We start from the raw sequence: 57,671 nt of genomic DNA on the forward strand, positions 1-57,671 counted from the left end.
GATATCGGCAGTCTTTACACCCCAGTCAGTCTTGACAGCAAGCACAGCGACTCTTTTTGCATGAAACACTTGTTCAGCGATATTGAGGGTCTCATTACCCTCGATGTTGATCAAGGAGTTATTCCTGAAGATGTATTCACCCATTGAGGAATAGTCAGGATGGGAGGCACTTGGGGAAATCTCCGCGATACCGACTTCTTCATAGGTAGGGGCTGCTGCCATGGATACGCCGCTGGCAAAATGGCCTACGACACCGACGATGTCCTTGTTTCCGGCAATTCTTTCAGCTATGGAAGCTGCTTCCTCACCACTATTCTTGTCATCGTAGTCAACGATTTCAAGCTGACGGCCACCCAGGACTCCACCAGCTGCATTGATTTGCTTTGCATGCAATTCCACTGCGTTCCTGAATCCTGTGCCATATTCAGCGAAATCACCGGTAAGGGGTCCTACAACAGCAATCTTGATAGGTTTCAATTCTTCTTTACTTCCATTGGCAAATACGAAGCCAACCATGAACAGAGAAAGCAAGGCCACTAATACAATTCGTTTCTTCATTGAAAAAGTCCTCCATTGTTTTTCTTTGCAGCAGGTACAAAGTGTTTTATGCAATTTCCCTAACAGGATAGGGGTGATCCCTTATTTAGCATACTACTGGAATTCCAGTAACATTCTAGAAAAAATCATAGCATGTTTTTTCTATTGCGCAAGTAAAATCGAACAAAACTTTTTATTGAATACACAACCTATTTTGATAAAAGCATCCATATCGTTGTACTCAAATACAAAGATTGCACACCTGCAATCTATCAGGCAGGGCTACCGAAAAAATCCTTTTGCCTACCATATTCATTACCCATTCCTTGATCTTAAACAAGGAAATGCATATACAGGAAACTGTCTTCTGTGACATTGCCCAATGCATGATAAGAGAAACAGGGCTGGATTTCCAATTCTCCGACTGTGGTCTGGCTCTTCTGCAAGGGACGACAAGGGAACACGTTGATTCACTTAGGATCTTGCATTCAATTGAAAAAAGCCTGGCCTTTACATGATCCTTTTGTCAGGACTGCAGAAAAAGGAAATATTTTCCCACACGTTTGTATCAAACAAAAGAGAGGATTTTCCACCCTCGGAAAATCCTCTCAAAATTACACATACTAGTTTCAATAGCTAGATATAACCAAGCAATACCTTCCGTATTTCATTCAGCACTTCTTTTGCTTTCAGGCAAAACCCTATCCACTGTAAATCCCTATCAGGAAAGGCAAGCGACTATCCTTCACAAGCAAAAACAGTATCCCCGACAATTGTGTACAATGGTATAAACTGCACATGGGTATCTATGGGATTGTCATATACATCACGATATACAACTTGTTTGTCGATTATTTTGAAAAGCGTGAAGCTTGCCTTCTCCCCCACCTGAATTCCCAAGGGAATCCGAAGCATGTTCTTTGCCGTAATGGTTACTGCCCTGAGAATTTCTTCGACTGATAGTCCACTGCTACACATCTTGGACATGGTAACGGGAAGATTCCTGACGGGATTGGGGTAACTATGACCATGCAAATCAGAGCCAATCATATCAGGCTTGAATCCTTGCTTGATTGCTGCCTTTCCAATATTTGTATCATAGCTGGCACAACCATGTCCAACATCAAAAAGAACACCTCTGTCTCTTGCTTTCAAAGCTTGTATAATAATCTTTCCTGTATGTGGATCAAGAATATTGCCAGGCTTCCCATTGAAACAATGAGTAACCACATCCCCCGAGCCAAGCACATCAAGGATATCACCAAGATATGGCTCAGGTTCTCCTACATGTACCATCATGGGAACCTTGGCTTCACGTGCCAAGGCTTCTGCATCACGGACGAAAGGGATTCCTCTTCCTTTGAAAACTACCTTGCAAGCACGCAACTTTAGACCCCGGATAATATCTCTATTGTCTTCAATACATCGCAAGGTTTCATCGGGTTCAACAAAATCATCAGTCTCATAGTCACAAATAATATTGCACCGAGTAATGCCGATTACCCCATAATTCAAGAATTCATAAATGGGATAGTCCTTCTTCTTGATAATATAATCCCTTAGTCCAGTAAAAGTTACACATCCGGAAGAACCAGCATCTATCAAGGTCGACACGCCAGTTTTTGGCCCAATCAGGTCAGGGTCAATCCCAATATCACACACGCCCTTATATATATGGGTATGGACATCAACCCAACCGGGTGAGACATAACAAAATTCAGCATCGATACATTTATACGCATCATTTTCAGGAATGTCCCCAATCTTTTCAACATTGCCACAATCATCAATTAAAATCGAAAAACGACTGAGCTTTTCCCCTGAGAGAAAGAAATTATTGCAAATATTTTTAATCAGTATCATGATTAACCCTTCACCCCACCCGAGGTAAGTCCCGCAATGATATATTTCTGAAAAATAAACGTGAACAAGATGGGCGGCAACATTGACAATACTCCTGAAGTAATCAACAGGGAATAGTCAATGTCCACTTCCGTCGCAAACATACCGGTAATCACAGGAACCGTAAATGCCCTACTGGAATTTGTCAGGATCAATGCATAAAAGAATTCATTCCAGGTCTGCATGAAAGCAAATATTCCCGAGGCAACCATTCCAGGCAATATTACGGGAAAGATGATTTTCCAAATCGTCTGTAATCTGGTACACCCATCAATTCTTGCAGCATCTTCCAACTCCACTGGAATTGTTTCAAAGAAACCTTTTAATATCCAGAATATATATGGCAAGGAAAAGCTGCAATACACCAAGATCAGCCAAGACTTCTTGTCAATTCCTCCAATTTTATTGGCAATGATAAAAAAGGGAACAACCAATACCAAACCAGGAACCATACGGCTTCCCATGATTCCAAACATAAATATTTTCCGTCCTCTATACCGCAAACGAGTGACGGAATAGGCAGCCAAAGTTCCAAAAAACAAGCAAACCAAGGTTGTCGACACACTGACAATGAAACTATTACCCAAAGAACCTGCAAAGAGACGAGCTTCATGGGGAATGGAATACGTCCGTACTTTATTGACTCCTTCGGCAGAGGACGTTGCAAAGCTCTGGGGAAACAACAGTTTCTTGTAGTTCTCCACCGTCGGTTTCTTTGTCAGGAATACAGAAGGAACTGAAAGCAACTCTTTCTCTTGCTGAAAACTGGAAGAGACCAACCAACTGACAGGAGCAAGAAAAAAAAGCGCTACAAGGATTGCAAGGATGTATGTAGTTATCATGTTGTATTTTTTCATTTTTCATTATCTCCCGACTAGCTTTCGATATTATTTTTGAAAATTCGATAATAACACATGGCAATCACCAACGTAATCATAGTTATGATATATCCGATTGCCGAACCTTTTCCAAAATCAAGGAATTTGAAGGACTGCGTATACAGCAACCAACCGATAACTGAAGTTGCATCACCAGGTCCCCCGCTGGTCATTACATAAATCAAATCAAATTCCCTTAAGCTGGCCATTGTTTGAAAAATCAATAAAACCAACATAGTTGACGACACCAAAGGGATGGTAATCTTGAACAACATCGTCTTTGAGGATGCGCCATCCATGACAGCGGACTCATACATCTCAGTAGGAATAGTTTGCAGAGCAGCGAAAAGAAGCAAAATTGCAAAAGGCAGGTTCTTCCAGACATTTGCAAAGACAACCCAGGCAAAGGCCGTATTGGGATCTGAAAGAAAAGATTGATAACTTGAAATCAACCCAAGCTGATATAAGACGCTATTGATTGCACCATAACTGGAGTCAAGAAGAAACTTCCACATGACACCATTGACAACAGGAGGTATAGCCCAAGGAATCAACACGATGGTCCGGAGCAGTCCATTCCCCTTGAAATTCCTCTTGAGCAAATGAGCTATCGCAAGCCCAAAGACAAGGATAAAGGAGACCGTGAGCAATACAAACAATCCTGTGACTGCAAGAGAGTGCAAGAAAGTCTGGTTCTGAAACAGCTCAATATAGTTCTGCAACCATATGAACTTTGTTCTATTGGGTTGCTTGTAGTTCAAATGTTGGAAGCTGATATACAATGAATACAGTATTGGTACCAGAATTGTCACAAACAGTATAGCCAAAGTAGGAAAATTCAACATCCATCCAAAACGTGTCTGGTCTTTTTCAATGGATAGAGTCTTTCTTTTACTCATCATACTCAGCTTCCTCCTTTATCTAATTATTTGTATTGTTGCATGAGATCATTCGCGGACTTGGCCATCTTTTGCAGGGTTGCATCGATAGTCACGTCACCCATTATGGCTTTCTGCAAATCTTCCCAAGCTTGAGTCTGCCATTCCTCGAACCAAGGAGTAAACCTGTACGGTCTAGAAACAACATAGTCATCCTGTTGTTTCATAACCTCAGTGTCGCCCCAAGAATTGATGGAAGCCTGAATATCCTTGTCATCGAACAATTCCGTCTGGACAAAACCTAGGCCAAAGTCAAGAGCCCACTTTTTCGGTACAAAGTATTCGCCATTTTTATCCTTGTATCCCAAGAATTTCACCAATTCCCACGCGGCCTGGGGATTTTTGCATGAACTGCTGATACAATACAACCTGATGTTACCAATGGAACCACTCTTTACCTTGGCACTTCCAGGAATGAGTCCCATCTTCACCTGTCCAGCTACCTGAGAACTTGCTGGATCGTTTACAGTCTTTAGGTTATAGTCTGTGCAGGTACTAAACGTTCTGGTACCAGCGGAAAGTGCACGAACTACTTCATGATCTGTTGCGACCAATGAAGCGGGATCAATCAATACGCCCATATTGTCTTTGATATCCTGAAGTACTTTCTTCAAGGTACCATCAGAGGTTGCAAACACAGGCTTATTATTGGCGTCAAATAATCTACCACCATAGGAAAAGACCATCGTTTCAATCTGTTCAACAATATTGGCACACTTTGCAAGATCAAGAATGATAGGATATTCGGAAATTCCTTTTTCCTTGATGACTTTTGCTTGAGCAAACATCTCATCCCAAGTTTGGGGAGGGGTATTGAATCCAGCCTTTTTCAAATGATCTTCGTTATAGGCAAAGACACGACGGCCAGCATAATACGGAAGACCATATAGCTTGCCATCATAGGTCATTTGGTCAATGGCACCTTGAGACAGGTTAGCCTTGATCGATGCAGTATCGGCAAATCCATCGACAGGGATGATCCATCCTGCAGAAGCCCATTCAGCAAGGTAGGAATCACGAACATAGATTACATCATACCCTGCACCACCAATAAAACTGGTAACCATTTTATCGTGGAACTGATTGCTGGGAAAGCTGTAAAACGAATCAGCCGAAATACCAGTCTGTTCAGTAAATACTTTCAAGTTTGCATCAACAGTATCTACTTCATAGCTCCATCCGGCTAATTTTAAAGGAGCAATCGGTTTCTGAGTTGCCGAAGTTCCTTTTCCGGAAGCCTTTTCATCAGTGCCATTTGCAAAGCAGACAAATGTTGTGCTTAACAAAATTAGCAACAGAACAAACCCCTTTTTCACTTTTTTCATAAGTGACCCTCCAATTATTGAAATCCTTTTGTCTTACAACAAAAAACCATCACTCTATATTCTGCATGATCTCATCGATTCGTTTGATGATGATAGGAACCTGTTCTTCCATAAGACATTGGGGATTGATGGCAACATTGCCTTGTTCAATTCCGACTCGAATAGCAGGATTTCCTTCAAGTAACATGTCCCTTAATTGTTCAGCAGAAAATGTCAAAGATGAAAGATATGCCCGAGGAATAACCTTTGGTTCGACACCTGGTTCAGTAGGATTGCCTTTCCAAGCCTTCAGCTTGGATGAATCAAGAGCAACTACCATTTGATCAACCCAGGCATTCCAATCAGAAGAAATCTTTTTATAGTCCCGTTTGACAAATTGCTCGACAGCCACAACCAATCCAGCAATCGATTCCTTGTCGACCTTCATGGGACGTCCCACACTATGGTGGGGACAACAATTGGCTGAACAAGCCTTGATAAAATCAGGATCGGTGCCAAGAATCAATCCAGAGGACTGGGGCCCCCTGATTTCCTTTCCCCCACTGAACACAACACAATCGGCTCCCAGATTCAGATATTTTCGAATGTTTTCTGCTGGAGGAATATCTGCAGCACAATCAACAAGAATAGGTATGTTATGAGCCTTACACACTTTTACTATCTCCGAAAACGGAATGGATCCCCGCATATCACGGGATTCAGAAACAAAAAAGAACAATGCTGTCTTGGGATTGATGGCTTTTTCGATCATTTCCACACAAGCAGAAGCCGTAACTCCAACCTCAACAATCTTCATCCCTGATTCTAGCAAAGCTTGATCATAAGAATTGCGATGGCATTTCAACATGATAGCCTCGTTCTTCATGCCCTCCGTATCGGGTAATTGCAAGATATTGGCAGGATTCATGCCAGTCATGGAGGCAGCCGCACAGATAGCAATTCCGGCAGCCGCACCACTTGTAACACAGGCTGCAGGAACTTGAAGCAAGTCAGCTATTTTTCTTCCTGCCTTTTCATGAAAATCAGCTAGATCGATAAAATATCGTGAAGCCGCAACCATCGCTTCGACAGTTTTCTTTTCCATGACAGAACCACCAAGCATCGTCAAGGTTCCCCATCCGTTGATTACTTTTCTTACTTCGAGTGAGTCATACACGTCAGCCATAGATTTTTCTCCCTTTGACTTTTAAAGTTTACATCGTTTCAAGAAATATGCAAGAAATTTTAAATTTAAAATTTAAAAGTTTTTTGATTTACAAACACCTATTTTGTTGGTATTCTAGTTCATATGGATACAAACAAACCCAAAGAAGCTACTTTCAGGTTGCAAGATAATCCCAAGATTATTGAAGTACCAATAGACAACCAACAACGAAAGGCAGATTATCTTTATGCCTATCTTCGCAATCAAATAATTCAACAAACGTGGTCGCCCGGTGATAGAATCAACGATAAGGAAATATCAGAGACAACAAAGATATCCAGACTTTCGGTAAGGGAAGCTCTTGGTCGACTGATTACCGATGATATTGTCGAACAAAAACAATGGAAGGGGTATTTTCTCAGAAAATTCTCTCCAAAGGAAGTAAGGGATCTTACTTCGGTTCGCATTGCCTTGGAGCAACTTGCCCTCGATAACATCTGCAAGTTGACCGATATGCAACTTGCAGATTATTGCGCTCTCATGAACAGTACCATCAATTTTTCTGAAGCAGCATTAGACAATCAAGAAAATTCCAAATACATGGTTACAGATTTTCATTTTCATGAAATTCTTTATGAGGCTTCGGGAAATCCCATGATTGCACAATTTATCAACAATATTATGCTGAAAATCAATATCATGCGAAATATTTCCATGGGGAAAAAAGAATCTGATTTCATACAGGCGGGCAAAAAGTCAATCTATGATCATAGAAGAATTACCGAAGCCCTTGCCAATAGGAATAAGACAGAGGCATGTGATTTGTTATATGTTCATTTAGCCAACACCTTCGTTGACAATATTTTGAAAGACATTGAAAAAAAGGATTAGTATTATGAATATCATTGAAGAAAAACTTAAAGGCATGGGAATGAGCCTTCCCTCTATTCCACCTGCAGCAGGAAACTTCATACCATCGATACGCTCAAATAATTTAGTTTTTTGTTCAGGACAAGGTCCTTATATCAATGGAAAGAATCTCTATCTTGGCAAAGTAGGAGAAAACGTAACTGAAGAACAAGCTTATGAGGCTGCCAAGATTGCCTGTTTGAATTGTCTTGCCGAAGTAAAGCAAACAATTGGAGACCTAGACAAAATTACCCAGATCATTTCTGTCAGAGGTTTCGTAAATGGAGCAAGCACATTTACTGAGCACCCCAAAGTAATCAATGGTGTATCGGATTTACTCGTTGCACTTTTTGGAGAAAAAGGTAAACATGTCAGATGTGCCATAGGAACCAGTCTACCTGGCAATATCCCTGTTGAAGTTGAAATGATTGTTGAAGTCGAGGCATAGCAATGCATTATGGTCATGCTGAGATTTTATTGAGTATTTTTTCCCCTCTCCAGCCATAGGTACGTTGAAATGCCATGGAATCCAGGCCCTGGCAGGCACATGTTATGCATCACCAAGAAAAAGGGATAGGGAGAATCAAGGCAGTTGCATAGACACTCACGCAAGACCACCCAGTCAAAAACTTATACATTTTACATAGTTTATGACTTCAATGTTAATAACTTCTCTAACCATCAGGGTAGCAATTATACCTAGACCTTCTCAAGTCTGGAGCAAATCCGTGCCATTTACTACGCCAAAAAAGACTAGATCCTAGAAAAAAACCTGAAAAACCGGGTAAACCGGTGAAAAAACCCTTCCCTTCCTGCAATCTGAATTTTCTTCCCTTGCTAAGGCCCCATAATACCTTTATCATCAGAGAAACACACAATGAAATTCTCATGAGATGGAGTTTGGGTATAATGGCTGAAACAAAAAATAAATACGGCGCCGACCGGCTTAACAAGCAGTATCATAAAATTATCCTCGACCGTATCATCCACTGCACCTACAAGAGCAACGATATAATAACCATACATTCCCTCATCACTGAATTCAACGTCAGCAAGACACCTATCAGGGAAGCCCTGCTGGAACTCTGCGAGGAAGGACTGCTCAAAAGCATTCCGAAATTTGGCTATGAGGTTGTCCCCTTCCAGGAGAGCCAAGTCCTGCAGGTGTTCAACTTCCGTTACTTGATCGAAACCAGTGCCATGGATGTCAATTGGGATATGCTTACAAAAAAGAAGAACATAGATACGCTCAATGCACTCATAGATGCCAGTGAATCACTTCGAGAGGAAGCAAATCCCCTGGAAAGATGGGAACATACAGCAAAGTTTCATCTTACCTTGGCAACCTTCTACCAAAATGAATACCTATCAAACCAACTGCAAAAGGTAATCCGATTTCTCGGCATTGCCTATGCCCGTTCTTCCTGGTCCCCCCTCAATCCGATCAACCACCATCTAGGTGAGGAATGCCATAGGGATATTGTCCGGGGCATAGAAGAAAATAACAAGGGAAAGGCCCTGGAAGCGCTGAAGTCAGACATGAGAAACTATGGAAAGATCTCTTTTGGCAAGCCCTGAAAAATACATATGACCGATAGAGAAATACAAACATGAAACAGCCCAGAGTGTGAAACCTGGGCTGCATGCTATCCTTACAAGAACAAGGAGAATTTCCCTATCTACTTATTTTTCCAGCATGATGTTCAAGATTTCCTCATCAGTTCCCTTCATGCCAATCTTGCCCATCCTTGTAAAACTCTTGATCGTCTGATCACCATTTTTCTTGACCAGGCCATCCCCATCTTGGAAGCACTTATTTTCCTTCATTCCCATTTCAAAGGCAAAGATTCCCGATTTCACGGCAGTGGCAATCTTCGAGGCACAAGAAGGCTTTGCCCCATCGCATACCACGCCCCCGATATCGGCAAGACAGTTGGTAATGACATTTGAGATTTCTCTCTCCCGTCCCCCATGGAGAAAGGCAATGCCGCAACCAGCGGCTGCACCTGCGCACACGGCCCCGCAAAAGGCACTCAAGCTTCCCAACTGACTCTTCTCCTGCATTGAAATCAGATTGCTCAAGGCCAGGGATCGCAACAACAACTCATGGGATACTTGCAGGCTCTGGGCATATTCAATGACAGGCAACGAAACAGTCATCCCCTGGTTTCCGCTTCCGCTATTGATGACAACAGGAAGAGAACAACCTCCCATACGGGCATCAGAGCCAGCGGCTGCAGCAGCACAAGCTCGATTTCGGACATCATTCTTGTCATAGTACTTCAACAAGGAATGCCCCACCCCGATGCCCCAGGCTCCCGTCAGACCCTCTTTCGAAATTGCGGAGTTATAGGCAATCTCGCGTTCAAGGACCTCCTGGATTTCTAAAAGGTCCACAGTCTCGGCAAAGGTAACGATATCGGCAATATTCAAAAACCGGGAATAGGCATCGATGAGATTTCCTGCCTCTTCATATTCCTTGGAGAAAAGAATTTCATCATTCTTCTCTATCAAGGTGATATTCGTATGATGACCGGTAATCTCCACGGCAGCAGAATCTGTTGCAGTCCTGACAAATACCCGGATAAACAAGTTATCCTCATTTGCTGACAGCAAGCACGTGCAGTACCCTTGTAGAAGTAGCTTTCTGGTTGTCTCTACATCCTCCTCGGTGATTTTGGCAAGTACTTCCAAGCCCTTGGAACCATCGCCCCCGACGACTCCCAGGATCGCGGCTACATCAATGCCCCGCAATCCCCCGGAATTGGGAACAACCACCCCTTGCACATTCTTGACGATATTGCCACTGCAAGCGACACTCATTTTCTCGGGAAAGGAACCAAGAACTTCCCGGGCCTTCGCCGCCGCATAGGCAATGGCGATAGGTTCGGTGCAACCCAAGGCTGGTTGCAGTTCAGTATTCAATAACAGCACATACGCTTCATACGTCTCTTTATTCATGTTCATACTCTTTGCACGCAGTCAGCCAAGGATTTGAAAATCAAGCTTCCTACGACAGAACCTCCATCAATGATGCCAATACTCTTATCGCCATAATAGGCAGCCCTACCATGGACAGATCTCATGTTCCGGGTACTCTCGGAACCTTCCAAGGCCGCTTCGGCTGCCTTTGCAAAGGCAATGGAGGGTCCCTCTTGTACAGAAGCCTTCAAGGCGTCGATACCGGGAATCAAGGAATCCAATATCGTTTTTTCCCCAGCCTTGCTTCCTGCCTTCTTTTGGATGTTCTCTATACCCGCATAGAAGGCATCGACCAAATCGGCAAGACTTGCTTCACTCTTGCCCTTCAACTTCTTTGCCATACCCATCATCCCGAACGAGGTGATGGTTCCCAAGGAGGAAGGGGCCGCCTCATTGAAATTCATGGCCATATTCATGAAAACCAAGCCCAAGTCTGTTTCCGTGTTCAAAAGCAAAAGCTCAAGCACGCTTCTATAGCCTTCGCTCATCGAAATGCCAAGGTCTCCATCCCCATTTTGTTGATCGAGTTCGATCAAATGGTCTTTCTCCCTTGTCATTGTTTCACTGATATATTTCATTGCCTCGCAAACATCTGATACGGTCATTGAGCACTCCTATTTATTTTCGGATGTATAGAACGGAGAGGAAGCAGGCATGCGTAGCAAACCTTTCAATTGTGCATCCAATTTCAAAATGGTCACTGAAAGCCCTGCCATCTCCATGGACGTGGCAAACTCACCGATATGGGGCATATAGACAGCAATGCCCTGCTTTTTGAGCCTTGAAGCTACCCGACTGTACACCAGGATTTGTTCTTCCAGGGGCGTAGCGCCCAATCCATTGACCATTACCGATACCTCATCCCCCTTTTCGAGAATCAGGTCAGCTACTATCCGGTCAAAGAGATAATCGGCAATTTCATTGGCACTCATCATCTTGCAGACTTCAATGCCCCGTTCGCCATGAATTCCCATACCCAATTCCAATTCGTCATCCTCGATCGTGAACGTAGGCTTTCCGACTTCCGGCACGATGCAAGGAGAAAGGGCCACACCCATGGTTCGAATATTGGCAATGGCCTTGGTAGTCACCTCGGCAACCTGATTGAGTGTCATCATTTGCTCGGCGGCGGCCCCTGCTATCTTGAAGGCATAGACCATACCGGCAACTCCGCGACGTTTGCTTGCCGTCTCCTTGGGACTTGAGGCAACGTCATCGGTGACCAGAACGCTCATAGTCTCGATGTCATCCATCTCCACTACTTCGCAGGCCATCGCAAAGTTCATTTTATCCCCGCCATAATTGCCATACAGACACAACACTCCGTTTCCATCATCACAGGCCTTGATCATGGCAGCCATTTTTTTGGCAGAAGGAGAGGCAAAGACATTCCCTACCGCACAACCATCAAGCAACCCGGAACCGACATACCCGAGAAAGACGGGAAGATGCCCGCTTCCCCCGGCAGTCACAATACCGACTTTTCCTCTCTTTTTGGGATAGGAAGAGACCAAAATCCGGGTATCACCATCAAGAAGGTGAACCCTATCACCGTAAGCCGTTTCAATTCCAACCATGACTTCATCTACGAAGTCCTTGGGATCATTCATGATTTTTTTCATCGTTTTTCTCCCTCAACCGCCCAGATAGGCTTTGATTATCGCAGGATTGTCCAGTAATTCCTTTCCGCTTCCTTCCAAGGTGATATCACCGGTTTCGAGGACATAGCCCCGGTCGGCAATCGACAAAGCCATGGAGGCATTCTGCTCGATCAAAAGAATCGTCTTGCCATTTTTCCGGATTCGCACCAAGAGCTCAAAAATCTCCTCGACAATAATGGGAGCCAGACCCAAGGAAGGTTCATCCAACATGATAAGATCGGGATCCATCATCAAGCCTCTTGCGATTGCAAGCATCTGCTGCTCTCCCCCGGACAAAGAACCTCCACTCTGGGAGAGACGTTCCTTCAGCCTCGGAAACATCTGATAATTCATTTCGAGCAATTCCTGGAATTTTTCCTTGGTTTGCCCTGGTTGCCCCATGCTTCCCGATACGAGATTTTCATAGACGGACATGTCAGGGAATATCTTTCGTCCTTCGGGGACGTGGGCCAAACCCATCTTGACTATTTTCTCTGGCGAGAACCTGGAAACCTCCCGGTCCTTGAAAAACACCTTGCCCCCTGTCTTGGGAATGAGGTTCGAGATTCCCATCAAGGTACTGGTCTTCCCTGCCCCATTACCCCCGATGAGCGTTACCAGTTCTCCTTCGTTGACAACTAAATTTACATTTCTCAGGGCAGAAATATAGCCATAATTTATACTCAGGTTTTCAATCTTCAGCAGTGACATGGATTGCCTCCCCGGCTACAAGCCCTTTTCCAAAATATGCTTCGCACACTTTTTGGTTCCTCTTGACCTCATTGGGTGTACCCTCACAAATTTTCTGTCCAAAATTCAGTACCATGATTCTATTGCAGGTATTCATGACGAACTTCATGTCATGTTCAATGACCCCAACCGTATATCCCAACGAATTGATTTTCAGTATATAAGTTGAGAGTTCCTTGGTTTCATTTGGATTCATGCCCGCCGCCGGTTCATCCAGCAATAAAATCTTGGGATTGATGGCAAGAGCCCTGGCTATCTCAACTTTGCGCTGTACCCCATACGGAAGATTCCCTGCCTTGGTTTCGGTATATCTGCCAAGCCCAACCAGATCGAGTATCTCCTTGCCTTTCTGGATGGCATGCTCCTCATCATCCTTAAAACGTTTGGTATGCAATACGGTATCGATGAAATTGGATTTCAAGTTAAGGTGGAACCCGATCTTGATATTGTCCAGCACGCTCATATACTTGAAAAGCTTGATGTTCTGGAAAGTACGGGCCATACCTTTCTTCGCAATCTGCTCGGGTTTCAGATTCGTGATATCCTCACCACAGAGAAATACTTTTCCCTTGGTTGGATTGTTGAAACCCGTGCAGGCATTGAAAAGCGTCGTCTTGCCGGCCCCATTCGGACCAATGATCCCGAAAATATCCCCGGGAAGGATTTCCAAGCCCACATCCTCGACAGCATGGAGCCCACCGAAGTACATACAAATATGTTCTGTACTCAAGATCGGTTTAGTATTTGTTTCAACCATTCTGTTTCCCCTGATTCAGCTTTTTTTTCTTCATGACATTCCCGGCAAGTTTGCTGTCAGAAGCTCCGGCAAGTCCCTGGGGACGGTACCACATCATGATGATGATCAATAAGGCAAAGGCCACCAACCGCCATTGTCCGATCGGACGAAGGACTTCCGTGAGGAAGTTGACAATTATCGAGCCGATTATTGGACCGATGAAAGTCCCCTGGCCACCAAGGATCACCATGGACAGGATGTTCCACCCTTCATCCAAGGTAAAATACGTGGAATCGATAAACCGCACATACGGGGCGTAAACCGCTCCTATAGCACCAATCCAGAAAGCACCATAGATGAAGTTGGTGGCCTTATAGAACGAGGCATTGACCCCCAGGCTCTTTGCCGCCAATTCATCTTCCCTGATAGACATCCAGGCCCTGCCAATCTTACTTTTTATAACCCTGTTGGATATGAGGACAAAGATGATTGCCATACCCAAAAAAAGGTAATAGTAGGAGTGGGAATTCCTGAAGGTAATGCCAAAGAGCGTAGGAACCGGAATGTTCTTGATTCCCAAGGCCCCACCTGTCAGGGCAGTTGCATTCAAGGCAAACAACCTGGCGATTTCAGAAAAGCCCAAGGTAACGATGGCAAGATAGATTCCACTCATCTTCAAGGTAGGCCAGGCAACAAGCAATCCAATGGCAGCAGTCACCAGCCCGGCAAGAGGAACACAAAGCCAGAAACTCATCCCAACCCTGGTAGCCAGGATAGCTTCGGTATAGGCTCCAAAGCAAAAGAAGCCCGCAACGCCCAGACAGGTCTGTCCACTATATCCATTGATGATGTTCAAGGCACCGGCCAAGGTTGCATACATCAAGATCCTGCACATGACACCCATGACGTAGCTTTTATCACTGAGAACTGGCAATAAGGCCAAAAAGAATAACAAAAGCAAGAGGTACAGGACCTTGTGTTTCTCGAAAGCTATCTTTGCTCGTTTCAGTGTATCTGAAAACCTGTTCATACCTTGGCCCCCCTCTTTTTTACAAACCCGGTAGGCTTAAAAATCAAGACAAGAATGAGGAAACCAAAGGCAAACATATCGCGATAACTGGCAGAGGTAGCCGTTATCCCCAGGTTTTCCACGATTCCGATACACAAGCCACCCAAGGCGGAAAACCGTACGTCGGTCAAACCACCGAGCACCGAGGCCGAAAAGGCCTTCATACCCAAAGCCCCTCCCATCGTCGCCTGGACTACCTGGTAATAGATGCAGATCAGCAAACCGGCAATGCCACCTAAGCCACAACCTACGCAATTGCCGAGCATCGCGATTCTCTTGACATTTATACCTACCATATAGGCAGCAGTCTTATCCTGACTGACAGCCCTCAATTTGACTCCAAACCGTGTATGATAGAAAACATAGTTCAAGGCCAAGGCAAGGCAGACAACAAGGGAAATGATGAGAATCTGCAAGGAACTGATCTGAACCGACCCAAAATGGTAGAATTTGATATCCACTATGTTCAACATGGGAATCTGGTTCGGCCCAAAGAAGATTTGGGCAAGATTTTTCACCAACATCGAGAATCCAATGGTACATAACAAGGAAATATGACGTGGTGAATTAAAAAACCGTTCATAACAAACCTTATACACGAATATCCCCATTACCCAAGAGGCAAGAAAAGCAACAGAGAATCCCAATAGTAAATTGGTGCCGCAATATTGAAAAACATAGTATGCAGCGAAGGCTCCCATGATCATCACTTCACCATGAGTGAAGGTAACCATTCCAACGACACCGACAACAACAGAATAACCAATGGCCATCAAGGCATATATTGCGCCCTGGCATAAACCATTGATCAGTTGATTGAGGAAATATTCCATCTAGACACCCCTTCGACAGAAGTTCGATATGATTCGGCGCCGATAGTTGCTATCGACGCCGAGGTTATCCATCTTATTCTGCTGAGTAATCAAACCCTTTCTTTACTACATATTGCCCGTTTTCGACGGCACAAATCAGATAGGAACGGGTGATATCCCCATCCTTATTGAATTTGATAGGTCCGGTAATGCCCATATATTCATTACTTGCAAGATTATCCCGAATTCCCTGACGGGTTACGGTATCGCCACAAGAGGCAATTGCATTGGCAATCAAATAGACACAATCATAGGCACAGGCAGGGTGTACGCTCGGATTGAACTTGGCCTTCTCATTGAACTCGTTTTTCCAAGCCATGAGATCCGGAACCTGGGGATCAAAGAAGAACGGAGTGGAAAGAACCAGACCTTCGGAATTAGCACCGGTCAAGCCGATCAATTGTTCTGAAGTTCCTGGTCCGAGGGTGGTCAAGGGAACATCCCAGCCCATGGCCCTGACTTGGTTGATGACCTGGGCAACAGCTCCCTGGTCCATGATAATGAGGGCTTCGGGATTCGCGGCCTTGAGTTTGGTTATCAAGGAAGAGAAGTCCTTTTCATCCTGGACATAATTGACGGAGGCAACGATATCAATACCATTTGCAATGGCAGCTGCCTTAAAATTCTCTGCCGCCGAAACGCCCCAGTCACTATTGATATAGATCATTCCAAGCTTCTTTACACCCAAATATTTACTGATAATATACTTGGCAAAGAAAGGAGCCTCTCCATCCTGGCGTCCCATGATACTGAAACAATAATCACTCATCCCCGCATACTTCGGATTGGAAGCGGTCGGAGACAACTGAACAATCTTGGCATCATCAACAATGGGTGCATTGGCCATGCTGCAGCCACTGGTAAAGTCGCCAATGATGGCCATGATGGTAGAATCATCACAGAATTGTCTGGTCAAATCGGAACTCTCTTTGGGATCGCCCTTGGAATCCTTGGGAATGAGAACCAATTTGTACCCGTTCGCCCCACCGGCTGCATTGATTCTATCAGCAGCCATTTGGGTACCGATCTTGAAACCGACCCCATATTCGGCATTGGTCCCTGTCAGGGGGCCCAATACACCAAGTTTGATAATGCCTTTGAAGCCTTCTGCCTTCGCCGCTTCTTCTTCCTTGTTTCCATTTGCAAACAAAGCCATCGAAAACACCAAGAGAACACACAGTACGGTAGCTAGCTTTTTCATATTGTCTCCTATGAATGTATCGTTTGAAATTCCCTTTTATTTGTGGAAATTCAATTCACAAGTCTTGCACCCTTTTGCCAAGGTGTCCGAAAGATCAAGAGTCAATCCCATTGCCTTTGCAATTCCCCTGTCACCATCCATGGCGATATCACAAAGCAAGGCACAGGTTTCATCATCCATTCCCAGTTTTTTCCAGGCAGAAAGCAAGGCACAGTAATTGAAGGATATCTTTACGTTTTCCTCAGTGGCCTTGATTGGATCCATATGGAAAGTGTCGATTCCGCAAGGATTGAGGAAGGACTTCTCGAATTCGCGGGCATCTTCAGGATTGGCACATCTTTGTCGAACCTGTGCTCCATGGAAAAGACCACAGCGATAGACAGCCTTGCGCATGATGGGTTCTGGATTAATCCCTGCATTCTTCATTTCGTCAAAAAACAATGCCATCCAGGTTGCCCTATGCTCAATCTGTGCCCGATTAACTGAGGCAACTTCATTCACCTCGTTTTCAATGTTCTCAATCATGATTTACTCCTTCATATCACCTATCCCGAAAAGCAATATCCCCTATTGATTTCCTAAGATATTAGTGATACTTTACTAATACGTTTCTGATAGATTATCATAGATTTTTAAAAATACAAGGTTTTATTATTCTTTTGTTTTGATATAATTTTGTATTATTTGATATGAAAAATTTTTCTATGCTATTATTCTTCTACCGTAAGCATAAAATTATCTGCTACAATGGAAGTGAAAACATATCTACCAGTTTGGCACCAAATGAAGAGGGTTGAATAAATTGAATGTAGTCAAAAGCAAATACACTGTCTCAATTAAGAAGAAACATTTCTATGATGTAATCCTGTCAAGAATCATCCAGTGCAATTATAACTCGGGGGATATAATCACCGAGAAATCGCTTGTGGATGAATTTGAGGTAAGCAAATCCCCTATCAGGGAAGCCTTGATTGAGTTATGCAATGAAGGATTTCTGAAAAGCATTCCCCGATTCGGCTATGAAGTCGTCTCTTTCAGCAAGGATAACATTGTCCAGCTTACTGAATACAGGACCATCGTGGAATGTGGATATCTCGAGACACATTGGGATAGCATTACAGTGCAAAATATCAACAAGCTCAAGGAGATTCTGCAAACCTATTATGACGAACCACACAAACAGGCAGCTCTTGAACATTGGGAACATAACACCGAGTTCCATCTGACCTTGATCTCTTTCTTCAGCAATGAATTTGTATATAAGCAGTTGAAAAGTGCCATGCAATATCTCGGGGTAGCCTATGCTCAGGCCTATTGGATCAATCTCCATAGAGAGGACATCATCACTGAATGCGAATGCCACAAGCGATTCATCCGTTTGCTGGAAGCCAACAAGAAAATAGAAGCGGTGGAGTGCTTGCGTCAGGATATCGGGAATTTCTCGACAATCGAAGAACAGAAGAACTGAGAAAAATCCCTGTTCTGGCTATATACGAAAAAGGAGAAAGGCTCGATGCCCTTCTCCTTTTTTATGGTACATTCCAGCATCAGATCCCCAAGGCAATCGACTTTCCCAAAATCGACGCTGAAAATCCCCTATAGGTATCGTCGAACCGGATTTCCTGGATTTTTGAAAGATCCATCTCCTTTGTACATTGGACAATTTGCGGATACACGGGAATCACGGAATCTTTTTTGACATACACAGGAAGCAATTCCAGGGGACTGGCAACATTTTTCAACCAAAGCCCCCCCGTAATGCTCTCTCCACTCCAGAAATCAACCCAGAGTCCAGAGGGAAGATACACATCTCGAATACCCGTACCATTCATGACAGGCGCTACAAGCAAAGAATCGCCACAGTAAAATTCATCATCGATCGACCAGCACGTGGCATCATCGAAATGATCGAACAACAAGGCCCGCACCAAGGGAAAGCCTGTCTGTATGGCCTTGTTTCCTTGCTCTGCAAGATAAGGGATCAGGGCATAGCGAAGATTCAACCATTTGCGGGCAATATCTGATACCGCAGGATACTCATAGGGTTCCCTGGGCGTCGTTCCATGGTACCGAAGATGCGAGGAAAACACACCCATCTGTGTCCATCGGATATAGAGATCATCAGAGGGCCTGCTGTTCATGAAACTCGGAATCCCCTGGAACCCCGGGACATCATGGCTCCAAAAAGCGAACCCAGAGATTCCCAGATGCAACCCACCACGAAGGGATCCTGCCATGCCGTCCCAGGAACAGGCACAGTCGCCACCCCAATGAATTGGATACCGCTGGCACCCAATCCACCCGGCACGGGCCCAGATCATGGCCTGGCTCGGCCCCTTCACCTGCCTGCTGATTTCATGTGCCGCCTTCTGGTAGAGAAGTGCATATACATTATGCAACTTCCGGTACGACATTCCAAGATAAGCAGCATTCTCCTCGATTACCTCACCAAAATCCGTCTTTATTACGGCAACACCCATGTCCAGGAGTTTCTTCAATAACCCCTGGTACCAGAGCACAGCCTCAGGATTGGAAAAATCAATGTTCCCGTCAAATTCTACTGCACTGAAGTTGGAACCCAAGGCAACATGCTCGCTTTTTGGTGCGACATAGCGATTTTCATTGGCAATGCCATAATACATCGTATCCTTGGCGATACAAGGCAGTTGCCAGAGACTGATCTTGATGCCCTGGTCCTCCATCTCCTTGAGATAGGTTTCCGGCTCGGGAAATTTTTCCGGATTGAATTCCCACTCGCATTTCCAATCTTTTTTGAACCAGCCCGTGTCTATATGGATTACGTCGCAAGGGAACTTTCCTTCCCTCATTTTCTTTACGACATTTCGCGTCTCTTCAGCAGAAAAATAACTCATGCGACTCATCCAGGTCCCATAGGACCAGAACGGGACATTCGCAGGAAACCCCGTAATTCTCCGATAATTCCAAAGAATCCGTTCAGCATTGCCGCCACCTATAAAAAACAGATCCAGAACATCATCCTCCACCAAGGCTTGCGCTGCCCTAGTTGAGATATCAGCCAAGGAAAGACGAACATGGGCTGAAGTCATGATAAGCAGGCCATAGCCCTTGCTGGAAATATAGAACGGCACATTCTTGTACGAACGACGGCTATTTACACCAAGACCATCGGTATTTTCCAATACATAGGTCTTTCCGGCCAGGTCCATTTTGCTAAAACGCTCACCCGTACCGGCAAATTTCTCGTTCTGTTCCGCATGAAGGGAATACAGACACCGATGGACCTTTTCATCCCGTTTGACATATCCCAAGCTAAAGGATTCAGATTGTGCCGGAAAAAAATCATCATACGCCATAAAGGGAACAGCTACTTTATCATCAGGAAAAACAACCGCATCAAAAGTTTCGGGAGGTTCTGGCTGCAAGGTACTCCAGATTTCCCTGGGAAAATCCTTTGTATGTATCCGCATTTTAACCTTCCCGTTCCCATCCTTGAGATCCCAGCCTTCGTCTGTTTTCTCAGGGCATATTTTTCCTTGCACAAGGGTCGGATCCCAAGAAAACATAGGATTATCCTCATCCTTGGGAATAGATCCTCCAAAAGCTGTCGTACAGCGAAGGATGGAATCTCCATAGCAACGCACGATCATATCCGATACTTCCAATCTTGCAGGTTGGGCAGGATAAAGAAACATGTTCTTCATTTCCTGCTTATGGAAGGGAACACTCACGACTGTTGCTCCTGCTTCCTCTCTGACTGATTGGGGTTTCCCGGCCCGAAAGATGGAATCTTTTTGGGCATCGGGGGAATCCTGGTCCAACATATCAAAAATAAAACGATTTTTTTGTTTCATAAATTCTCATGACCTTTCTAGAAAAATTGTATATGTACAGTCTTAGCCTTTTACGGCACCACTATAGGCACCCATCGTTATTTGCCTTTGGAAAAACATGAACAGCACCAAGGGAACAAGGGATGCAGAAATAATCGCCGCTGTCAGAATCGTGTCATCAAGCCCATACTGTCCCTGCATCATGCCAATTCCTTGCGTAATCGTCCTCAGATTTTCACTCTGGAGCAAAAGGAGAGAAAAAGGCAGCTCGTTCCACATGGACTGGAACCCGATGATGACGATGATGACAATCATCGGTCTTGCTATGGGCACCATGATGTAAAAGAGCATTTGCCATATATTGGTACCGTCAAGCCTGGCAGACTCAATGATTTCCATCGGGACTGTCGAGTAATAGGTCGTCATGATATACGTACCGAAGGGAGCAAAATACGCGACCCATACGAGAATCAAACCAAAATAATTGTTGACTAGATGCAAGGTACGGCATATCTGAAAAATTTGTATAGATAGCAACATCTGCGGAAATATCATCAAAAACAGAACTGAAAGGAAAATTGAGAACCGAAAGGGAAATCTCAATCGCCCAAAGGCAAAACCTGCCGAGATACAGACAAAAAGGTAAAAAACAAGCCCGCAAGGGATCAAGATGCAGCTATTTATAAAATACTTGAGCATATGCCCCTTCACCCAGACATAGTAATAGTTGTCAAAGGTGACCTTTTTGGGAAATGATAATTTGTTGTTGATATACTCACCTGAAGATTTCAGGCTTGTAAGCAACACAAAAGCCAAAGGATAGAGGGCTATCAGGGCAAACACTATCAAGACAAGATACATGAGTCCGTTTACCGTTTTTTTATATCTACTGTACATCAGTGTTTTTCCTCATCAACCTAACCTGGAAGAAGGCAATGATAGCGCAAAAAACAAACAGGACACTTGCCCAAGTGCTTGCATATCCCATATTGAATGCGACAAAACCAGCGTTATAGATGCCGTATTCCAAGGTAAACGTGGCAAACCCAGGACCTCCACGCGTGAAGGTGTAAATAAACGGGAAGGCTCGTGCCAAAATCTCGATGAAGGACAAAACTACCCAGAATTCAATTGAAAAGCGGATGGAAGGAATCGTGACATTCCAGAAAGTCCGCCACCAGAGAGCACCATCAATTTTCGCCGCATCATACAGTGAGTCGTCGATGCTGCTCATTGCAGCAAGGAAAAAGATACAACCAAAGCCCAGCCGCATCCAGACTCCATATACCAATCCCAGGGAATTGAGTGCCAAATTTGGCTTGCTCAACCAATCGAGCGCAAGAGACCCAAGTCCCAAACTGGTCAATCCTGCGTTCAAGGGCCCAATTTTCCTGAATATGATGCTGGAGATCATTCCGATGATTACATACCCAAGGATATTTGGTAAATAGATGATTGCCCTGAAAATTGGCCATCCCTTGAGACCTTCCCTGAGAAAGGCCGCAATCAGTATCGGTACGAGGACACCCAACGGAATATAGAGAAGCAGAACCAGAGTATTCTTTATGGAAACCCAGAAGGTCTCATCCTTCAGCATGGTTCGATAATTATCAAGACCGATAAAAGTTGCATGACCCATGCCTTTCCATTTAAAGAAACTGAGATATACATTGGCAATTACCGGATACAAAATAAAAACGGCTAAAAGCAGAAGCAAGGGCGCTATCAAGATATATGAATCGAATGTCTCACTTTTAATTTTTGCAGTTTGTTTTTTCAATCGACTCCCCCATGGAAAAACCATACAGGTTGTCCGGAAATTCAACATTTCCAGACAACCAATGATTCAGTTGACTACTTAGCGTTCTGTTTGCTATCCAGCATACCTTGGGCAGAATCAATGAACTTATCCAGGCTAATTTCGTTTGAAACAAAGGCCTGTGCACAATATCGATCGAAATTCCCGTTGGCATCTTCATTCAACAGCAGGGTATTGAAGTCCAGGACAAAGGGTTTTTGGAGAATCTGCCCGACCAAAGGATACCCCAGACTCTTGATGTCGACATTCTTGTTAGGAGACAAGGCCCCGGTCATTCCCATCCAAAGGGCATTTCCTTCACCGCGGGCATAGCCCTCGATAACCTTCGCTGCTTCAGCTGGATTCTTCGACCACTTCATGACACTATACCCAATACCGGCCGGTTGACCAACTTGCTGGTCCTTGTATTTTGCTTCCGGGAAATTGATAGTCGGGAAGTAACCGACCTCATCATTTCCCAAGGCATCGCAGAATACCTTCCAGTGACATACATCTGACAGCAAACCAACAAACATCGCTCCCTTCCCGGCTGCGAAATTATTCGCGGCATCCATGAAGTAAGGAGTGGAGGTGCCGGCTGGATCAATATATCCTTTCGCAAATAATTCTTGCATTATCTGTGTAGCCTTCTTGAACGCTGCATTTCCCTTGAAGTTCTGTTTGCCCGTACCAAGATCCTTTACATCGGGTCCATAGATATTGGCGACCAGACACCTGAAGAGGAAGTCCACGGTATACGGACTGCCTTGCAATCCTGCAGTTATCGGAACAATTCCGGCTGCCTTGAGCTTTGCGCAAGCATTCATGAAAGAATCAATGTCGGTAGGAGCTTTCTCGGGATCAAGTCCAGCTTTCTTGAACAGGGCCTTGTTATAATAGATACCAAACCCCTGGGTTGTCAGCGGTACCATATGAACTGACTTTGACTTATCCCCATTGGCTGAGCAATATTCCCAGCTGAACTCTGAAATTTCATTTCTCCAGGGCGCAATATACGTGTCCAAGGCTATCGTATAGTCATCGAACTCGTAGGCCTGGACACCACCATGGAACATTATGATATCCGGGCCATCCCCGGCCTGTACGGCTGCCCTTACCAGTTGGTAGTAATTGTCATTGGACTGACCGACATGATTGATCTTGATTCCGGGGTTTTGTTGCATGATCAGATCATCGATTTTGATCATTGCAGGCTGAACGCTCTGTACATCACCATATTTGAAGTCCCAAATCGTAATAACCTTCTCCCCCTTGTCCTTGGTTATTCCAGTCTCATTGCTTCCATTGGCCCAAACCGTCATGGTCAGGGACAAGAGAAGAACTACAAACACAACTCTCAATCGAATTTTCATACATTCCTCCTATTAGAAGTCAGCCGGAAGGTTGACTAATATACAATCATTATCAAAAAAGGCAGCCTCAATATGCTTCAACAAGATTGCTTGTCCAAGTTCAATTCGTTACTTTTGCTCGTATCAGCTTCTTGGAAAAAGACCCAAGCTCTCATTCTTTTTCAAATCAATGACTGGGTAAGAGGAAAGGGCCTTCAGGTTTCCAGTAGAAAAATATTTCCCCTCCGTATATAAACGATAAACATAATTGTGTAAGTTTTTAATTTAAGCGCTTAAATTACTATAGTGTCACATTTCTGCTACTGTCAAGAAAAAAATAATTGCCTACCCTACTCAACATACGTATCGATTGTATCATGAAGGAGCAAGGCAAGGGATACAACAAGCAACGACTCGTTGTTTTATTACCTAGGTGAGAAATAGACCTTGATACGAACAATGAAAATACGTTCCTTCAGGCAACCAAAGGAAAGTATAGCCCTATTAGTAAAACAGATGTATATTCAGATTTTTTTGGCTCGTCCTTGAACAAAACGATAACCCCTGATACCTAGCTCAGGTACTTTCCCTTTCCACCAAATGAGTCTGGATAATGGTATGGGAAGGCTGGATTCGTTTTTTTTCAATCACATCAACCAACAATTCAGCGGCCTTGGCTCCCATTTCATAGGAACTCATATCGAGACTTGTTATGGAAGGGGCATGAATCCTGGTAATCATAGTATTCCCGGCACTGATTACCGCTACTTTCCCGGGAACTATCATGTTCTTTTCCTTCAGAGCCCTTAAGACTCCAACGGCAATGGTATCGTTAAACGTGATGACCGCCGAGAAATCAGGAATTTCTTCAAGGGCTTGCTTGAACACCCGATAGCCTTCCTCTTCCAACATCGGGACGTTCAGTATCCACTCGTCGCTGAAATCCATACCATTGTCCTGATACGCCAACACATAGCCTGCCTTTCTTTGCTTGCTTTGGGTATATTCGGCAGAACCATTCATCAATATAATTTTTCTATGCCCTTTTTTTATAAGGTAATTGGTAGCTGCATAATAACCTGCCGTTATATCGGCATCTACATAAAAGGAATTCTCCCGTTCATCGGGAGTCCCGATGACTACAAAGGGAATATCTCGTTGCATGATATGCTGGATATATACATCGTTGATACGAGGATTCATGATCAAGGCCCCATCTATGGGCTGGGTCATATTCAAATCAGGATGATCCTTGTTATTTTCATTCAGGTAATCAGCATACAAATGAATCTGGTATTTCTTTTCATGGAGGACATCAAGGATTCCTGCAAGAATATTATTGAAAAAGTAATCTTCACGAATATTTTGGGTCGGGGAGGCATAGAGCCCTACCGTCCAGGTTTTACTGCTGGCAAGATTCCTGGCCGTAATGCTTGGCCGATAATCAAGTTCATCAACTGCCTTCAGGATTCTATCCGTAACCTCTCGGCTGATTTTTCTCTTCCCTGAAAGGGCATAGGATACCGTTGCAGCGGACACTCCTACTTTTTTCGCAACAGTCTCTATTGTTACCTTTGGCATATAATCCTTCCAAGCATTTGTTAAACGCTTAAATGAGTTTAGGATTAATTATCCAATTCGTCAACAGGTCCGAACTTCAATTTATTGCAGGACCATGCAGGAAAACAGGATATTGGAAATTTTTCGACAATTGAGAAAAATCCCTGTCCTGGCTATAAAGGAAAAAGGAGGAAGGCCCAAAACCTTTCTCCTTTTACTTTTCTCTTTTTACTTCCCTAGCCATCTGAAAACGGACTATACAAAACCCATGCCAATCAAAAGACTCTTGCCTCTGGTTAGCCTTCTCATTTTCTATTGCAGATAACCTGCATCCACCAATTGGGCACGAAGACCTTCCAATTGTGCAATCGTCGAACATTTGCTGGGCAAAATAGGATCTCCTACAGGAGCTCCAATCAAATTTGCATAGTCCTTGGTCGCCACGGGGAAACTGGATTTATCCATCTGCAAACGAATCGGATCAAGTTTCCATTGTGCTTGCAAAGATCCTTTCATGTTCCCTGCCACAAATAAATCATAGATCGAGCAAACAAGTTCAGGTAGAAAATTGGCCGTGGAACATACGGCACCTACAGCACCTACACACAACCCTGCATAAATAAGGGTATCCTTGCCACACATTACCTTAAACCCAATATCATTGTTTCTCCGTATGAATTCACTTGTCTGAGTCAAATCACCACTGCTGTCTTTCATGCCAACGATATTGGGTACCGAATGAGCAAGGTATTGTACACAGTCCTGGCTGATACCGTATCCGGTACGGCCTGGGTTGTTATAGAGCAAAACAGGCAATGAAGGCACGCTTTGTGCAATAGTTGCAAAATGAGTGCGCAATTCATCTTCGGATGGTTTGAGAAACATAGGTTGCAACAAGGATATTCCCTTTACACCCTTATGCTCGGCCATTTTTGCCAGCCGCACACACTTGCTTGTTCTGATATTTCCAATTCCCAGATATACAGGAACACGATTTTTTACATGATCAAGTACGATCGTCAACGTCTGTTCAATCTCAGCTTCTTCCATCATGTAAAATTCACCATTGCTGCCAAAGACCAAGATACCAGAAACTCCACCATCAATGACAAAGTCCACTTGATGCCTGAGTTTCTTTTCGTCAATCGTTTCATCGTTTGAAACAGGTGTTACAATCGGTACAATAATTCCCTTGAAAAAATTCGTGTCCATACTATTTCCCTATTTTCCTATTTTGGTTCCGGAAACCTTTGCATAATAATTTGCAAGGCCACGGTGGTCGTTCTGGCCTATTCTGCCGGTGGCATGCAAAGTCTCAAACAACTTTTCTGCCAGTTCCGTATTAGAATCGATGCGTAGCGAATTTCCAATCAGGTACCTTTTTCTGCATCTCTATTTCATCATTACGCTCTGAAATGCCACATTTCAAAAAATTCTGATGCAATTTTTCCAATTGGACATAATCAAGTTCAACACCCAGACCAGGAGCGTTGGAAACCCTTAAACCACCATCTTCAAATTGGATTCTCCCACCTTTGATAACTTCCTCACTTTGCCAAGGATAATGGGTATCAAGTGCAAATTTCAGTTCCGGAACAGAACAACCAAGGTGTGCCATAGCCATCAGGGAAATACCTAAATGACTATTTGAATGCATTGAAAGTTTACGGCCAAAAACCGAACAGATTTTTCCCAAATGGAAAACCGCCTCCATACCTCCCCAATAGTGGTGATCGGCAAGGATAATATCCTCAGATCCCAATCTTATTGCAGAAGGCAACTCAGAAAAGGATGTCGTACACATATTGGTTGCCCTAGGAATGGATACAAGAGAACCCAGGGCAGCCATATCCTCTTGTCCCTTACAAGGATCCTCATAGTATTCAAGATATGGTTTCAATTCTTTTCCATACTTGACAGAAGTTTCCAAGGACCAACAGGCATTAGGATCAATTCGTAAAGGGACTCCCTTGCCAAAAGCCTTATGCAAGGCTTTTATGGTATCAACTTCAAGACGCGGTTCAAAAACTCCCCCCTTCAATTTCAAAGAGGTGAATCCAAATTCTCGAACCATTGCTTGGGCCTGGGCTACGACTCCCTCAGGATCCAAAGCTTCGGCTTCCTTCTCTTTATGCCAACCTTGAGCCTCTGGATTATGGGAAAAACCCCATTTTCCACCGGCTCCCCCATATTTATAAAACAAATAAGCTGAGAAGTCCGCCTTTTCTCGTACCCTACCGCCAAGCAAATCACAAACAGGAAGACCAACAGCTTTTCCCGCAATATCCAGCAAAGCAACATTGAGAGCACTATACATTCTATTCGCAACACTCTTGGGAGCATACCCAGTATTGAGAGTATCACTGATATTGGAGAAGCCAATCTCAATCTTGTCTCGTATTTTATTCCTTTCAAAGGGATTACACCCAATCAAGAAATCTTTTGCCTGGTTGAGAGAAGCAAGAACTGCTGAGCCTCCCGCAATTTCTCCAACCCCATTGATATTCTCATCCGTACGAATCTCGATAATAATTCTTAGGGCATACGGTGCATGCAAACCCGCGGCATTGAGCAATGGGGGATCCGAGAAAGCAATAGGCGTAACAATCATATCAGTAATTTTCATACATACCTCCTATCCATATAATTCCATTGGGTAAAAATCAACTTTTAACACCCCCGGCAGAAAGACCTCCTACCAGATATCTTTGAAGGAAGATAAATACCAAAACCACAGGGAGTGCACTTATCGTAGCTGCAGACATTACACCATTCCAGGGAGTAGCATCGCCAGAAATCAAGGACAGGAAGCCTATTGAAACCAATTTCTTTGATTCATCGGTAATGAAGGACAATGGATAAATCACATTGCTCCAACCAAGAATAAAGGTATAGGTAACAGTAGCAACAACCCCGGGCAACGCAATTGGCAACATGATTTTCCAAATAGATTGAACACGATTGCAACCATCAATCATGGCGGCTTCTTCCAATTCCATGGGTAAAGCAGAGAAATAACTTCGCATCATCCATATGGAATAAGGCAATGAAAATGTGCAATACACGATGATAAGCGACCAAAGGTTATTATACAAACCCAATTTTATGATCAACATGAGCAAAGGAGTGGTAAGGATCATTTGGGGAAACATATAGACATACAAAATTCCCTGAGCAATCGTCTCTTTCCGTTTATACCTGAATCGGGACAAACTATAGCCTGCAAGGGTAGCCAGTACAATACTGATCGAGGATGATACCAACACAACAATAAAGCTATTAAGCATATAACTTTTCAGATGGAGTTGAGAGGCATAACCCGTACCGTTCCACACATATTTGAAAGCAGAAAAATCAAACTGCGATATACCCAAGGAGACATCACGAGTCATGACTTTATCGACAGAGGTCAGGGAACACTTTACCATCCAGTAAATTGGAAAATCCAGAACACAGATGATAAGGATCAAAAAGAAATAGAAGAGAAACGAATGAACGGCTTTTCTTCTTTTCATCGAATGTTGCATGTTACGCTCCCATCTTTTTTGTCATTTTCGAGTGGATGAAAAGGAATACCGCAAGGAAAATGAGAATCGTTACAGACAATGCGGCGCCTAAGTCATACCGCATGTTTACAAAAGAGAACTCATAAGCAAGAGTGTTCATCGTATGTGTGGAACTTCCCCCCCGAGTCATCAACCAAATGACATTGAAGGAGTTGAAAGTCCATATAATACTCAGTATAATTGCCATCTGCAAAATCCCGGCAAGAGAAGGAAGAGTAATCCTAAAGAATACTTGGAAAGAATTGGCTCCTTCTACTTTTGCTGCCTCATACATTTCCAGGGGAATGGATTGGAGTCCTGCAAGTTGCATCATCATCATCTGCGGATATCCCATCCAAATACCTACAATCAGGACACATGCCAGAGCAACACCTTTTTGCCCCAGGAAATTTATATAGGTATCAATCAACCCCATACGCATGAGCATAACATTGATAATCCCGTACATGCCATCAAACATCCAGTTCCATATGGTAACACTTGCCGTAACGGGAAGAACCCAGGGAAGCATAAGCAACGTTCGGGCTATGCCCCTTCCCTTGAAATTCCGATTCATCATCAGCGCCAACCCAAGACCTATCATAACTTTAAAAAAAGCTCCGACCAAGGCATAGATAAACGTATTTCTAATTGAAAGAAAAAACCTCTCATCAGACATCACACGAATATAATTTTTCAATCCAACAAACGGTCGATTGGGATCAATCGGACGCCAACGAAAAAAACTCATGATAAATGAATAGATTACGGGATAGGCTACAATGATAACAAGAACCGATATGGCAGGGACAAGAAATAATTTTCCAACCCTGTTATCTCGCGCTTCCAACGAAACCCTTCTAGTTACTACTGTAGCGCCTTGTCTCAGAACTTGATTTCTCGGCATTTCTCGCTTCCTAATTATCGTTAACATTCTCAAAAAATCATGGGCACCACTCCGTATTCAGCGTAATGGTGCCTATTCATGATACCAAGTACTAATCAAACAAGGCTTCGTTGGCCTTCTTTCCCATTTCATTGATAATCTGATCTACCGACCAACCATCAACAGCAATACGAGACAAAATGTCATCATAGAAGAAAGCTGAATATAATGAGGAAAGCCTGGCATCAGGTTCACCAGGGAAGGATGCTCCAATAGCTTTCGAGGCATCTGCCATGAGAACTTTTTCATTGGAAGAAAGGGAATCAAAAAGAGGGTTCGCCATAACATCTTTTCGTAAGGGGCTGTAATAACCAAAACCCATGGTCTTGAACATTTCAATCTGGGTATCTTCTGAGAGCAAATACCGAGCATACTCCTTTGTTGCTTCAAGATTCTTGGTTTTAAAAATAGTTATGGATTCTGGATTTGCCTGAATATAAGAACCAGCAGGACCACTGGGAACAGGAATCATCACCAAATCATCAGGTTTTACATTTGTACTATCATTCAGTTTTGCCGAAATACTATTGGAATTCATACAAATTCCGATGTCACCAGTAATAAAGTATTGGTTGTTTGCGTTGCCATCCCAAGTGGTACAAGCAGCAGGTACTGCCCCACTATTCCAAACATCCTGCAAATACTTGATCGCAGCGCGCATCTGGGGAGTATCGACATCAACCTTTCCGTTTGCATTCAATACGCTTCCTCCAAAACTGGAAATAATGCTGAATGCAAATGCTGCAGAATCACCAAAGGCCTTTCTGGAAAACGCGAAACCAAGGCCATATTTTCCGTTAGGAATATCCGTCATTTTTTTCCCGGCAACCAAGAGATCCTGCCAGGTCCTTAAACCCTCCATATAATATCCAGTCTTAGGATCGGTTTTAAGTGTTACGTCATAGCCAGCTTTTTCCAGCCAGCTTTTTCTTGCATGTATTCCAGCAGGACGAACCAGGAAAGGAGCTTCATAAAGAGTATCTCCAATGGTAAACATTTTCAAAGTTCCCTCACCGAACTTTTCTCTTCCAATTTCTGAAACCATGTCATTCATAGGTTCAACCATTTTGGTGGAACTAAATTCAATACCAGGAGCAGTATTCCAAATAATCATATCAGGAAACACCCCCGCAGAGATGCTCGTGACAAGCTTGGTATGGAAATCATTGGTTGGAATCCTGATATAATTTACCTTGATTCCTGTCTTGGTTTCAAAATTTACCGCAGCTTCATCAAAGGCTTTGATGATTGTCTCATTTGGATTGCTGATAGCCCAAACTTCTACGGATTTAGGTTCCGCGGCAGCCTTGTTTTCATTTTGACCATTTGTAAATGCTGGGAATATACAGAAAACCGTGATTACAAATCCCAACAAGAGAGTCTTTACCTTTTTCATGAACTTTCCTCCATTTTGTGTGTCATACGATTGCTAATTCGGAAAACCAACAATGAAATCACAAGAGAAGCAAGAACAAAAGCCATCTGGTATCTATCACAGCAATGCAATAATTAAGGAAGCATCAATGCAGCAAAGTAAATTTTTCAAACATCCCCTTTTCCAGCCTACTGACACCTAATAAAAACAAATAACTCTACTACTGACAGAATTTTGAAACTTGCATACTTCTTTGTGAATCTATTAGAAAACGGTAAACCCGCAAAAGCGAACTGTCAACATAAACTTGAATTTACTATAATTTTAATACATTTTTACAATTAGTATTTTATATTTTATTGATTTAAGCATGTTTATTTACAAATTGAATTGAATACACTTAGTAAAATTCCAAACTATTATTGAATAATTAAATTTTTTAAACATTATTTTGAATATAATACAAATAAAATATAACAAACTTACAATATTATTTTTAAACTAAACAAAGACCATCATCAGCTACTTGATGCTTTAACCGATTTTTTCCCTGCACTTATGATAGCTAATTTCCATTTTAAAAATCATCTGTACATGAAAACGGATTGAAACAAACACCACTCTCCACCAAGTTAAAGAATTCCTGAAAATATAACAGACTTTCACCACAAAATTAGCCTTAGCCCATAACGGGCAAACCAAGAAAAAGGAGAAAGACTCGATGCCTTTCTCCTTTTTTATCCACTCCCCCAACAAGTACCTGAAAACTACCTATCGGACAAGACAAGCTTGATCTTCTTTTTTATGTAATGGGAGCCGGATTGAAGAAGCACAAAAAGTTATGCAACCCATATTGCTCGGCAAACGTTTTTTTCCTGCCACTGGCAACATCGAGAATCAAGGTGAACAATCGTTGACCCACCTGTTCCACCGTTTCCTCACCTGTGGCAATACCACCGGCATTCAAGTCAATCAAGTCATCCCAATGAGCCTTGAGGTCGTTTCGGGAACATACCTTAATCACGGGAGCCTCACTAAGGCCATAGGGGGTACCCCTTCCGGTCATGAAAACCTGAAGTGTAATTCCGCTGGCAAGTTGCGAAGGTCCACAGACAATGTCACTGGCAGGAGTGGCGGCAAAAATCAGTCCATGTCTTGAGGGTAGCTCCCCAGGCCCGAGCACCTCTACTATTGCTGAGTGACCGCTCTTGGCAATGGAGCCCATGGCCTTCTCCACGATATTGGAAAGCCCTCCCTTCTTGTTTCCAGGAGTGGGATTTGCCGAACGGTCGACCAGGCCCTTGGCAAGATACTCATCGTACCAACCAATCTCCGAGGCAAGCTTATCCCGCGCTTGTTTGTCGACACATCTATGGGCCAGCAAATGGATTCCGTCACGAACCTCGGTTACCTCACTGAACATTACCGTAGCCCCGGCCTTGACCAACAGATCAGAGGCAAATCCAGCACTCGGATTGGCTGTCACCCCGCTGAAAGCATCACTGCCACCACATTGCATGCCGATGCATAGCTTGGAAAGGGGAACGCTTGTCCGCTTTCTTGCATTGAGTGCCTTCAGCTTGGTTTCGGCCATAGCCAGCAAGGCATCCATCATGGGTTGGTAGCCTGGATAATCCTGAAGTATCAAAACATTATCGGAGGTAATCTCCTCTGGTTCGAGAAGCTTATCGACCGTGAGTTTTTCACAACCCAACCCTACCACCATGATTTGACCACCGAAATTAGGATTACGGATGATGTTTCGTATGGAACGGATGGGAATCAGGGCATCAGGGGCATTGATCGCGACCCCACATCCATAGGCATGGTTGATCGCCACCACATCCTCGACATTCGGATATTTGGGAAGCAAATTCCTTCTGATCAGATTGATCAGTTGGTCCACGACTCCGGATACACACTGCACCGTCGTAGTAATGGCCAAAAGATTTCTCGTCCCGGCATAGGCTCCAGGACCATTGTCATAACCATCAAAAACCAAGGAGGAGGGTTCAGGAAGGAACTCAGGGACAGGGAGCCCATATTCCATGGAATCGAGGCTGGGCTGGGCAGGAAGTTCAAGCGACTTCTCGTTGATCCACGCCCCTCTCTTCACATCCTGGAGCATATAGCCGAGTACTACTCCATAGCGCCTTACTGCATCACCTTTTTTCAGGTCCTGAAGGGCAACCTTATGTCCCTGGGGAATATCCTCGGCAAGAATAAGCCCGTTGGGAAAGGCTGTTCCCTTCAAGGCAGCATCAGTGAGAATCGCAACATTGTCAGTCGTATCAATTTGTATTAAACGAACCATTACTTACATGCTTCCTTGTTTTTCAATTTTTTCTTGGTTCTATATTCATCATAGAAAGCCCAGGCAAGGGAAAGGATGATCAAGACCCAGATAACATTACCAATCGGGCGTTGGAAGAAACAAGACAAGGACCCACCAGATCCCTTGATGGAATCGATGAAATACTTCTCAAGGTCATCACCAAGAATGAAACCAATGAGAAAGGACGGTATGCTAAAACCGAACTTGGCCAAGACATATCCAAACACTCCAAATAAGAGCATGGTCCAGACATCAAACATATTTCCACTTTGAACCGCATACGAACCAACGGTACACAGCAAAATTATGATTGGGTAAATTCTCGTTCTCGGCAAATTAATGACTTTAACAATATATTTTATTGGGTAAAACATAACCAGGAACATGAATATATTTGCAACACCCATGGCAATGAGAATAGTCTGCCAGGTTCCCGGATTATTCATAATAAACAAAGGACCGACCTGTATTCCCTGAAGCATAAAAGCTCCGATAAGAACTGCCGTAGTACTATCGCCCGGTATTCCCAAGGAGAGCAGCGGTATCAAAGCTCCTCCGGTTAAACCATTATTGGCTGTCTCAGAAGCAACCAACCCATCAATGAACCCTGTTCCAAATTTCTCGGGATGCTTGGAAGCATTCTTTGCCTGGGAATAGGAAAGTAAGGAAGCTGCACTTCCCCCTACTCCAGGAAGAACACCGATGAAGGTGCCAATAAGACCCGACCTGAGAAGGTTCAACTTCTGGTCCTTGAAATCCTTGAAGGAAAATTTCCGTGTCGATTTAGAGACATCTGCTTTCTGGTGAGGATCTTTCATGCCTGTCTCGGCTTCCTGGAAAATTTGTACCAGGGCAAACAGTCCGATGAGCACAGGAAGCAACTGGAACCCCATCCGCAGATCCATATTCAAAAAGTGCGGAACCATTCGGATTTTATTATTATCAGGAAATTGTCCTATGAGTGAGATCAGTACGCCAAGAAAACCTGCAAAGAATCCCTTTATCATACTCCCCTTGCTCAGGGCGGCAATAATTGTCAGAGCAAATACTATAATCAAGAATTTCTCGACAGCCGAGAAATTGATAGCGACACGAGCCAAGGGTGGAGTAAAAAACCAAAGGCAGATCAAGCTGATCATACCACCAATCAGACTGGAGGTAATGCCAATACGCAGAGCCCTCGTGCCTTCACCCTTCTTTGTCATCGGGAAACCCTCAAACCCCGTGCAGATAGAAGAGGGGGTTCCGGGAATATTGATGAGAATAGCAGGGATAAGTCCGCCTGATATACCACCTACATACAACCCAAGCAAGAGAAACAACGATGTGTTGAGGTTATAGGCATAGGTAAGCGGAAGGAAAATTGCAATGGCCATGGTAGCGGTCATTCCGGGCAAAGCACCGAAAATAATACCGACTACAACGCCAATAAAAGACATCATGAGTTGGGTTAAACCAAATGAAAATACTTCCATGGAATTTCTCCTCCTAGTTAGGGCAATGTAATATTGAAGACTTGTCCAAAAATAAACCAAATCAATATCGAGGAGACTACCGAGATAATCAAGGAAATCAACAAAGATCTGAAATCAGGATTAGACCAAAACTGTCTCGTCTTGAAGGCTACGGGAATTGAAGCAAGTTGCTCGATCCCACTGAACAAAACATTGAACAAAAATACAAAAAGAATGGAAGCAGGGAGAAATCCCATAAGTTCCATGGCAGGGAAATAGACAATCAACAAGCCAAGGGTCCCCAAAAGTCTGACCTTATCCCAGTTTTCCACAAAAAACCGATATCCCTTCACCTTGAAGAGTGGTCTTCCTTCCTTCTTGCATTTAACCAGATGCTGTAAAAACATGATAACCAGAAGGATAGCCAGAATTCCCATGATTATCGGAGGAAAGATCCAATGGGAAGTAGAGGGTTTGTACGTAACTTTAAACATATGCTTCTCCTCAGATAATGGCTGCAGGCTTGTAAGCCTGCAGCCACCTGACAATTTTACAAGTTCCTATAATACCAGATCATCCAAGGAGGGAGTATTGTCAATCAAAGATTGCAAACCATCTCTCTTACCGTAAATGTAAGTCTTGCTATCAGCAGCATTCAAATATTTGCCGGGACGATAACTCATCTTTGCAAGGTCAGCAATCATTGCTGGATCAGTATTTATTTTCTTGACTGCAGCATCCAGTTCAGCAAGGAGGGCTGGTGAGAAATCCTTGGGCAGATAGATAAGGAAGTCCTTGGAGAAACGGAACTCCTTCCCGTTCATCGTAATACCTTGGTCAGCATAGGAAGTAGCACTTACACCATCGATATTGTCCAGCAGGCCCATATACTTGAGGGCAATTTTCTGGTCATCGGTCTGGGTATATTGCAACAAGCTGGTGTAATCGGCAAACATGACGTCACAGTTGCCATCCCAGATCAGCTGGAGCTTATCACCGGTGGAACCACCGATTACGACAACAATTCTTTTTGCGATATCCTCGCCATAGGTATCTTTTACCCACTTCCAGTACACTGCAAAACCAACTTGGGAAACGCCACCAGCCTCACAAGCCATCCTTACGATAGCTTCAGGATTCTTCTGCAAGTAGGCAGGGATCTCTGCGAGACTGTTATAGGGCGCATTGATACCAGCAGCCCAGCAAGAACCAGGATTCTGGGCAATACGGGGACCAACTGTCATATTCTCGAGACTATACATCTTGTCATAGGCACCAAAGGAAATCCCAAGATAGGTCATATCATGGAACATCATGATGGTAGACCCATCGGGCTTGGAAGTCTGCATCGCATCCAAAGCCTTTGCGGCTCCAACAGCATCAACTTTCAGATTCGCACCTAGAGCCTTGCCAAGGTACCTACTTACTGTCTCTGCAATGAGATACGAATCACCACTGGTTGAGGTAGAACCAATGACAACACGAATATTTTTCCCATTAAAAGTAGGAACCGTTGTCTGGTCTTCACTTGTTCCATTGGCAAACAACATACTACCGGCCAACACTACGGCAAGGCCCAATAATAGAATCTTTTTCATTTCAATCTCCTTGTTTATTTCTTTCCCTTACGGGAAAATTTCAACACATGCTATAAGGTTTCTACAACAACCCCATTTCAGATAAGACACCTCGAAGAGAGTTCCTCTGGCTATCACTTAAAAGAGCAATCGGATCCAGACATTTCCCAACGGGGATACCTTCAAGAATCAAGCCTTCCTTGATCACTTCCGGGAAGGTTCCCATATTGGAGGCAATACGGAGAGGCGCCAGAGCAAACTGAGCCTCAAGAGAACCTTTCAGATCTCCGGCAACATATTTGTCATAGATATCGGCAGCAATTCGTGGAGCCACATTTGCGCAGGAAGCAATGGCCCCGACAGCCCCATAGCAAAGCCCTGCATAGATAAGCGTATCACGGCCAAGTAACACTCCGAAGTTATCATTTCCACGGGTAAGACGAAGATATTCCTCGGTGTTGGTAAAATCACCAGTGCTATCCTTGACCCCGACAATATTGTCTATCTCAGAAAGCTGTGCAATAGTTCCCGGTTCAACGGTCACATTGGTCTTGGGGCGATTGTTATAGATAATCACCGGTAAATCAGTATTGGCCGCGATGGTTTTATAAAAGCCATAGAGTTCTGATTGCGTCTGGGAAATAAACATCGGTGTCAGGACACTCACTGCATCGACTTTGCACTCCTGGGCCATCTGGACCAGTTCAACCGCACCTCGGGTAGTGATGCTATTGGCACCTGCATAGACAGGAACCCGGTGAGCTACCTGATCCATGGTGATTTCCAGGATCCTGCGACTCTGTTCTACAGAAAAGGCATAAAACTCGCCTGTGGTCCCCAAAGGGAATATTCCATGAACGCCATTGTCGATAAGACGATCGATCATCACCCGATATACAGGTTCATTGAAAGACCCATCTTCATGCATCGGAGAAATAACCGGCGGTATAACACCATAGGGTTTGAACATTAAAAGACCTCCTACCGTACCAAAGCCGGTTTTTTTGGGTTGAATTCCCAACCAGGAATAAGATATTGCATGCCTACGGCATCATTGCGAACTCCGAGGCAATTCTCTTCATACAGTTTATTCGCCTTGAGTATCTGGTCCATATCAATATCAATGCCCAGACCAGGAGCATCGGAAACCGTCAGATAACCATCCTCGATCACCGGAGGAACCATAGTAAGACGCTCCGTACCTTCCTGCCATATCCAATGCGTATCAATAGCAGTGGGATTGCCGGGAACTGCAGCTGCAACCTGGGCGATCATAGCCAAAGAGATATCGAAATGGTTGTTGGAATGACTTCCCCAGGTAAGCCCCATCTCATCACAGAGTTGCCCTACCCTCACGGCACCGGACATTGTCCAGAAGTGACAATCGGCAAGAGGAATATCGACACTCTGCAAAGCCAGGGAATGTGCCATCTGCCGCCAATCAGTAGCTATCATATTGGTTGCAGTGGGAAAACCTGTTGCCTTGCGGAACTCGGCCATGATTTCCCTTCCACTATAGGTTCCCTCGGCACCACAGGGATCTTCGCAATAGGAAAGAATTCCATGCATATCCTTGCAAAGTTCAATAGCTTCCTTGAGCGACCAACCGCCATTGGGATCGAGAGTTATGCGAGCCTCGGGAAAAGCTTCTTTCAAGGCTCGAATGGCCTTCATCTCTTCCTTCCCTGCAAGCACCCCGCCTTTCAGCTTGAAATCATGAAATCCATAACGTTCCTGACTTGCCTTGGCCAAAGCAACAATTGCTTCGGGAGTCAGCGCCTCTTCCCTGCGTAATCGATACCAAGGAATCTGGCTGTCCTTTTCTCTCAGATAAGGAAGGTCAGTCTTGTCTGGGTTCGCGACATAGAAAAGATACCCAAGCACCTTTACCTTGTCCCTCACCTGACCATCACCAAGCAACTGGGCAACAGGCACTTGCAAGAACTTTCCGAGAAGATCCAACAAAGGAGCCTCAATTGCGGTAAGCACGTGAATGCCCGTCCTTAGATCAAAAGTCTGCTGTCCACGGACATCATCCTCTTGCTGACCCAAAGCTTTCTTGACGTTCAACAGGGTCTGCTTGTACTGGGAAACCTTGGAACCTACCACTATTGGGGAAACCTGCTCAAGGGCAGCGGTAATCTTTTGCCCTCCGGGGACTTCCCCGACACCCAGGGTGCCATTGTTGTCTGTCAAGACAACAATGTTCCTGGTAAAGAAGGCTCCATGTGCACCGCTGAGATTCAGCAACATGCTATCGCGCCCAGCAACAGGAAATACCTGCATTTTCACGATATAAGGAATTTCTCGCTGTTCCTTTGTATCTGCATCCACCATTTATTCCACCACCACATTCGCCATTTTTTCATAGTATTTCACCATGGAACAATGGTCCTCGGTCTGCAAGCCATCGCTCTTGAGAGCCTGCATGATCTCCATTGCCTGGCTGGTAAGAGGAAGTGGGGCACTCAAGGAATGTCCGGCATTCAAGGCATTGTTCAAATCCTTGATGTGCAGTTCAACGCGGAAACCAGGCTTGAAGTTCCTGTTGAGGATCATGGGAACCTTCGCTTCCATTACCGTTGAACCTGCAAGTCCTCCACGAATGGCCTGGAACACCTTCTCAGGATCGACTCCGGCTTTCTTTGCAAGGGTAAAGGCTTCACTTACCGCTGCAATATTCAGGGCAACAATTATCTGGTTGGAGAGTTTTGCGACATTGCCGGCTCCAAGTTCTCCGACATAGACAACAGAACCACCCATAACATCAAGGATTGGCTTATATTGATTGAACAATTCCTCTTTTCCGCCGCACATGATGGAAATGGTACCATCGATGGCCTTGGGCTCACCGCCGCTTACGGGGGCATCAATCATGTCGATTCCCTTCTTTGCAAGCTCAGCTCCGATTGACCGGCTTTCAACTGGGTCGATGGAACTCATATCGATCAAGACCGTACCCGGTTTTGCTCCTTCAATAATACCACCCTTTCCGAGGGCAGCGGCCCTTACGTGGGGTGAGTTCGGAACCATGGTCAGGATCAAGGAACAGGAACGGGCAACAGAAGCTCCATCAGGAGCAGACTCGGCACCCAAAGCAACCAATTCAGCAACAGCTTCTTGCTTGAAATCACAGACCACCAAGTCATGACCAGCCTTGATGAGATTCTTAGCCATTGGCTTTCCCATTATTCCCAATCCGATAAATCCAATTTTCATATTTTTCTCCTTGCTTTCTAGGTTTCTCTCTGTAACACAAAGGGAACCATAACAACGGTAACTTTCCTGCCTTTTCCAGCCTATCCAGAAAATAAAACAGGGAACTCCCCTTACTATACTTAAATGGTAACCCCCAGCTTTTATGTTGTCAACTTAAATTTGAAAAAATAAGGTATTGATTTGATTTCTCCAATTAGTATTTTATTATTCATAACAAGCATAGTAAAATATTGATATAAATTTGATTAGTTTTTAGGCCTGCTTTTAAAAAGATATGACTTTTTAACCCCATTATACCTGCCACACCCCTCAATCAGATATTCATTTTTTATATACAATGCAAGAGTTTGCATCTCCGTTGAAACACATCATTCGGTTTCTTTTCGAAGATCTCGCCCCATTTCTTCCCGTCCAATCCAGAAATATCGACTCATTGCAATTTTTCTATAGAGTAAAATCCCTGATTGCAGCATTCCCTCCAGGAACTCAGCAAACAGATGCCTTTTCTTCTCAATTGGGTTATAACAACGTTCCTGGTCATCGTTCAGAGACAATGCAGTGCCTTCCGTTTCAAGACACTGCATCCATGGGGTTTCGAGTTGCCTCTAAAGATATTCTTGAACTATTTCCTCACGTCAATTCGATAATCAAATCGTAACGCGAGTACCATCGTGATAGAGAATACCTGTTGCAGTGTCCTTGCTGAATCTCGAGAACCATTCATTCCATATCATAAAGCACTCTGAAGGTAGAATTGCATGGGTCTTTCCCTTGACTTGTACTACTCGGAATAAAGGAACCTGGCTGGAACTGGAATATACATAGTTGATAAAATCGTCGACAATATAGGAGGGATCATCGCCAGAGGTGCCCGCTAACCTATCCTGTTGAAGATCGTATCTCTTTGTCCAAGTATTGGTTTCCGTTCCGATGTTTGCAAAACTGCTTGACGATCCTGTCTCCTTCACTCCACCCGCAAAATAAGGATCAAGAGCTCCTACCGATGCAAGAATAGGAACGATTGAACCGGTCGCATCACTTTCAGAGGACTGTTCCATGACACCTCCTGCCGAAACGGGAGCAACTGCGGCAAAAATATCGGAAAGATAATGAGCGCAAGCCCAAGTCATGGCGCCTCCCGAGGACTGACCGCTTGCATATACCCTGGAGGTATCTACATTGTAATTCTTTTTCAGCCAGTCATAGAGATATCTGACAAATGCAAGATCACTTGGTTGAGTCTCTTTCGCATCAGCAGTATTCCACATGGCCCTGAACAATTCGTTTGTGGTCATGTCACTGACATTTCTGATGGAAAGAATATGGGATCCTGTCGGACTGATTACAATGAAACCATTCTTTTCCGCTACAGATGCCCATCCTGAACGGTCTGCCATTTCATCTCCGCTACCACCAGCACCATGGAAGGTAAAGACTACAGGTACAGAAGTTGAGGTATCGAGATTCTTGGGAACATACACCCACCATTCTCTCTGGTAGACATCACTTTCATCAGCTTGGAAACCACCGGCAACCATTGCAGTAAATTTCTTGAAACCACGGGAAGCGATACTCTCATTATATCTTAGGGCGCCATTGCTTCCACCAGGATATCTTCCAAGGCCCTCAAACAGATTAGTATAGATGCTTCCGCTATAATCGCTATTCAGGCATTCTTTCCAATCCTTGGTACTGTAATAGACTTTTGCGCACCATTGATTGTCAACGGTCCCCCCAGTCATCGGACGGTAGAGCTCATCCGCACAATCGGCTTGCATTGAACAACATTCACTATGGTTTGCACTCTTGAAGAACTCAAGCAACCTTTCTGTGTCGTTGGACTTCTTGCTTGCAACAATCCAAACTGGAGTTTCTACTTGACTCAGAAGGACATCCTTGACCTTAGACGGGGCACTGCTCATTTCTTTATCCAGACTTTCCGACAAGCCCTCCGTCCCGACAAGAGCAATACCCGCCCAGTTTGCTGGATTTCTCATGCTGTTTTCCATCAAGAGCCGGGTAGTCTCCGGACCATAGGCAACACCAAAGAATTTGGCAGCAAAGGCACAAAAGAAAGGTCTATACGAAACATCCTTGTTCAGGGCAGAAATATATGCCTGTTCTGCGTCTTTGGTACCCCAGATACCTGTACTGTCGGTTTCAAGCAGGACGATATTTATCTTTTGGGTTTCAGCTACCTGTTTCCAGCCGCTTTTTACCAAAAAGTCATAGGTATCGTTACCTTGGGGAACCATTACAAATACAGTCATCTGATTATATACCGAATCAGCTGGGATATAGAACTTTGCTGTTCTGGTTACCGTTTTTGATACTACACATTGGAAATTGTAGTATCCCTTCAGCACCTGTCCGTAATAATCCTTGGCATTGATGACCATGTCTTCTGCTTTCGGAAGTTCCATAGCCTGGACAGTCTCTGTTTGTCCGGTTACCTGAGCAGAAACAACCTGTTGTTCCTTGGTTCCTTCTGCAAAAAGGATAGTTCCACTACCCAACATGAAAAACAATAGCATCATCAAACACAAACCCGTATACTTTGATCTGAACATTCACAAACCTCCTAAAACCTATAGGCATTTTTCAACAAGATTATCGAAGTACTTGCATCCTCAAATCTGGGGATGCACCTATATTTTCTGATACCCAAGTTATTTTCTAAACGGAGAGACACCCGACGACACGACAATTTCATTGGAACCAGTCAGCTCAACAGAGTAAGTCATGCCTTGTTCGAGGGAATCCAATATATTCTGCGCCTCTTGCTTTGAATTCAATCTTTGGGTTCTCAAAATTTCATGCCAGAGCGGGTGAATTTCTTCAATAGGACCTGATGCGATGGCACCTTTATATCCATCATCCACGTGTGCACTGAGCTGGATATACCATCCTTCGGGATCGTGTACATAGGAATCCTTCATGATAGCAATACCTCCGGAAAGGTCTTTTCCTTCCGCATTGAAGATTCCACTTAGAGAAGGGTTCTTGTTTTGGAACATATCGAATCCATGCAATAGCAGCCCTTGGTCTTCCATGGTTATCCTGTAGGTCCCGGACTCTCTCCTGAACGGCCCATATTTTTGTATCGGCGTATACTTATACATTGCATTGGGGATATTGGGTAAGATCCCTATTTTCATACATTCCTTCGTTTACGATGACATCATAGCGTTTCTCACAGTAATTTATGAATTCCTCACGACCTTTGACCATGGCAGACAAGAACGGGATTCCCTTACTTTCTGCAGCCTTGTGTATTTCCAGAATCGGGTATTGGTTTGTGTGTTGGGGGGCAACATAATCAACATCAAAATTCTGCTGCAAGAATTGCAAGCCATAAGCGAATGCCAAACGAAGGAAATCCTCCTTCATTGGCATATCCGTCAAACCGTTGACGCCATATCCGCCACAATACCCAAAGGAAACTTTTGCTCCATCCTGTTCCGTTACTTCAAAAATAAAAGAGAGCGTACCTTTTTGTGTGACCTGCTGTAACGGTGGGATAAATCCTTATATTACCAAAATCCATCCACGTATCATTTACGTAATACTTGTCTATGCATTGCAGCACTTCCTGGTCGGCAATCAATCCCTTGATATCAGGATATCCATAGATATCATAACCTTTGTCATCCTCGTAACTTTCATATACTATAGGATTTCCCCCAGCATTTTTGATCATTCTATCCAGTTCAAAGGTTGTCCCGTAATGGTCTGCATGACCATGAGTGAGCAGGATGTAGTCTATATCCCTTGGGTTGAACCCCATTTTCTCAATGTTTCTCCAATATTGGTATCCACTATTTGGCCAACCCGAATCGAGCAATACCAATCCTTTTGAGGTATTGAACAGATACATGGCCACTTCATTGTCTCCGACAAAATACATTTTACCCGGTACAATCTCGAAGGGTTCCGTAGATGTATAGCTTGGATAGGTATTGGGTTTTGCATGGGACTTGCCCCCATTTTCAGCAAAAAAACTCCCATTTGGCATATCATCAGGGGCAATCATAATATCTTTGGGAATGACCGTCTGGGGAGTAATGTAGAACAATTGCACGACTTTTGCCTTGGCATCATTGAGATAATTTGTATCGAATACCACTACGGCTTGTTGACGATCCGCTGTCTTCCAATATACACCATCAATCTTTTTGGTTACGGGAAGCGAATCAAGTGTTGCTGGTACAATTGTATTTTTCTCGCTATCGATGCAATACACCTGTACATCGGGGGCAAGGGAATAGTTCTCCGTAAATTTATTGCCATCCCCGAGGGTTACTGTATTTGCCGTTTTATCCAGCACCCAACCACTTGCAATCATATTTCCGGGAATATTGGCATGGGAAGAAAATTCCGGCCCATATTTCATCATTTCAAAGAACTGCCCATTGGCTGGCTGAAATAGTTTATTGAAGGTAACAAGATTCCCGGCATTATCCTTGATCAATTCAACAAAGGTTCCTTTGCGCACCTTCATATCGTTGCTGAATTGGTTTTTTGTTGTCAGCAAAGCAAAGGTTTCGGCAGTAAGTGTTTTCGTTGTCAAGGTCTCCTTACCTTGTCCTGATAAAACAGTTATGGTTATGGTCTGGTCTTTGTTGTCCGTGATATCCTCGGTTACATATCCCAAGGAAGAAGTTGTCGCATTTTCGGCAACTCCATTGGCAAACAACATTGGTGTTGAAACCAAAAGACTAAGAAATAAAAAAATAAGATGCTTTTTCATTGTTTATACTCTCTCTTTTTTCCAAGATAGGTGATTTTCCCATCAGGTGTTCGCGTGTATTCAAAAGGAAATCATAAGGAAACATGTAGCTTCTTTCAGGAAAGAGCGCGGGGGGGGGGTATCCTGGAAGCAACACCATCAACTGACGCAATTTGGCACATCATCTCATCAGAATAACAAACCTTCGACGAACTATTGGCAATAATTGGCAGGCTTTATTATTTAATCAGAAACTTCGGGAAGTTGCTTTGCCGTTAACTGGTCTGAGATCCCCTCACTCTTTATGCTCCTTGGCTCTACAAAACCAAGGAATGCAAGATGATGAGCGTAACTAATAAAATACCTAGAAATAATATCCTTTTTCTCTTTCTCTCCTTTTTGTGACAAATAAGAATATTTGTTTAATTTTTACCACTCTCATAAGCTATAAATCAAATTAGATTATATAATTGTTGTATTTTCACCATGTTGCAAAGTATAATCTTCAATATGCTATAACACAACTTCATAAAATTAAGAGAAAGACTTGAAAAATATAAGAAAGGAGTCTGCTAACATGGATTTAAAAGGATTGGAATATGTCATTGCAATTGCCGATGAACAAAGTATTTCAAAGGCGTCCGAAAAAATTCATTTGTCTCAATCTGCACTCAATCAACATCTGCTTCGATTGGAAAAAGATCTTGGGATTCTCTTATTTTCCAGAATTGGCCGAAAAATGATAACAACCAAGGCTGGGGAAATCTATGTATCTGCAGCCAGGGTGATGTTGCAAAAAAAGCAAGAAACGTATTGTAAATTGGCTGAGATTCAACAACAGGGGAAAGCAAAGGAAATTTCCATTGCTTTCAGTCCTGAACAAGGTTGTCGAATGTTTGCTCGCATATTTCCGCTCTTCCATGAACAGTATCCTGATATATCTTTTCATGTCGTCGAAGCCAGATCAAAAAAAATGGAACAATTGCTCATTGACAATCAAGTTGATCTTGCATGTCTTGTGCATGTCGTTGAAAACCCTCTTCTTACCTACATGGATGCCCGAACCGAACATGTAGTGCTTGCAATGCCAATAACGCATCCCTTGGCATATTTAGCAGGCGACAATAGTTTCCTGGAATTTCCTTCCATTGATTTGGGATTGTTGGCTGAGGATATCTTTGTGCTGCCACTTGCCGACTCTGTATTGAGAGGTATCATCAATAGGGCCTTTTCAGATGCAAAAATACATCCTCAGGTATTATTCGAGGCTGCAAACAATCGAATGGTTCGGGATATGGTCATCAAGGGAACTTGCCTCGGCTTTTTTCAACAATCCTACGTACAGAAAGAGCTTCCCCTTGTATATTTTTCTTTTGGGACTATTTGTGAGTGGTCTCTGGGAACAGCATGCCGGAAAGGATACATACTTTCAGAACAGGAACGGACATTCATCTCTTTCCTTCGAAGGAATAGTTCAGGAGATTGTGTTTTGCAAGAGTCCAAGAATGCAGTGATCGACTCTCGACTGCAAAAAGCCCCCGCTTCTAGGATTGAATTGGTTTGAGCTCTCAAACGATATACAATGCAGTCAATATTCCCGTCAAGGCTGCCCTACTATACTGTTTTTGCCTACCAAAAAGAAAAACCCTGCCCTTTGCGGGACAGAGCTTAGTCAACAGACTTGCAAAGCGAATAAGGCATAAGCGCCTGCCACAAAAAAATTCTCAAGACAAACCAATTCAAAAAACCTGAAATAAGGTTTTCACCTTACCATACAAGGTTTCTTTGAATCGAACTTCCAGCCAGGTATCAGGTACTGCATACCCACTGCATCATTGCGTTCTCCACAGGGAAGTTTCTTATACAATTCGTGGGCTTTCAATACCGCATCCATATTGATGTCAATTCCAAGTCCTGGCTTTTCAGTTATCTTGATCTTTCCTTCCTTGATCTGGGGAGGATCGTTCGTAAGATATTGGCCATCCTGCCAAATCCAGTGGGTATCGAGGGCTGTGGGGTTCCCCGGAGCGGCGGCAGCACACTGGGCATAGACAGCCAACGTGATATCAAAATGGTTATTGGAATGGCTTCCCCAAGTGAGATTCCAGTCATTGAGTATCTCGCCAATCCTGAGAGATCCTGCCATACCCCAGAAATGAGGGTCAGCAAGGACAATATCCACCGATTTTTCAATAATGGCATGCTTGAACTGTCTCCAGTCGGTTGCAATCATATTGGTTGCTGTAGGAATACCAGTGGCTTCCTTGAATTCGGCCATGGTCTCTCTCCCGGAATATCCGGATTCGGTACCACAGGGATCCTCGGCATAGGTCAGGGCACTTCCCTTGCAGAGGTCAATGGCTTCCTGAAGCTTCCAGGCGCCGTTCGGATCAATGTTGATCCTTGCGTTGGGGAATCTTTTTGCCAAGGCGGCAATGGCTTCCATCTCTTTGGTCCCTTCCATGACTCCGCCTTTCAGTTTGAAGTCCTTGAATCCATAATAGGCTTCAAGGGCTTCGGCCTGGGCAAGAATTCCCTGGGTATCCATGGCAGGTTTGCGCCTCTGCCGAAACCAAACATTGTCGCTGTCCGCTTCATCAATGTAGGGAAGATCCGTCTTGGTATGGTCTGCCTGGTAAAACAGGTACCCAAGCACAACAATCTCATCCCTCTGTTTTCCCCCGGCAAGCAATTCGCATACAGGGACTCCCAAAAATTTTCCCATCAGGTCCAAAAGGGCAGCCTCAATGGCCGTCTCCCCGTGAACGACATCCTTGAGTTTTCCCAGATCGAGATTCTGCAAGCCATCGCTACCCTTGCTTCTTTTGTTGTGCAGGGAATGCAAGTTGCTGATGATATTCCGATAGGCACCGATGGGTTGTCCCACGACATAGGGAATATAGCTTTCCAGCGCAGCACAAATGGCTTCGCCTCCATGTACTTCCCCAACCCCTGTATTACCGGAATTGTCCTTGAGAATGACAATATTCCTGGTAAAATAAGGAGAATGGGCTCCACTCAGGGACAACAGCATACTATCGTACCCTGCAACCGGATATACTTTCATATCAGTGACAATAGGTGTTTTATAACTCATACCATGATTTCCTTATAGATTAAATAAAAATGCTGAAAATGAAATTCAATCATTTCAGCATTTTTGCCAATAAATACTATAACCATATATATTAATGATATAGTGTCTTAAATATTAATTAGCTTTTTCATTTTCAACCATCAAAAGAACTCTTTCCAACCTCTCTTGCATCAACTCATGCCAGATCGAGGGATCATCATAGGGATTGAAATCCTCGGTTACCTGATCCTGCAACAACAGGATTCCAACTTGGTTGGTATGGGAAGGCAGGCAGACATCAACATGCAGGGTATCGAGTTTTTTCAATCCTTCAATGAACTCTGCTTGCAAGGAGAATGGCAAACCCATTTCTTCAAGGCCTTTTTTTGAACAAGAAAGCCCGATTCCCCCATGCATGCCACAGCGCAAAATTTTTCCGGTTTTCTTGTCTTTGACATCGAAGAAAAAGGAAGTGCAACCTGGCGTATGACCGGGAGTAGAGACAGTCTGGATGGAAACATTTCCTTGAACAATCGGCTTGTCATCGCTATAGATAAAATCAGGCTCAAACTCACCGCAGGTGTAATCTCCAATCATGATAAGATCTTTTCTTTCATGTAAATACATCAAGTCCCTTTTGCCTAAATACATATCGGCACCGGTCAATTCCTGTAAGGTACGGGCGCCGCCTATATGATCGATATGGGCATGGGAGAGAAGTATCTTCTTGATATCATGACAGTCGTATCCTAGTTGCCTGATATTCTCCAATAAAAGATACACAGTTTCATGCATTCCCGTATCAATGAGAATAAGGCCGTCCCCTGTATCAATCAAATAACAGGCAACCCAGTTGTTCCCAGAAATATAATATACACCCGGAGCCATTTTTATTGGCTTTTGATACGTTTTCCAAGGTTCCCTACAACATTCTTCCATAAGCACCCATGGTGAGGGTGAGTTTTTAGCAGTACTATTCAATGGCATCTATATCCTCCAAGAATAAAGATTTAAATTATTTTCCGAGCTTCCGTTCCTGAATTGTTTGTAATCCCTTTTTAAATAAAGGCATAAACAAACTACCCAAGGTAATGAGCAGGAGAACACAAGAAATTGGACGAGTAAAAAAGGTTGTTGCAGTACCAGTATATTGAAATGCCTTGAGCATATTCAATTCCAAGGTAGGTCCGAGAATAAATGCAAGAATAAGTGGAGCAACCGGCATCTCCGCAAATTCCATGACGATTCCGATTATGGCAAAGACAATCAACATTCCACATTTATACAGGCTGCCGGAGTCGACATAGCAACTTACAAAAGAAATTACCAACAGCACGGGATACATATAATGGTAAGGAACCTTCAAGATTTGCGGGAAGAGTCTCATCCCCAAGGCTTGTAGGATGAAAACGACTATGGCACAAGCCGCTACTGCTGCAAACATAAGGTAGACAACATCACCGCTATTCTTGAAAACCATTGGTCCCATTTCCAGACCATGGACGGTGAGTGCTCCGATAAGAAGAGCAGTGGTTGAATCACCAGGGATGCCCAGTGCCGCCATAGGTATCAAGGAACCTCCAATCGCAGCATTATTCGATATCTCGGAGGCCCAAACGCCCTCAGGATTTCCTTTTCCGAATAGTTCAGGGGTCTTGGAACCATTCTTGCAAGCAGAATAGGCAACCAAGTTGGATAATCCTGCTCCCATTCCTGGAAGGAACCCAATTCCCAAGCCGATCCCGAACGACCGCAAGATATTTTTCATTTGAAGCTTTATTTCTTTGAACGTGATGCCAATGCCCTTGATTGATTTTGTATCAACCTCAGGGAGAGTCGCGAATCCTTTGGCATATTCAACGATTATCTTGCTAACTCCAAAGATACCGATCAACACGACAATCATGCTCAAACCGCTCATCAAGTACATATTGCCAAACACAAAACGGGATTCTGCATCAATTGGGGAAAATCCCACGCTCGCAAACAACAAACCTACACAGCCGGAGGCAAGTCCCTTGAACATGTTGCCCTTGGAAATTGCCACAACCATGGTAATTGCAAAGAGACACAAGGAAAAATATTCCCAAGGGCCAAGCTTGAATGCCAAATCCGCAATTGTCTTGCTCAGCAAAGCACCTAAGATGGCACTGAAGAAAGTACCAAAAAAGGAAGCTGTCATTCCAATGGCCAACGCTTTGCCGGCTTTGCCGTTCTGGGCCATTGGATAACCGTCAAAACAGGTGGCTACGGAAGAAGGAGAGCCAGGGATTCCAAGAAGGATTGACCCTATGAAAGCTCCTGAACATCCCCCGACCCAAAGGCTGATCAGCAGTATTATTGCAGGACCTGTTGCCATTGAAAAGGTCAAGGGCATGAACAGTACCACGGCCAAGGTTCCAGACAGACCTGGAATAGCCCCAAAGATAATACCAATTACGTTTCCCATGACGAGGAGGACTAAATTATAGGGATTACCAAATTGTGATAAAATATATGGAAGATATGTTAACATGTTGCGTCCTCTTTCCTTTATTCGAACAACAGCCCGCTAGGTAAGGGCAGTTTAAAAATGTAAGAATATATAAAATAAATTATTAGGCTCACCAAAATTGAGAAGATGATCCTGTTTATTGTTTTAGTCGGTTTTCCATGGGCAAATAGTGTCACGATCACATAGGTGAAAATTGGGGTTATCAATAAATAACCAAAATATTTCAGCATCAAGACATATACACAAAGAAGAATCAGGCTAAACACTAAACGCAACCAGCCTTCCTTGAGGAGAAAAGTTTTTTCATCCCTTTTGTTCAAGGTACTGGAAACAAATATCCCGGCACCACAAATAAAAAAGCCAATGGCTGCAAGTCCTGGCAAGAATTTCGGTCCTGGATAGGACAGGGAAAACTTTACATCGAATTGTTGTATTATTATAAAAACAACCAAGCCAAGCAATATCAATAAGACGCCGGCAATTTGGTCTCGTTTCAATTTCATCTCTTCATACTCCTTGGCGAGAGGTTTCCCTCTCGCCAAACTTATCTTTTTATTGGTTCGAAACTATCTCTTGGTTATTTCTTCACCAGACCTAATTCTGCAGTAACTTCATTAAGTTCCATTTGTTGTTTCTTCACTGCGGCCAGACCAACTTCAGGAGAATAGAATTCCATTGCAAATCCGGCAGGTTCGAGGATTGCATTGACTGAAGGATCAGCTGCTGCCTGTACATAATAATCGCGAATCATGGATATCAAGGCAGGATCCATTCCTTTTGGACCGAGGAATAGGTTGTAAGTTCCAAACGCAAAATCATATCCCAATTCCTGGAAACTCGGGACATCGGGAAGTACCGAGCTTCTTCCACCAGTGGAGTCAATGGATACTACACCAAGAGCTGTTGCCTTCTCGGCTTGAATGTATTGCTTTGCCTGGTTTGGGTTTACAAAACAAGCATCAATATTTTTTCCAACCAAGGCAGTCAATTTCTCGGTATCGCTACCAGCTTCGACAAACTTGACCTTGATTCCAGCGGCCTTCGCAAAAAGCCCTGACTCAATATGGGCTGTTCCACCAGTCTCTACACCAAAGAGCAAGGTTCCGGGAGCCGCTTTAGCCGCCTTTACCAGATCATCGACAGTCTTGTACTGAGAATCGGCAGACGCCACCAATACATATCCGGCCAATTCAGTCATATGGGAGACACCGATGATACTGAAATCATCAACTGCATTATACTTGTATACGCCAGTTGCGGATTTGATGAGCATGGTAGAATGAAATTGCAGGATCGTGCTGCCATCTGTTTTTGCCGTGCGAACTTTTTCCATGGCGACAACACCACTTCCATCAGTATTATTTACAATGGTTATTGTATTGCCTGCCAACTTAGCAACCTGGTTACCCAATGTTCTTGCCATTACATCTGTTCCACCACCGGCACGGGCGGGAACCTGAACTTCGACTGATTTAACCCATTTTACGGGAGATTCGCTTGTTGATGATCCTTTTTCCTCTTGACCATTTGCAAACGTAAATGAAATGCAAACGGTGAAGACAAGAGCTAATGCGAGTAATTTTTTCATTTTAATCCCTCCAAGGCATTAAGTTACATAAAATATGTACTGTTCTTTTGTAATTCTTTAAAAAGTGTAAGGGCATTTTTTAGATAAGTCAACTTTTATTTGATTATTAATATCTATTGCATAATTTTTTCAAAAATATATTGATTTATACTCTAAAAAAGCTCGTATTGTAATTTTTCCATTTTATACTCATAAAAATGTGGGTATATAAGACGGACTCCACAAGGAACCTCAACCAATGGGCCGTCATTTCCATAGTGTTAAAATAGGAAAATCATCGCCGAGAACAAGAGCCTTCAGTTTTATCGTATCAATGTCCTTTGCAAGAAGTGTTGTTCCTTGGTTCAGGAGAATACTACCCGACTATATCAATACACGTTGGGCACGTACCCAACAGGAAGGATTAACCATTTCCAGTGCCTGGAGCAATACTAAAAAACCTTTCGTATGATTTCCATTGGTAATTGCCAAATTAGTTTTGGTTTTTATCAACTAACATTTGATTTCCTACTGATTTCTTGATAGTATAAGAAGTACATTAATTAAGGAAATGGTATATATAATTCATACCAAGCCCCAAAAAAGGAAATATATATGGATTCAGATCCTGACCGCTACAATATCAAGACCGTTGAACGCGCTTTTCAGATTCTCGATTTTGCCAGTGAGCAATCAGGACCAGTATCTATCCAGGACATCGGTTCGGCCCTCGATATCAATACCAATATGGCCTTCAGGCTCTTGGCTTCCCTTTTGAATTCCGGTTATATGATAAAGGATTCTTCCACCGGACTCTATTCTGTCTCCCTTAAATCCCTGAGGCTATCCAGGAACGCCCTTCATTCCGTAGAAATACGGAAAGTCTGCATGCCCTATCTGGAATTGCTCTGGAATGTCTTTCCCAAGGCAAACCTCAACATGGCAGTCTATTATCAAGGTGATGTCCTGGTAATAGACCGCATTGACAGCCAATCCCTTCCCAGAACCTATTTCACACCGGGAAGGACCCTTCCCTTCCACTGCACGGGACTGGGAAAGATTCTTACCTGCACCTTACCCGAAGCTGAAATTGACCAACTCATCAAAGATCGTGGAATGAAACAATACACACTCAGCACCATAACAACCGCTGAAGGAATCAAGGAAGAATTGAACAAGGTCCGTCTGGAACAAGTCGGACGAGACAGAAACGAATTTATCAGTGGAGATAACTGCAGTGCGGTACCGGTATATGGAAAGAACGGCCAGATTATTGCAGGAATCAGCCTTTCCGCCCTGGAACCCTATATGAAAGGCGAGGAAGTCGAGGCAGCCATTCCCAAACTCAGGGAAACAGCAATAAAAATTTCTTACACGATGGGATTCAACGAAGGAATCTAGCCCTTCGTTCCCTACCAAGAAAGGATAGGAAAATGGGCAATCCTTGCTCGTCTTCCTATCCTTTATTTTATAATACCGCAAGAAGCATGTTTTTGGGTGCTATCACTTACTGCTCATCATCTACCTATTATTGCAAAGTGGCCTTACCTTCTCCTCTGAATACCTTCATTCCTTTCCATATCGGAATTGTTCTCCAAGCAACGGAATATGATACAGTATTTCAGGACAGTTTTCCTGCATAAGAGAAGCAAAGACAGCAGGGTCTGCACCATTGGCGGCAAACATATCAAAATGGGTCGGAACCAAAAGTTTTGCCTGAACGGCCCTTGCAAAAGAAATAGCTTCCGCCGCATCCATATTTCCGATTATACCCTCCTGGTGCCTTCGCTCATCTCTTCCGTTGATGGGAAGCAGCAGGATAGTAAGGGGGCGTGCCTTCTGCATCCTGTTTGCCAAGACAGGTTCCAAGATTGCATCACCGCTATGAAAAAGCCGGATGGATCCAAAATCAAAGAGAAACCCAAGAAACTGGGAATTCCCCTGTTCATCGAAGACATAATTCTCATGGGCAACCGCAACAGCCTCCAAAGAGCACGTAGATGATAAAACAAGCTTCTCCTCTTGCCTGACCAAAAGAACTTGGGCAGGATCAACTTTTTTCAGCAAATTCCCATGGGCCGCGGAAACAATGCATTTTGCATCAGGATTTGATAACAACACCCCTTGCACGGTACCCAGGTCCAAATGATCTGCATGGGCATGGGAACAACACAGATAATCAAGATGAGGACAGTCCTTTGGTTCGAAAGGTGGGGCAAACAACCTTCTGGACTTCCCTTGTTTATCGAATAAATCACTGAGAACAAGGTCAATTCCTACCACCAGATCAGTACTTTTAATAATGAAACCACATTGCCCGATAGGCCATAGGGCCAATTGCCCATCGCAAACCAAAGCTTCATCAATCTCTTTTTTAAGTTCCGCACCTTTTTTGATCCATTTTCGTATTTCCATTTGTCTTTACCCCTTGATACCAGTAGTCGAGACCCCTTCAACAAAATAGCGTTGCGTAAAAAAGAACAAGATGACAAGCGGCAATATAGACAACAAAGCCATAGCCATTACCTGGTTCCATTGTACCGCAGAAGCCGAGTCAAGGGAAATTCTCAATCCCAGGGAAAGAGGATACTTCTCCACCTTGCTTATATAGATAAGTGAATTGAAAAAATCGTTCCAGGTCCACATGAGTTGAAACAATCCAGCTGAAAAGAGCGCTGGTTTCATCAAGGGCAAGAGAATTCTCCCGAATATATTCCAGGAATTGCAACCATCGATTCGAGCCGCCTCATCCAGTTCTGTCGGGATACCTCGCAAGAACTGAAGCATCATGAAAATAAAGAACGGATAGCAAGCGAAAAGAGCAGGAACGATAAACGGAAGATAGGAATCCAGCCAACCCCATTTGTTGAAAAGAAGATAGCGGGGAATGATAATTACGGAATTAGGAAGCATCAAGGTGGAAATCATGATGGCAAAGAATATTCTCTTTGCGGGAAAGCGAAAGCGTGCAAAGCCATAGGCAACAATGGAACAAGATATTACGGTGAAAAGAACCGTTGGCGTTACCATCTTGAGGGTATTTATGAAAAAAAGTGAGAACGACGTTTTTCCGACACCTTTCCAGCCTGCGATATAGGCATCAAGATTAAAATGAGAAGGAAGCCCCCTGGCAGAGGTAAAGATCTCCGCATTTGTCTTGAAAGTGGCCAAGAACATCCAAATAAAAGGGTAACACATCAGATAGGCAAACAGGATCAAAACAAGATACCTGATACTCGTAATAAAGGATTTCTTTTTTATCGTATACATTAAAACTTCCCTCCATCCTGGTAGTACACCCACGCTGAGGATGAACGAAATATGATAAGCGTGAAGACAAGGATGATTGCAAACATAATCCAACTGATAGCAGAGGCATACCCCATTTTAAAGTTATTGAATCCTTCAGTATAAAGTTTCAGACCAATGAGATAGGTGGATTTCAAAGGTCCACCCTTGGTGATGACAAAGGCAGAAGTGAAATTCTGCAACGCATTGATGGACTGCATGATGAGGTTGAAAAAAACAATCGGGGTAATCATGGGGAACGTGATATAAAAAAACTTCTTGGTCAAGGAAGCTCCCTCGATGGAGGCCGATTCATAGTATTCAGCTGGAATTTGCTTGAGAGCTGCAAGGAAAAGAACCATGGAAGAGCCAAACTGCCAGATTTGCAAAAGGCTTATGGTAATAAGGGCTATATGAGGAGACCCAAGCCAATCGATAGCCGGAATAGAGAGTTTTCCCAATAGATCGTTGACTATTCCTTCTTTCATGAACATCAATTTCCATAAGGCAGAAATAGCCACGCTTCCCCCAAGAATGGAAGGAAGATAAAAAACTGTCCTGAATCCGTTCACCCCCTTGATCTTCATATTCAGTATCAGGGCGACACCCAAGGCAAATATCAGTTTACCGGGAACAGAGATGCAGGCATACAACAGGGTTGTCCCAATGGATTTTTTCAAATCAGGGTCAATGGTAAACAATCTGACATAATTTGCAAAACCAATGAACTTTGGTTTGCTCAGGATATTGTAATTGGTAAAGGAATATACAAAGGAAGAAATAAAAGGATAGAATTGAAAAAGTGCAAAACCGATAATCCAGGGAGCAATGAATATCAAGCCCTCAAATTGTCTATATCTTTGGTGCACCAAAGTCCTTTTTCCTGCTTTTATCATACTGGTTTCAGCTCCTCGGAATTGTTCTTGCGAAACGAACGTTTCGTGCTTATGATTATATCATTCACAAAAATGCAGGATAGGTTTTGATTTTCGTCAAAAGGTATCATTTCTTATGCTAATCAAAGTTCTGGAGACCCTATGTACCAAATAGTGCTGTTAGACGACGAGGTAAATATCCTGGAAGGTTTGGAAAATCACTTTCCCTGGAGTGAATTCGGGTTCGAAATTGCGAAAACTTTCAATTACGCTTCCGCTGCCCTGGAATTTCTTGCCCAGAATCCAATAGAGCTGGTAATTACTGATATAAAAATGCCAAATATGGATGGAATAGAGTTCGTCAAGGAACTGAGACGAAGGAAGATTCCAACCTTGGTGATTCTTTTGAGCGGCTATGCAGATTTTTCCTATGCAAAGAAAGCGATCAGCTATGGAGTCAAGGAGTATCTCTTGAAACCCTTGGACAGGGAAGCCTTGTCGCTGACCCTGACCAAGATAAAAGAGGAACTTGATAGAATCAATTATCCTGAAAGAGAATCGGAAAAATATAACGGCTATTATAAACAGATAACGGAAACCATCAAAACGTATGTATCCAGGGAATATGCCCACGCAACCCTTGATGAAGCTGCATTATTGGTAGCGCTCAGTCCCAATTATGTCTCCAAATTATTCAAAAGTGAAACAGACCAGAAATTCTCGGATTATCTACTGGAAGTCAAGATGAAAAAAGCCGTCAGCCTGCTCCAGGATGTCAATCTCCGTATTTATGAAATATCCTTTGCTGTCGGATACGATAACCCAAAGAACTTTACCCGTGCTTTTAAACAATATTTCGGCAAGACTCCCTGGGAATACAGAGAGGCTGGAATTTGATGCAAAAAAATTCCCATACAATGAGCAGACGTTTCTTTGTAACCAGCTTTGAGCGATACCTATTGCTTCTGCTCGTCCCCATGCTCTTATTCAGCTCCCTTATCATTTGGATTGTCAAAGGGAGAGTGACCAGCTTGATCGAAGACAATACCCAATCTCTCTTTTCCCTCTCTTCCTTGAGCCTCGAGGATCTGTTTGACGAAATGTTACAGACAAAGATATTCATTGAATCAAAAGCTGATGTCCATATCAGTCTCTTTCAGGTCCTGGACGAGGATAATCCATCAACTGAGGCTCTTGCCTCCCTGGAACAGTTGAGCAGATATCAGGCCACGATCTTGAACTCAAAATATTATATTCATTCCCTTTACATCGGAAAAACTGGAGCTCCCTATGTCATTGTCAATGGAGAGAGAAAAAAAGAAAAAGAGATGATAGACCAGGGGTGGTATGAGAGCATTGCATCTCATGACAAGAAACTAAATACCTGGATAGAAGCCCGTACCATCAAGCAATATACCTTTGAGGAAAAAGGTGTTCCGGTAATTTCCATCTACCAAAAAACGATGTACAACGAAGTTATCGTGGTCAATCTCTATCAAAACTACTTTTCTACCCTATTGGATTCAATAGCCCATGTGGGAAAGGAAGCCCTTTGGGTATCAGATGGAAAAGGAAAGATACTCTTTGAAAACAGAGACTCCTCCTTGCTTTCCGATTCCTTGAAAGCTTCCACCTACACGCAAAGCCTTGCCTTGAAAACCAAGGGAATGAAAAGGGGGGATTATTATCTGACTTCCTTGAAAATGGAAAAATATGATCTTCGTTTCATCTCCCTTATTCCAAACAAATTGATTTATGCAACGCCCCAGATACTCTTGAATGTCAC

At 43.6% G+C, this 57,671-nt stretch carries 54 protein-coding genes (2 of these 54 cut by a window edge); 9 read left to right on the top strand and 45 right to left on the bottom strand.

What is annotated here, in order from left to right:
* Positions 1 to 558 carry the start of an ABC transporter substrate-binding protein gene (locus ACHZBG_RS07355; protein WP_320128798.1) on the bottom strand. Its footprint begins 588 nt before the window's first position, so only the first 558 of its 1,146 coding nucleotides appear in the window; the start codon lies at positions 556 to 558; the stop codon falls past the left edge of the window.
* 323 nt (positions 559 to 881) lie between these two features.
* On the opposite strand from ACHZBG_RS07355, the gene ACHZBG_RS07360 reads away from it, so the two are divergent.
* Entirely contained in the window at positions 882 to 1,055 is a 174-nt protein-coding gene (locus tag ACHZBG_RS07360; RefSeq protein WP_394699348.1) for a hypothetical protein, read from the top strand.
* A 220-nt stretch (positions 1,056 to 1,275) separates the two neighbouring features.
* Here the strand turns inward: ACHZBG_RS07360 and ACHZBG_RS07365 are convergent, their stop codons facing one another.
* Genes ACHZBG_RS07365 through ACHZBG_RS07385 form a run of 5 tightly spaced genes read right to left on the bottom strand, consistent with a single transcriptional unit; the run spans position 1,276 to position 6,745 of the window.
* Positions 1,276 to 2,400 carry an amidohydrolase family protein gene (locus ACHZBG_RS07365; protein WP_320128800.1) on the bottom strand — a complete coding sequence of 375 codons (1,125 nt, stop codon included), beginning with the start codon at positions 2,398 to 2,400 and terminating at the stop codon, positions 1,276 to 1,278.
* Between the two features lie 2 nt (positions 2,401 to 2,402).
* Positions 2,403 to 3,296, bottom strand: coding sequence for a carbohydrate ABC transporter permease (locus ACHZBG_RS07370; RefSeq protein ID WP_320128801.1), 894 nt, complete (start codon positions 3,294 to 3,296; stop codon positions 2,403 to 2,405).
* A 17-nt stretch (positions 3,297 to 3,313) separates the two neighbouring features.
* Positions 3,314 to 4,219, bottom strand: coding sequence for a sugar ABC transporter permease (locus ACHZBG_RS07375; protein ID WP_320128802.1), 906 nt, complete (start codon positions 4,217 to 4,219; stop codon positions 3,314 to 3,316).
* Between the two features lie 23 nt (positions 4,220 to 4,242).
* Positions 4,243 to 5,580, bottom strand: coding sequence for a sugar ABC transporter substrate-binding protein (locus tag ACHZBG_RS07380; RefSeq protein ID WP_320128803.1), 1,338 nt, complete (start codon positions 5,578 to 5,580; stop codon positions 4,243 to 4,245).
* Between the two features lie 49 nt (positions 5,581 to 5,629).
* Positions 5,630 to 6,745, bottom strand: coding sequence for an aminotransferase class V-fold PLP-dependent enzyme (locus ACHZBG_RS07385; RefSeq protein WP_320128804.1), 1,116 nt, complete (start codon positions 6,743 to 6,745; stop codon positions 5,630 to 5,632).
* A 123-nt stretch (positions 6,746 to 6,868) separates the two neighbouring features.
* Here ACHZBG_RS07385 and ACHZBG_RS07390 point away from each other — a divergent pair, with 123 nt between their 5' ends.
* The 3 genes from ACHZBG_RS07390 (at position 6,869) to ACHZBG_RS07400 (ending at position 9,211) form a co-directional block, all read left to right on the top strand.
* Complete coding sequence (locus tag ACHZBG_RS07390; RefSeq protein ID WP_320128805.1) at positions 6,869 to 7,615, top strand: GntR family transcriptional regulator; 747 nt, start codon at positions 6,869 to 6,871, stop codon at positions 7,613 to 7,615.
* A gap of 4 nt (positions 7,616 to 7,619) precedes the next feature.
* Positions 7,620 to 8,081: a RidA family protein gene (locus ACHZBG_RS07395; protein ID WP_320128806.1), complete on the top strand. Its 462-nt coding sequence runs from the start codon at positions 7,620 to 7,622 to the stop codon at positions 8,079 to 8,081.
* Between the two features lie 461 nt (positions 8,082 to 8,542).
* Positions 8,543 to 9,211 carry a GntR family transcriptional regulator gene (locus ACHZBG_RS07400; RefSeq protein ID WP_320128807.1) on the top strand — a complete coding sequence of 223 codons (669 nt, stop codon included), beginning with the start codon at positions 8,543 to 8,545 and terminating at the stop codon, positions 9,209 to 9,211.
* 105 nt (positions 9,212 to 9,316) lie between these two features.
* Here the strand turns inward: ACHZBG_RS07400 and ACHZBG_RS07405 are convergent, their stop codons facing one another.
* The 9 genes from ACHZBG_RS07405 to ACHZBG_RS07445 all read right to left on the bottom strand — a co-directional run bounded on the left by ACHZBG_RS07405 (position 9,317) and on the right by ACHZBG_RS07445 (position 17,408).
* On the bottom strand, positions 9,317 to 10,600 hold the full coding sequence (locus ACHZBG_RS07405; protein WP_320128808.1) for an L-serine ammonia-lyase, iron-sulfur-dependent, subunit alpha: 1,284 nt from the start codon (positions 10,598 to 10,600) through the stop codon (positions 9,317 to 9,319).
* Complete coding sequence (locus ACHZBG_RS07410) at positions 10,597 to 11,220, bottom strand: dihydroxyacetone kinase subunit L (RefSeq protein ID WP_320128809.1); 624 nt, start codon at positions 11,218 to 11,220, stop codon at positions 10,597 to 10,599. The genes ACHZBG_RS07405 and ACHZBG_RS07410 overlap by 4 nt, the downstream gene beginning before the upstream one ends.
* Before the next feature lie 9 nt (positions 11,221 to 11,229).
* Positions 11,230 to 12,237 (bottom strand): dihydroxyacetone kinase subunit DhaK, encoded by a 1,008-nt coding sequence (locus tag ACHZBG_RS07415; protein WP_320128810.1) that lies wholly within the window; start codon positions 12,235 to 12,237, stop codon positions 11,230 to 11,232.
* Between the two features lie 12 nt (positions 12,238 to 12,249).
* Positions 12,250 to 12,960, bottom strand: coding sequence for an ABC transporter ATP-binding protein (locus ACHZBG_RS07420; RefSeq protein ID WP_320129237.1), 711 nt, complete (start codon positions 12,958 to 12,960; stop codon positions 12,250 to 12,252).
* On the bottom strand, positions 12,947 to 13,762 hold the full coding sequence (locus ACHZBG_RS07425) for an ABC transporter ATP-binding protein (protein WP_320128811.1): 816 nt from the start codon (positions 13,760 to 13,762) through the stop codon (positions 12,947 to 12,949). The genes ACHZBG_RS07420 and ACHZBG_RS07425 overlap by 14 nt, the downstream gene beginning before the upstream one ends.
* Positions 13,755 to 14,771, bottom strand: coding sequence for a branched-chain amino acid ABC transporter permease (locus ACHZBG_RS07430; RefSeq protein ID WP_320128812.1), 1,017 nt, complete (start codon positions 14,769 to 14,771; stop codon positions 13,755 to 13,757). The genes ACHZBG_RS07425 and ACHZBG_RS07430 overlap by 8 nt, the downstream gene beginning before the upstream one ends.
* On the bottom strand, positions 14,768 to 15,643 hold the full coding sequence (locus ACHZBG_RS07435; RefSeq protein WP_320128813.1) for a branched-chain amino acid ABC transporter permease: 876 nt from the start codon (positions 15,641 to 15,643) through the stop codon (positions 14,768 to 14,770). Before ACHZBG_RS07435 ends, ACHZBG_RS07430 begins: the two co-directional genes overlap by 4 nt.
* 73 nt (positions 15,644 to 15,716) lie before the next feature.
* A complete protein-coding gene (locus ACHZBG_RS07440; RefSeq protein ID WP_320128814.1) occupies positions 15,717 to 16,883 on the bottom strand; it encodes an ABC transporter substrate-binding protein in 1,167 nt (388 codons plus the stop codon).
* 36 nt (positions 16,884 to 16,919) lie between these two features.
* Positions 16,920 to 17,408 (bottom strand): L-2-amino-thiazoline-4-carboxylic acid hydrolase, encoded by a 489-nt coding sequence (locus ACHZBG_RS07445; RefSeq protein ID WP_320128815.1) that lies wholly within the window; start codon positions 17,406 to 17,408, stop codon positions 16,920 to 16,922.
* Between the two features lie 277 nt (positions 17,409 to 17,685).
* Here ACHZBG_RS07445 and ACHZBG_RS07450 point away from each other — a divergent pair, with 277 nt between their 5' ends.
* A complete protein-coding gene (locus ACHZBG_RS07450) occupies positions 17,686 to 18,351 on the top strand; it encodes a GntR family transcriptional regulator (RefSeq protein ID WP_320128816.1) in 666 nt (221 codons plus the stop codon).
* 79 nt (positions 18,352 to 18,430) lie between these two features.
* Here the strand turns inward: ACHZBG_RS07450 and ACHZBG_RS07455 are convergent, their stop codons facing one another.
* The 22 genes from ACHZBG_RS07455 to ACHZBG_RS07560 form a co-directional block, all read right to left on the bottom strand.
* Positions 18,431 to 20,716, bottom strand: coding sequence for a TIM-barrel domain-containing protein (locus tag ACHZBG_RS07455; protein ID WP_320128817.1), 2,286 nt, complete (start codon positions 20,714 to 20,716; stop codon positions 18,431 to 18,433).
* A gap of 42 nt (positions 20,717 to 20,758) precedes the next feature.
* Entirely contained in the window at positions 20,759 to 21,592 is an 834-nt protein-coding gene (locus ACHZBG_RS07460; protein ID WP_320128818.1) for a carbohydrate ABC transporter permease, read from the bottom strand.
* Positions 21,582 to 22,475, bottom strand: a complete 894-nt coding sequence (locus ACHZBG_RS07465) for a sugar ABC transporter permease (RefSeq protein WP_320128819.1) — start codon at positions 22,473 to 22,475, stop codon at positions 21,582 to 21,584. Before ACHZBG_RS07465 ends, ACHZBG_RS07460 begins: the two co-directional genes overlap by 11 nt.
* Positions 22,476 to 22,549: 74 nt before the next feature.
* Positions 22,550 to 23,866: an extracellular solute-binding protein gene (locus tag ACHZBG_RS07470; protein ID WP_320128820.1), complete on the bottom strand. Its 1,317-nt coding sequence runs from the start codon at positions 23,864 to 23,866 to the stop codon at positions 22,550 to 22,552.
* A gap of 555 nt (positions 23,867 to 24,421) precedes the next feature.
* Complete coding sequence (locus ACHZBG_RS07475; protein WP_320128821.1) at positions 24,422 to 25,426, bottom strand: LacI family DNA-binding transcriptional regulator; 1,005 nt, start codon at positions 25,424 to 25,426, stop codon at positions 24,422 to 24,424.
* Between the two features lie 291 nt (positions 25,427 to 25,717).
* The gene (locus ACHZBG_RS07480; protein WP_320128822.1) at positions 25,718 to 26,617 is read right to left on the bottom strand and encodes a dihydrodipicolinate synthase family protein; all 900 of its coding nucleotides are present in this window, start codon (positions 26,615 to 26,617) and stop codon (positions 25,718 to 25,720) included.
* Between the two features lie 130 nt (positions 26,618 to 26,747).
* Positions 26,748 to 28,031 (bottom strand): enolase C-terminal domain-like protein, encoded by a 1,284-nt coding sequence (locus tag ACHZBG_RS07485; protein WP_320128823.1) that lies wholly within the window; start codon positions 28,029 to 28,031, stop codon positions 26,748 to 26,750.
* Positions 28,032 to 28,068: 37 nt separating this feature from the next.
* A complete protein-coding gene (locus tag ACHZBG_RS07490; RefSeq protein WP_320128824.1) occupies positions 28,069 to 28,920 on the bottom strand; it encodes a carbohydrate ABC transporter permease in 852 nt (283 codons plus the stop codon).
* Positions 28,921 to 28,933: 13 nt separating this feature from the next.
* Entirely contained in the window at positions 28,934 to 29,857 is a 924-nt protein-coding gene (locus ACHZBG_RS07495; RefSeq protein WP_320128825.1) for a sugar ABC transporter permease, read from the bottom strand.
* A gap of 91 nt (positions 29,858 to 29,948) precedes the next feature.
* The gene (locus ACHZBG_RS07500) at positions 29,949 to 31,292 is read right to left on the bottom strand and encodes an extracellular solute-binding protein (RefSeq protein WP_320128826.1); all 1,344 of its coding nucleotides are present in this window, start codon (positions 31,290 to 31,292) and stop codon (positions 29,949 to 29,951) included.
* A gap of 781 nt (positions 31,293 to 32,073) precedes the next feature.
* Positions 32,074 to 33,585 (bottom strand): galactarate dehydratase, encoded by a 1,512-nt coding sequence (garD, locus tag ACHZBG_RS07505; RefSeq protein WP_320128827.1) that lies wholly within the window; start codon positions 33,583 to 33,585, stop codon positions 32,074 to 32,076.
* Positions 33,585 to 35,081 carry a tripartite tricarboxylate transporter permease gene (locus ACHZBG_RS07510; RefSeq protein ID WP_320128828.1) on the bottom strand — a complete coding sequence of 499 codons (1,497 nt, stop codon included), beginning with the start codon at positions 35,079 to 35,081 and terminating at the stop codon, positions 33,585 to 33,587. Before ACHZBG_RS07510 ends, garD begins: the two co-directional genes overlap by 1 nt.
* 17 nt (positions 35,082 to 35,098) lie before the next feature.
* Positions 35,099 to 35,554 (bottom strand): tripartite tricarboxylate transporter TctB family protein, encoded by a 456-nt coding sequence (locus ACHZBG_RS07515; RefSeq protein WP_320128829.1) that lies wholly within the window; start codon positions 35,552 to 35,554, stop codon positions 35,099 to 35,101.
* A gap of 66 nt (positions 35,555 to 35,620) precedes the next feature.
* Entirely contained in the window at positions 35,621 to 36,658 is a 1,038-nt protein-coding gene (locus tag ACHZBG_RS07520) for a hypothetical protein (protein WP_320128830.1), read from the bottom strand.
* Positions 36,659 to 36,719: 61 nt separating this feature from the next.
* Complete coding sequence (locus ACHZBG_RS07525) at positions 36,720 to 37,607, bottom strand: dihydrodipicolinate synthase family protein (protein WP_320128831.1); 888 nt, start codon at positions 37,605 to 37,607, stop codon at positions 36,720 to 36,722.
* 11 nt (positions 37,608 to 37,618) lie between these two features.
* The gene (locus tag ACHZBG_RS07530) at positions 37,619 to 38,974 is read right to left on the bottom strand and encodes an enolase C-terminal domain-like protein (protein ID WP_320128832.1); all 1,356 of its coding nucleotides are present in this window, start codon (positions 38,972 to 38,974) and stop codon (positions 37,619 to 37,621) included.
* On the bottom strand, positions 38,975 to 39,856 hold the full coding sequence (gene garR, locus ACHZBG_RS07535) for a 2-hydroxy-3-oxopropionate reductase (RefSeq protein WP_320128833.1): 882 nt from the start codon (positions 39,854 to 39,856) through the stop codon (positions 38,975 to 38,977). It abuts the gene before it with no gap.
* A gap of 368 nt (positions 39,857 to 40,224) precedes the next feature.
* Complete coding sequence (locus ACHZBG_RS07540; protein WP_320128834.1) at positions 40,225 to 40,440, bottom strand: hypothetical protein; 216 nt, start codon at positions 40,438 to 40,440, stop codon at positions 40,225 to 40,227.
* A gap of 63 nt (positions 40,441 to 40,503) precedes the next feature.
* On the bottom strand, positions 40,504 to 42,426 hold the full coding sequence (locus ACHZBG_RS07545; RefSeq protein ID WP_320128835.1) for an alpha/beta hydrolase-fold protein: 1,923 nt from the start codon (positions 42,424 to 42,426) through the stop codon (positions 40,504 to 40,506).
* 99 nt (positions 42,427 to 42,525) lie between these two features.
* Positions 42,526 to 42,978, bottom strand: a complete 453-nt coding sequence (locus ACHZBG_RS07550; protein ID WP_320128836.1) for a hypothetical protein — start codon at positions 42,976 to 42,978, stop codon at positions 42,526 to 42,528.
* Positions 42,971 to 43,225 (bottom strand): hypothetical protein, encoded by a 255-nt coding sequence (locus ACHZBG_RS07555; protein WP_320128837.1) that lies wholly within the window; start codon positions 43,223 to 43,225, stop codon positions 42,971 to 42,973. The genes ACHZBG_RS07550 and ACHZBG_RS07555 overlap by 8 nt, the downstream gene beginning before the upstream one ends.
* Positions 43,226 to 43,325: 100 nt before the next feature.
* Complete coding sequence (locus tag ACHZBG_RS07560; RefSeq protein WP_320128838.1) at positions 43,326 to 44,606, bottom strand: MBL fold metallo-hydrolase; 1,281 nt, start codon at positions 44,604 to 44,606, stop codon at positions 43,326 to 43,328.
* 556 nt (positions 44,607 to 45,162) lie between these two features.
* Between ACHZBG_RS07560 and ACHZBG_RS07565 the strand changes: the two genes are divergently transcribed.
* Entirely contained in the window at positions 45,163 to 46,149 is a 987-nt protein-coding gene (locus ACHZBG_RS07565) for a LysR family transcriptional regulator (protein WP_320128839.1), read from the top strand.
* A gap of 198 nt (positions 46,150 to 46,347) precedes the next feature.
* Here ACHZBG_RS07565 and ACHZBG_RS07570 read toward each other — a convergent pair whose 3' ends face one another.
* From ACHZBG_RS07570 to ACHZBG_RS07590, 5 genes are all read right to left on the bottom strand, one after another.
* Positions 46,348 to 47,682 carry an enolase C-terminal domain-like protein gene (locus ACHZBG_RS07570; RefSeq protein ID WP_320128840.1) on the bottom strand — a complete coding sequence of 445 codons (1,335 nt, stop codon included), beginning with the start codon at positions 47,680 to 47,682 and terminating at the stop codon, positions 46,348 to 46,350.
* Positions 47,683 to 47,796: 114 nt separating this feature from the next.
* On the bottom strand, positions 47,797 to 48,648 hold the full coding sequence (locus ACHZBG_RS07575) for an MBL fold metallo-hydrolase (protein ID WP_320128841.1): 852 nt from the start codon (positions 48,646 to 48,648) through the stop codon (positions 47,797 to 47,799).
* A 28-nt stretch (positions 48,649 to 48,676) separates the two neighbouring features.
* A complete protein-coding gene (locus ACHZBG_RS07580) occupies positions 48,677 to 50,176 on the bottom strand; it encodes a tripartite tricarboxylate transporter permease (RefSeq protein WP_320128842.1) in 1,500 nt (499 codons plus the stop codon).
* A gap of 17 nt (positions 50,177 to 50,193) precedes the next feature.
* Entirely contained in the window at positions 50,194 to 50,658 is a 465-nt protein-coding gene (locus tag ACHZBG_RS07585; RefSeq protein ID WP_320128843.1) for a tripartite tricarboxylate transporter TctB family protein, read from the bottom strand.
* 74 nt (positions 50,659 to 50,732) lie between these two features.
* Positions 50,733 to 51,743: a tripartite tricarboxylate transporter substrate binding protein gene (locus ACHZBG_RS07590; RefSeq protein ID WP_320128844.1), complete on the bottom strand. Its 1,011-nt coding sequence runs from the start codon at positions 51,741 to 51,743 to the stop codon at positions 50,733 to 50,735.
* Positions 51,744 to 52,337: 594 nt separating this feature from the next.
* Here ACHZBG_RS07590 and ACHZBG_RS07595 point away from each other — a divergent pair.
* Entirely contained in the window at positions 52,338 to 53,123 is a 786-nt protein-coding gene (locus ACHZBG_RS07595) for an IclR family transcriptional regulator (protein ID WP_320128845.1), read from the top strand.
* 165 nt (positions 53,124 to 53,288) lie between these two features.
* Here ACHZBG_RS07595 and ACHZBG_RS07600 read toward each other — a convergent pair whose 3' ends face one another.
* Genes ACHZBG_RS07600 through ACHZBG_RS07610 form a run of 3 tightly spaced genes read right to left on the bottom strand, consistent with a single transcriptional unit; the run spans position 53,289 to position 55,906 of the window.
* Positions 53,289 to 54,137: an MBL fold metallo-hydrolase gene (locus ACHZBG_RS07600; RefSeq protein WP_320128846.1), complete on the bottom strand. Its 849-nt coding sequence runs from the start codon at positions 54,135 to 54,137 to the stop codon at positions 53,289 to 53,291.
* Positions 54,138 to 54,143: 6 nt separating this feature from the next.
* Positions 54,144 to 54,992: a carbohydrate ABC transporter permease gene (locus ACHZBG_RS07605; RefSeq protein WP_320128847.1), complete on the bottom strand. Its 849-nt coding sequence runs from the start codon at positions 54,990 to 54,992 to the stop codon at positions 54,144 to 54,146.
* On the bottom strand, positions 54,992 to 55,906 hold the full coding sequence (locus ACHZBG_RS07610) for a sugar ABC transporter permease (protein ID WP_320128848.1): 915 nt from the start codon (positions 55,904 to 55,906) through the stop codon (positions 54,992 to 54,994). The genes ACHZBG_RS07605 and ACHZBG_RS07610 overlap by 1 nt, the downstream gene beginning before the upstream one ends.
* A 141-nt stretch (positions 55,907 to 56,047) precedes the next feature.
* On the opposite strand from ACHZBG_RS07610, the gene ACHZBG_RS07615 reads away from it, so the two are divergent.
* Entirely contained in the window at positions 56,048 to 56,782 is a 735-nt protein-coding gene (locus ACHZBG_RS07615; RefSeq protein WP_320128849.1) for a response regulator, read from the top strand.
* Positions 56,782 to 57,671: the beginning of a histidine kinase gene (locus ACHZBG_RS07620; protein ID WP_320128850.1), read on the top strand. 907 nt of this gene lie beyond the right edge of the window; 890 of the gene's 1,797 nt are visible here — the first part of the coding sequence; it begins with the start codon at positions 56,782 to 56,784; its stop codon lies off the right edge, out of view. The genes ACHZBG_RS07615 and ACHZBG_RS07620 overlap by 1 nt, the downstream gene beginning before the upstream one ends.

The organism is uncultured Sphaerochaeta sp. (genome assembly GCF_963676625.2).
In the GTDB taxonomy this organism is placed as follows: Bacteria; Spirochaetota; Spirochaetia; order Sphaerochaetales; family Sphaerochaetaceae; genus Sphaerochaeta.

Coding starts and splice junctions, on each gene's coding strand:
- ACHZBG_RS07360 (WP_394699348.1), top strand. CDS start 882: ATGCATATACAGGAAACTGTCTTCTGTGACATTGCCCAATGCATGATA.
- ACHZBG_RS07365 (WP_320128800.1), bottom strand. CDS start 2,400: ATGATACTGATTAAAAATATTTGCAATAATTTCTTTCTCTCAGGGGAA.
- ACHZBG_RS07370 (WP_320128801.1), bottom strand. CDS start 3,296: ATGAAAAAATACAACATGATAACTACATACATCCTTGCAATCCTTGTA.
- ACHZBG_RS07375 (WP_320128802.1), bottom strand. CDS start 4,219: ATGATGAGTAAAAGAAAGACTCTATCCATTGAAAAAGACCAGACACGT.
- ACHZBG_RS07380 (WP_320128803.1), bottom strand. CDS start 5,580: ATGAAAAAAGTGAAAAAGGGGTTTGTTCTGTTGCTAATTTTGTTAAGC.
- ACHZBG_RS07385 (WP_320128804.1), bottom strand. CDS start 6,745: ATGGCTGACGTGTATGACTCACTCGAAGTAAGAAAAGTAATCAACGGA.
- ACHZBG_RS07390 (WP_320128805.1), top strand. CDS start 6,869: ATGGATACAAACAAACCCAAAGAAGCTACTTTCAGGTTGCAAGATAAT.
- ACHZBG_RS07395 (WP_320128806.1), top strand. CDS start 7,620: ATGAATATCATTGAAGAAAAACTTAAAGGCATGGGAATGAGCCTTCCC.
- ACHZBG_RS07400 (WP_320128807.1), top strand. CDS start 8,543: ATGGCTGAAACAAAAAATAAATACGGCGCCGACCGGCTTAACAAGCAG.
- ACHZBG_RS07405 (WP_320128808.1), bottom strand. CDS start 10,600: ATGAACATGAATAAAGAGACGTATGAAGCGTATGTGCTGTTATTGAAT.
- ACHZBG_RS07410 (WP_320128809.1), bottom strand. CDS start 11,220: ATGACCGTATCAGATGTTTGCGAGGCAATGAAATATATCAGTGAAACA.
- ACHZBG_RS07415 (WP_320128810.1), bottom strand. CDS start 12,237: ATGAAAAAAATCATGAATGATCCCAAGGACTTCGTAGATGAAGTCATG.
- ACHZBG_RS07425 (WP_320128811.1), bottom strand. CDS start 13,762: ATGGTTGAAACAAATACTAAACCGATCTTGAGTACAGAACATATTTGT.
- ACHZBG_RS07430 (WP_320128812.1), bottom strand. CDS start 14,771: ATGAACAGGTTTTCAGATACACTGAAACGAGCAAAGATAGCTTTCGAG.
- ACHZBG_RS07435 (WP_320128813.1), bottom strand. CDS start 15,643: ATGGAATATTTCCTCAATCAACTGATCAATGGTTTATGCCAGGGCGCA.
- ACHZBG_RS07440 (WP_320128814.1), bottom strand. CDS start 16,883: ATGAAAAAGCTAGCTACCGTACTGTGTGTTCTCTTGGTGTTTTCGATG.
- ACHZBG_RS07445 (WP_320128815.1), bottom strand. CDS start 17,408: ATGATTGAGAACATTGAAAACGAGGTGAATGAAGTTGCCTCAGTTAAT.
- ACHZBG_RS07455 (WP_320128817.1), bottom strand. CDS start 20,716: ATGAAACAAAAAAATCGTTTTATTTTTGATATGTTGGACCAGGATTCC.
- ACHZBG_RS07460 (WP_320128818.1), bottom strand. CDS start 21,592: ATGTACAGTAGATATAAAAAAACGGTAAACGGACTCATGTATCTTGTC.
- ACHZBG_RS07470 (WP_320128820.1), bottom strand. CDS start 23,866: ATGAAAATTCGATTGAGAGTTGTGTTTGTAGTTCTTCTCTTGTCCCTG.
- ACHZBG_RS07475 (WP_320128821.1), bottom strand. CDS start 25,426: ATGCCAAAGGTAACAATAGAGACTGTTGCGAAAAAAGTAGGAGTGTCC.
- ACHZBG_RS07480 (WP_320128822.1), bottom strand. CDS start 26,617: ATGGACACGAATTTTTTCAAGGGAATTATTGTACCGATTGTAACACCT.
- ACHZBG_RS07485 (WP_320128823.1), bottom strand. CDS start 28,031: ATGAAAATTACTGATATGATTGTTACGCCTATTGCTTTCTCGGATCCC.
- ACHZBG_RS07490 (WP_320128824.1), bottom strand. CDS start 28,920: ATGAAAAGAAGAAAAGCCGTTCATTCGTTTCTCTTCTATTTCTTTTTG.
- ACHZBG_RS07495 (WP_320128825.1), bottom strand. CDS start 29,857: ATGCCGAGAAATCAAGTTCTGAGACAAGGCGCTACAGTAGTAACTAGA.
- ACHZBG_RS07500 (WP_320128826.1), bottom strand. CDS start 31,292: ATGAAAAAGGTAAAGACTCTCTTGTTGGGATTTGTAATCACGGTTTTC.
- garD (WP_320128827.1), bottom strand. CDS start 33,585: ATGGTTCGTTTAATACAAATTGATACGACTGACAATGTTGCGATTCTC.
- ACHZBG_RS07510 (WP_320128828.1), bottom strand. CDS start 35,081: ATGGAAGTATTTTCATTTGGTTTAACCCAACTCATGATGTCTTTTATT.
- ACHZBG_RS07515 (WP_320128829.1), bottom strand. CDS start 35,554: ATGTTTAAAGTTACGTACAAACCCTCTACTTCCCATTGGATCTTTCCT.
- ACHZBG_RS07520 (WP_320128830.1), bottom strand. CDS start 36,658: ATGAAAAAGATTCTATTATTGGGCCTTGCCGTAGTGTTGGCCGGTAGT.
- ACHZBG_RS07525 (WP_320128831.1), bottom strand. CDS start 37,607: ATGTTCAAACCCTATGGTGTTATACCGCCGGTTATTTCTCCGATGCAT.
- ACHZBG_RS07530 (WP_320128832.1), bottom strand. CDS start 38,974: ATGGTGGATGCAGATACAAAGGAACAGCGAGAAATTCCTTATATCGTG.
- garR (WP_320128833.1), bottom strand. CDS start 39,856: ATGAAAATTGGATTTATCGGATTGGGAATAATGGGAAAGCCAATGGCT.
- ACHZBG_RS07540 (WP_320128834.1), bottom strand. CDS start 40,440: ATGCAGTGTCTTGAAACGGAAGGCACTGCATTGTCTCTGAACGATGAC.
- ACHZBG_RS07545 (WP_320128835.1), bottom strand. CDS start 42,426: ATGTTCAGATCAAAGTATACGGGTTTGTGTTTGATGATGCTATTGTTT.
- ACHZBG_RS07550 (WP_320128836.1), bottom strand. CDS start 42,978: ATGTATAAGTATACGCCGATACAAAAATATGGGCCGTTCAGGAGAGAG.
- ACHZBG_RS07560 (WP_320128838.1), bottom strand. CDS start 44,606: ATGAAAAAGCATCTTATTTTTTTATTTCTTAGTCTTTTGGTTTCAACA.
- ACHZBG_RS07565 (WP_320128839.1), top strand. CDS start 45,163: ATGGATTTAAAAGGATTGGAATATGTCATTGCAATTGCCGATGAACAA.
- ACHZBG_RS07570 (WP_320128840.1), bottom strand. CDS start 47,682: ATGAGTTATAAAACACCTATTGTCACTGATATGAAAGTATATCCGGTT.
- ACHZBG_RS07575 (WP_320128841.1), bottom strand. CDS start 48,648: ATGCCATTGAATAGTACTGCTAAAAACTCACCCTCACCATGGGTGCTT.
- ACHZBG_RS07580 (WP_320128842.1), bottom strand. CDS start 50,176: ATGTTAACATATCTTCCATATATTTTATCACAATTTGGTAATCCCTAT.
- ACHZBG_RS07585 (WP_320128843.1), bottom strand. CDS start 50,658: ATGAAATTGAAACGAGACCAAATTGCCGGCGTCTTATTGATATTGCTT.
- ACHZBG_RS07590 (WP_320128844.1), bottom strand. CDS start 51,743: ATGAAAAAATTACTCGCATTAGCTCTTGTCTTCACCGTTTGCATTTCA.
- ACHZBG_RS07595 (WP_320128845.1), top strand. CDS start 52,338: ATGGATTCAGATCCTGACCGCTACAATATCAAGACCGTTGAACGCGCT.
- ACHZBG_RS07600 (WP_320128846.1), bottom strand. CDS start 54,137: ATGGAAATACGAAAATGGATCAAAAAAGGTGCGGAACTTAAAAAAGAG.
- ACHZBG_RS07605 (WP_320128847.1), bottom strand. CDS start 54,992: ATGTATACGATAAAAAAGAAATCCTTTATTACGAGTATCAGGTATCTT.
- ACHZBG_RS07610 (WP_320128848.1), bottom strand. CDS start 55,906: ATGATAAAAGCAGGAAAAAGGACTTTGGTGCACCAAAGATATAGACAA.
- ACHZBG_RS07615 (WP_320128849.1), top strand. CDS start 56,048: ATGTACCAAATAGTGCTGTTAGACGACGAGGTAAATATCCTGGAAGGT.